The 41,170-nt window shown below is 71.8% G+C and carries 33 protein-coding genes; 16 read left to right on the forward strand and 17 right to left on the reverse strand.

The window, feature by feature from the left end; translation table 11 throughout:
* Positions 1 to 11 precede the first annotated feature (11 nt).
* Positions 12 to 1,979 (reverse strand): acetoacetate--CoA ligase, encoded by a 1,968-nt coding sequence (locus C1A38_RS22010; protein ID WP_102659653.1) that lies wholly within the window; start codon positions 1,977 to 1,979, stop codon positions 12 to 14.
* Between the two features lie 154 nt (positions 1,980 to 2,133).
* Positions 2,134 to 2,649 carry an acyl-CoA thioesterase gene (locus C1A38_RS22015; protein ID WP_102659654.1) on the reverse strand — a complete coding sequence of 172 codons (516 nt, stop codon included), beginning with the start codon at positions 2,647 to 2,649 and terminating at the stop codon, positions 2,134 to 2,136.
* 23 nt (positions 2,650 to 2,672) lie between these two features.
* On the opposite strand from C1A38_RS22015, the gene C1A38_RS22020 reads away from it, so the two are divergent.
* Entirely contained in the window at positions 2,673 to 3,332 is a 660-nt protein-coding gene (locus C1A38_RS22020) for a hypothetical protein (protein ID WP_102659655.1), read from the forward strand.
* Between the two features lie 82 nt (positions 3,333 to 3,414).
* Here C1A38_RS22020 and C1A38_RS22025 read toward each other — a convergent pair whose 3' ends face one another.
* Positions 3,415 to 4,578 (reverse strand): acyl-CoA dehydrogenase family protein, encoded by a 1,164-nt coding sequence (locus tag C1A38_RS22025; RefSeq protein ID WP_102659656.1) that lies wholly within the window; start codon positions 4,576 to 4,578, stop codon positions 3,415 to 3,417.
* 244 nt (positions 4,579 to 4,822) lie between these two features.
* Here C1A38_RS22025 and C1A38_RS22030 point away from each other — a divergent pair, with 244 nt between their 5' ends.
* Together C1A38_RS22030 and C1A38_RS22035 are read left to right on the forward strand one after the other, a co-directional pair.
* Entirely contained in the window at positions 4,823 to 6,250 is a 1,428-nt protein-coding gene (locus C1A38_RS22030; RefSeq protein WP_102659657.1) for a UDP-glucose dehydrogenase family protein, read from the forward strand.
* Positions 6,251 to 6,398: 148 nt separating this feature from the next.
* Positions 6,399 to 11,333: an SCO7613 C-terminal domain-containing membrane protein gene (locus C1A38_RS22035; RefSeq protein ID WP_102659658.1), complete on the forward strand. Its 4,935-nt coding sequence runs from the start codon at positions 6,399 to 6,401 to the stop codon at positions 11,331 to 11,333.
* Positions 11,334 to 11,338: 5 nt separating this feature from the next.
* Here C1A38_RS22035 and C1A38_RS22040 read toward each other — a convergent pair whose 3' ends face one another.
* From C1A38_RS22040 to mca, 8 genes are all read right to left on the reverse strand, one after another.
* Complete coding sequence (locus C1A38_RS22040; RefSeq protein ID WP_102659659.1) at positions 11,339 to 12,340, reverse strand: MerR family transcriptional regulator; 1,002 nt, start codon at positions 12,338 to 12,340, stop codon at positions 11,339 to 11,341.
* Between the two features lie 21 nt (positions 12,341 to 12,361).
* Positions 12,362 to 12,997, reverse strand: coding sequence for a HEAT repeat domain-containing protein (locus tag C1A38_RS22045; protein WP_199180282.1), 636 nt, complete (start codon positions 12,995 to 12,997; stop codon positions 12,362 to 12,364).
* A 428-nt stretch (positions 12,998 to 13,425) separates the two neighbouring features.
* Positions 13,426 to 13,917, reverse strand: a complete 492-nt coding sequence (purE, locus tag C1A38_RS22050; protein ID WP_102659661.1) for a 5-(carboxyamino)imidazole ribonucleotide mutase — start codon at positions 13,915 to 13,917, stop codon at positions 13,426 to 13,428.
* Positions 13,914 to 15,104, reverse strand: coding sequence for a 5-(carboxyamino)imidazole ribonucleotide synthase (locus C1A38_RS22055; protein ID WP_102659662.1), 1,191 nt, complete (start codon positions 15,102 to 15,104; stop codon positions 13,914 to 13,916). The genes purE and C1A38_RS22055 overlap by 4 nt, the downstream gene beginning before the upstream one ends.
* A gap of 51 nt (positions 15,105 to 15,155) precedes the next feature.
* Positions 15,156 to 17,195 carry a thioredoxin domain-containing protein gene (locus C1A38_RS22060; protein ID WP_102659663.1) on the reverse strand — a complete coding sequence of 680 codons (2,040 nt, stop codon included), beginning with the start codon at positions 17,193 to 17,195 and terminating at the stop codon, positions 15,156 to 15,158.
* A 64-nt stretch (positions 17,196 to 17,259) separates the two neighbouring features.
* Entirely contained in the window at positions 17,260 to 19,788 is a 2,529-nt protein-coding gene (locus C1A38_RS22065) for a putative bifunctional diguanylate cyclase/phosphodiesterase (RefSeq protein WP_502696949.1), read from the reverse strand.
* Between the two features lie 176 nt (positions 19,789 to 19,964).
* Complete coding sequence (locus tag C1A38_RS22070) at positions 19,965 to 20,258, reverse strand: hypothetical protein (protein WP_102659664.1); 294 nt, start codon at positions 20,256 to 20,258, stop codon at positions 19,965 to 19,967.
* 48 nt (positions 20,259 to 20,306) lie between these two features.
* Complete coding sequence (mca, locus tag C1A38_RS22075) at positions 20,307 to 21,167, reverse strand: mycothiol conjugate amidase Mca (protein ID WP_199180281.1); 861 nt, start codon at positions 21,165 to 21,167, stop codon at positions 20,307 to 20,309.
* A 310-nt stretch (positions 21,168 to 21,477) separates the two neighbouring features.
* Here mca and C1A38_RS22080 point away from each other — a divergent pair, with 310 nt between their 5' ends.
* Both C1A38_RS22080 and greA read left to right on the forward strand, forming a co-directional pair.
* A complete protein-coding gene (locus C1A38_RS22080) occupies positions 21,478 to 21,912 on the forward strand; it encodes a DUF4307 domain-containing protein (RefSeq protein ID WP_102659666.1) in 435 nt (144 codons plus the stop codon).
* Between the two features lie 145 nt (positions 21,913 to 22,057).
* A complete protein-coding gene (gene greA / locus C1A38_RS22085; protein WP_102659667.1) occupies positions 22,058 to 22,555 on the forward strand; it encodes a transcription elongation factor GreA in 498 nt (165 codons plus the stop codon).
* A 60-nt stretch (positions 22,556 to 22,615) separates the two neighbouring features.
* Here the strand turns inward: greA and ilvA are convergent, their stop codons facing one another.
* The 3 genes from ilvA to C1A38_RS22100 all read right to left on the reverse strand — a co-directional run bounded on the left by ilvA (position 22,616) and on the right by C1A38_RS22100 (position 26,487).
* Positions 22,616 to 23,836, reverse strand: coding sequence for a threonine ammonia-lyase (ilvA, locus tag C1A38_RS22090; RefSeq protein WP_102659668.1), 1,221 nt, complete (start codon positions 23,834 to 23,836; stop codon positions 22,616 to 22,618).
* Positions 23,837 to 23,919: 83 nt separating this feature from the next.
* Positions 23,920 to 25,329, reverse strand: a complete 1,410-nt coding sequence (locus C1A38_RS22095; protein WP_102659669.1) for an amidase — start codon at positions 25,327 to 25,329, stop codon at positions 23,920 to 23,922.
* Between the two features lie 15 nt (positions 25,330 to 25,344).
* On the reverse strand, positions 25,345 to 26,487 hold the full coding sequence (locus tag C1A38_RS22100) for a cystathionine gamma-synthase (RefSeq protein ID WP_102659670.1): 1,143 nt from the start codon (positions 26,485 to 26,487) through the stop codon (positions 25,345 to 25,347).
* Between the two features lie 162 nt (positions 26,488 to 26,649).
* Between C1A38_RS22100 and C1A38_RS22105 the strand changes: the two genes are divergently transcribed.
* The 8 genes from C1A38_RS22105 to C1A38_RS22140 all read left to right on the forward strand — a co-directional run bounded on the left by C1A38_RS22105 (position 26,650) and on the right by C1A38_RS22140 (position 35,311).
* Positions 26,650 to 27,063: an HIT family protein gene (locus tag C1A38_RS22105; protein WP_102659671.1), complete on the forward strand. Its 414-nt coding sequence runs from the start codon at positions 26,650 to 26,652 to the stop codon at positions 27,061 to 27,063.
* 185 nt (positions 27,064 to 27,248) lie between these two features.
* Positions 27,249 to 27,908: a peptide-methionine (S)-S-oxide reductase MsrA gene (msrA, locus tag C1A38_RS22110; protein ID WP_102659672.1), complete on the forward strand. Its 660-nt coding sequence runs from the start codon at positions 27,249 to 27,251 to the stop codon at positions 27,906 to 27,908.
* 284 nt (positions 27,909 to 28,192) lie between these two features.
* Positions 28,193 to 28,438 (forward strand): hypothetical protein, encoded by a 246-nt coding sequence (locus C1A38_RS30920; protein ID WP_146017594.1) that lies wholly within the window; start codon positions 28,193 to 28,195, stop codon positions 28,436 to 28,438.
* Between the two features lie 253 nt (positions 28,439 to 28,691).
* Complete coding sequence (locus C1A38_RS22120) at positions 28,692 to 30,476, forward strand: N-acetylglutaminylglutamine amidotransferase (protein WP_102659674.1); 1,785 nt, start codon at positions 28,692 to 28,694, stop codon at positions 30,474 to 30,476.
* A 2-nt stretch (positions 30,477 to 30,478) separates the two neighbouring features.
* Entirely contained in the window at positions 30,479 to 32,359 is a 1,881-nt protein-coding gene (gene ngg / locus C1A38_RS22125; protein ID WP_102659675.1) for an N-acetylglutaminylglutamine synthetase, read from the forward strand.
* Positions 32,356 to 33,549: an osmoprotectant NAGGN system M42 family peptidase gene (locus C1A38_RS22130; RefSeq protein WP_102659676.1), complete on the forward strand. Its 1,194-nt coding sequence runs from the start codon at positions 32,356 to 32,358 to the stop codon at positions 33,547 to 33,549. The genes ngg and C1A38_RS22130 overlap by 4 nt, the downstream gene beginning before the upstream one ends.
* Positions 33,550 to 33,872: 323 nt before the next feature.
* Entirely contained in the window at positions 33,873 to 34,802 is a 930-nt protein-coding gene (locus tag C1A38_RS22135; protein ID WP_102659677.1) for a ribonuclease Z, read from the forward strand.
* On the forward strand, positions 34,799 to 35,311 hold the full coding sequence (locus tag C1A38_RS22140; RefSeq protein WP_102659678.1) for a GNAT family N-acetyltransferase: 513 nt from the start codon (positions 34,799 to 34,801) through the stop codon (positions 35,309 to 35,311). The genes C1A38_RS22135 and C1A38_RS22140 overlap by 4 nt, the downstream gene beginning before the upstream one ends.
* A gap of 134 nt (positions 35,312 to 35,445) precedes the next feature.
* Here the strand turns inward: C1A38_RS22140 and C1A38_RS22145 are convergent, their stop codons facing one another.
* Both C1A38_RS22145 and C1A38_RS22150 read right to left on the reverse strand, forming a co-directional pair.
* Positions 35,446 to 36,816 carry a cystathionine beta-synthase gene (locus C1A38_RS22145; RefSeq protein ID WP_102659679.1) on the reverse strand — a complete coding sequence of 457 codons (1,371 nt, stop codon included), beginning with the start codon at positions 36,814 to 36,816 and terminating at the stop codon, positions 35,446 to 35,448.
* A gap of 84 nt (positions 36,817 to 36,900) precedes the next feature.
* On the reverse strand, positions 36,901 to 37,257 hold the full coding sequence (locus C1A38_RS22150; protein ID WP_013731647.1) for a YkvA family protein: 357 nt from the start codon (positions 37,255 to 37,257) through the stop codon (positions 36,901 to 36,903).
* Between the two features lie 140 nt (positions 37,258 to 37,397).
* Between C1A38_RS22150 and C1A38_RS22155 the strand changes: the two genes are divergently transcribed.
* The 3 genes from C1A38_RS22155 to C1A38_RS22165 are packed head-to-tail and all read left to right on the forward strand — an operon-like array spanning position 37,398 to position 40,610.
* Positions 37,398 to 38,447 carry an SGNH/GDSL hydrolase family protein gene (locus C1A38_RS22155; protein ID WP_102659680.1) on the forward strand — a complete coding sequence of 350 codons (1,050 nt, stop codon included), beginning with the start codon at positions 37,398 to 37,400 and terminating at the stop codon, positions 38,445 to 38,447.
* A 52-nt stretch (positions 38,448 to 38,499) separates the two neighbouring features.
* Positions 38,500 to 39,300 carry an SGNH/GDSL hydrolase family protein gene (locus C1A38_RS22160; protein ID WP_102659681.1) on the forward strand — a complete coding sequence of 267 codons (801 nt, stop codon included), beginning with the start codon at positions 38,500 to 38,502 and terminating at the stop codon, positions 39,298 to 39,300.
* A 50-nt stretch (positions 39,301 to 39,350) separates the two neighbouring features.
* Positions 39,351 to 40,610, forward strand: coding sequence for an acetyl-CoA C-acetyltransferase (locus tag C1A38_RS22165; RefSeq protein ID WP_102659682.1), 1,260 nt, complete (start codon positions 39,351 to 39,353; stop codon positions 40,608 to 40,610).
* A gap of 212 nt (positions 40,611 to 40,822) precedes the next feature.
* On the opposite strand, the gene C1A38_RS22170 is transcribed toward C1A38_RS22165, so the two are convergent.
* Positions 40,823 to 41,116, reverse strand: a complete 294-nt coding sequence (locus C1A38_RS22170; protein WP_102659684.1) for a hypothetical protein — start codon at positions 41,114 to 41,116, stop codon at positions 40,823 to 40,825.
* Positions 41,117 to 41,170: the final 54 nt, after the last annotated feature.

A 41,170-nucleotide genomic window follows, 5' to 3' on the forward strand; every position in this document is an offset into this window, starting at 1 on the left:
GCGGGGGTGGGTTAGGGGGTGCGGTGGTGGGCGAGGGTGGCGAAGGCGGTGAGGGACTCGGGGTTGGCCAGGGCGCCCTTGGCGGCGGCCTGGTCCACGGGAGTGCCGGTGAGGATCTTCTTGACCGGGACTTCGAGCTTCTTCGCCGACAGGGTGCGGGGGACGGCGCGTACCTGGTGGATCTCGTCGGGCACGTGCCGGGGTGACAGGGCGGTACGCAGCTCCCGGCAGATCTTCCTGCGCAACTCGTCGTCGAGGGTCAGGCCGTCGGCGAGCACCACGAACAGCAGGAGCTCACCCGCGCCGCCCTCGTCGTCCTCCAGGTGCACCACCACCGAGTCGACGACCTCGTCCAGTGCCTCCACCACCGAGTAGAACTCGGCGGTGCCCAGCCGTACGCCGCCCCGGTTGAGGGTGGCGTCGGAGCGGCCGGTGATCACACAACCGCCGCGCGAGTTGACGGTGATCCAGTCGCCGTGCCGCCAGACGCCCGGGTAGACGTCGAAGTACGCCTCCCGGTAGCGGACCCCGTCCGGGTCGTTCCAGAAGCCCACCGGCATGCTCGGCATCGGCTCGGTGATCACCAGCTCGCCGAGTTCACCGAGGACCGGGGTGCCGTCGGCGGAGCGGGCCTCGACCTTGGCGCCCAGCGCGCGGCAGGTGATCTCACCGGCGTACACCGGCAGCAGCGGCACGCCGCCGACGAACCCGGTGCACACGTCGGTGCCGCCGGACAGGGACTGGAGTTGCAGGTCACTGCCGACGGTGTCGTATACCCAGGTGAAGCCCTCGGCGGGCAGCGGCGCACCTGTGGAACCGACCCCGCGCAGCGCGGACAGGTCGGCGATCTCGCGCGGCACCAGGCCCGCTTTGCGGCAGGCCAGCAGGAACGGCGCGGAGGTGCCGAAGTAGGTGGTGCCGGACTCCTGCGCGAGCCGCCACAGCGCGCCCAGGTCTGGGTGGCCCGGGTTGCCGTCGAACAGCACGATCGCCGCGCCCACGGCCGGGGCGGAGACCAGGAAGTTCCACATCATCCAGCCGGTGGTGGTGAACCAGAAGAACCGGTCGGCCGGGCCCAGGTCGTGATGCAGGGCCAGCATCTTCAGGTGCTCCAGCAGAATGCCGCCGTGGCCGTGCACGATCGGCTTGGGCAGGCCGGTGGTGCCGGAGGAGTAGAGCACGTAGAGCGGATGGTCGAACGGCACCGGCGTGAAGGTCAACGGCTCGTCGGTCGCCGCCGCGAGTTCGGCCCAGGACAACGCGCCGTCCGGCGCGGGTGCCGCCGGGTCGAGGTAGGAGATGCCGACGGTGTGCCGCAGCGACGGCAGCGCGGCCCGGATCGCGGCCACCTCCGCCGAGCGGTCGACCGGCTTGTCGCCGTAGCGGTAGCCGTCCACCGCGACAAGCACCTTCGGCTCGATCTGCTGCCAGCGGTCGGTGACGCTGCGGGTGCCGAACTCCGGCGCGCAGGAGGAGAAGATCGCGCCGAGGCTCGCGGTGGCGAGCATCAGCACGTACGTCTCGGGGATGTTCGGGGCGTACGCGGCCACCCGGTCGCCGGTGGTGACGCCGAGGCGGCGCAGCCCGGCGGCCACCCGCCGGACCTGGTCGCGTAGCTGCGCGGCGGTCAGCACCTCGGGCTCGCGGGTCTGCCCGTACGCGAGCACCACCGGGTCGTCGTCGGCCCGACCGGGCATCCGCAGCACGTTCTGCGCGTAGTTGAGGGTGGCGTCGGGGAACCAGCGCGTACCCGGCATGTCGCGCCCGGACAGGGTGGCGGTCGGCGGGGTGTGCGCGATCACCTCGAAGTGGTCCCAGATGGAGCGCCAGAAGGCGTCCAGATCGGTGACCGACCACTGCCACAGCGCGTCGTAGTCGGCGAACTCCAACCCCCGGTGCTCGGCCAGCCAGCGCAGGTAAGCCCCGATCCGCGACCGCTGGAGCACGTCCGCCGGCGGCGTCCACAGCACGTCAGTCACTGCTCACTCCTCCCCTGGCCCGGCACGACGCTGTGCGGTGGGCCGTGGCGCCATCTTGCCCTACCCCGAAGCGCCATTCTCCGCAGCCGAACCCCGCAGGCGCATGTGCCCGGCCCACACGAGCGGACCCGGTTCGGTGGGTGCGGGCGAGAAGTCAGCCCGCCCGGTGGGCCTGGATGGCACGGCGGCGGGCCAGGCGGTGCGCCCGGCGGATCTCCGCCTCCCGCCAGCGCCGTTCGTCCTCAGGGGTCTCCGGCAGCACCGGTCGCACCGGCCGTGGCGCGCCGTCGACCTCGACGCCGACGAAGACGAGGTACGCGGTGGCCACCCGTACCGGCTCCTGCTCGGCCGAGTCCCAACGCTCGGCCATCACCCGTACGCCGATCTCCATCGAGGTCTGCCCGGTCCAGTTCACCTGGGCGTACGCGTGCACCAGGTCACCCACCCGGACCGCCTCGGAGAAGACGATCTCGTCGATGGCGGCGGTGACAGCCGTACCGCCGCTGTGTCGGGCCGCCGCCGCGCCGGCCACGTCGTCGACGAATTTCATGAGCACGCCGCCGTGCACGGTTCCGTAGAGGTTCACGTCGATCGCGGTCATGATCCGACTGAGCGTGACGCGGGAGTACGACGTGGGTTTACCTGGCATGGCGGAGAGGTGCTCGGTCATGTCGAAAACGGTACGGTGCGCGGATGCGACATCTGTGGAGCTTCCTCGCCGGTCTGGTGGTGGCGCCGGTCACCTGGGTGTTGGTCACTCTCGGGCAGGACGGGTCGGCCGGCACGGTGAACCGGTGGGTGGAGATCGGCACCTCGAACACGGCCAATCTCATCGAGCCGGCCGTCTACCTCGCGGTCGGCGGCATCGTGCTGGGCCTGCTCGGCACACTGCGCATCTCACCGCTCGGCCCGCTGGTGGCCGGGCTGCTGCTTGTCACTCCGTACATCGGGATGTTCGTCACGCCGTTCGGGGTGCGCGACCGCATCCCGGCGGACCGGGAGTTCCTCGGTGATCCGCTGCCGCTGCGTCTGCCGGTGGAGAACGGCACCCTGTTCCTGATCGGCATGCTGCTGCTGGTGGCGACGTTCAGCGGCCAACGCTGGCGCCGCTGGCCACAGCCGGTCGCCGCACCGATGCCGGCCTCGACCGCACCGCCGGCTCAGGCCGCAGCTCCGGAGCAGACCCTCACCGACTGGTCGCCGGTCGAGTCGAACGAGCAGGACACCGCCCCACTCACCCTCGGCTACCCGGACCCGACCCCGACCGAGCCGCTGCCCCGCCGTACCGGCCACACCTCGCCCTGGTCGGCCCCACCCGGCAACCTTCCCCGCCACGACGACACCCCCCGCTGACCCGGCTGATGAGGTTGGCGGCGATCCGGAGATCCATCCGCCGCCAACCTCATGATCAGCAGGGGCCGGGGTGGGCCCGGGTTCAGTCCTTGAGGAGCTGGCGGGCCATGACGATGCGCTGGACCTGGTTGGTGCCCTCGTAGATCTGGGTGATCTTGGCGTCGCGCATCATCCGCTCCACCGGGTAGTCCCGGGTGTAGCCGTAGCCGCCGAGCAGTTGCACCGCGTCGGTGGTGATCTCCATAGCGGCGTCCGAGGCGAAACACTTGGCCGCCGCACCGAAGTAGGTCAGGTCGGCGTCGCCGCGCTCGGAGCGGCCGGCGGCGGCGTACGTGAGCTGCCGGGCGGCCTCCAGCTTCATGCCCATGTCGGCGAGCATGAACTGCACACCCTGGAACTCCGCGACCGCCTTGCCGAACTGCTTGCGTTCGGCGACGTACCCCTTGGCGTAGTCGAGCGCGCCCTGGGCGATGCCGACGGCCTGGGCGGCGATGGTGACCCGGGTGTGGTCCAGGGTCTGCATCGCGGTGGCGAAACCGGTGCCCTCGGCACCGATCATCCGGTCCGCCGGGATCCGTACGTTGTCCAGGTAGACCTCGCGGGTCGGGGAGCCCTTGATGCCGAGCTTCTTCTCGGGTGCGCCGAAGCTCACTCCGGGGTCGGACTTCTCGACCACGAAGGCGGAGATGCCCCGCGACCGGGCGGCGGGGTCGGTGACCGCGAAGACGGTGTAGAACTCCGAGACACCGGCGTTGGTGATCCACCGCTTCACGCCGTTGAGCACCCAGTGATCACCATCACGTACCGCGCGGGTGGTCATCGAGGCCGCGTCGCTGCCGGCTTCCGGCTCGGACAGGCAGTACGAGAACATCGCCTCGCCGGACGCGACCGGGGGCAGGTACCGGCGCTTCAACTCCTCCGAACCGGCCAGCAGCAGCGGCATGGTGCCCAGCTTGTTCACCGCCGGAATGAGCGAGGACGAGGCGCAGGCCCGCGCCACCTCCTCGATCACGATGGCGGTGGCCAGCGCGTCCGCCCCGGCGCCGCCGTACTCTTCGGGGATGTGCGGGGCGTGGAAGTCAGCGGCGCGCAGCGCGTCGTACGACGCCTTCGGGAATTCTCCGGTCTCGTCCGCCTCAGCGGCGTGGGGCGCAACTTTCGCCACACAGATCTCGCGAACCGCCTCCCGGATTGCTTCATGTTCCTCGGGCAACCGATATGCGTCGAACGACCGTTCTGCGGCCATGCCGGCCCCTCCCCTTCACGGCTATCATGAGCAGTCTGTAGCGTCACGTGGACGCCCCCCGCGCAGACTGAAGGATAGCGACCACAGTTCAGCCGATGTTACCGGCGCGTAGGCTTGGCCATCACGGTGTACGCCGCCGCTCGGCGATGACAGAACCACAACAAACAACCCCTCCGGCGCCGGCCCGGCGCCGCTGCGGAACGCGACGCGATTGCGCGCCGCCAGTGCGAGCGGAGAGACAGGCGTGACCATCCCGTACCCGAACACCCAGCCGATGCCCGTCATCGCCGCGGTGACACCCCCCTCGGGTTCCTCCCGTCCTCGGGTGACCTTCCTCGGCACCGGTTACCTCGGCGCGACGTACGCCATCTGCTACGCAGAACTCGGCTACGAGGTGCTCGGCTACGACGTCGACCCGGACAAGATCGCCAAGCTGAACGCCGGTGAGGTGCCGATCCACGAGCCCGGCCTCGACGAACTGCTGCGGCGCAACCTCGCCGCCGGTCGGCTGCGGTTCAGCACCGACATCGCCGAGACCGCCGACTTCGGTGACGTGCACTTCATCTGCGTGGGCACCCCCCAGCGCGCCGACGGCATGGGCGCCGACCTGTCGTACGTCGAGGCGTCGGTGACCAGCCTGGCCCAGCACCTGACCCGCAAAGCGTTGATCGTCGGCAAGTCCACAGTCCCGGTCGGCACCGCTGACTGGGTCGAGCAGCTGGTCAGCAAGCACTCCCCCGCCGACCTCGGGGTCGAGGTCGCCTGGAGCCCCGAGTTCCTCCAGGAGGGCTTCGCCGTCGACGACGTGCTGCGACCGAACCGGATCGTGGTCGGCGTCAAGAGCGAGTGGGCCAACGGCATGCTCTACGCGGCGCACAAGGGCGTGTTCGACCTGGCCGCCACCGAGGACCGCGAGGTGCCCCTGGTGGTCACCGACTTCGCCACCGCCGAGCTGGTCAAGGTCGCCGCGAACGCCTTCCTGGCCACCAAGATCTCCTTCATCAACGCGATGGCCGAGGTCTGCGAGGTCGCCGGCGGCGACGTCACCCAACTGGCCCGGGCCATCGGGTACGACCCCCGCATCGGCAACCGGTTCCTCCAGGCCGGTCTCGGCTTCGGCGGCGCCTGCCTGCCCAAGGACATCCGCGCCTTCCAGGCCCGCGCCCAGGAACTCGGCGCCGGTGAGGCGCTGCGCTTCCTGCACGAGGTCGACCTGATCAACCTGCGTCGCCGTACCCGCGTACTCCACCTCGCCGCCGAGCTGCTCGACCGCCGCTACGGGCCCGCGGGCCCCGACCTGTCCGGCACCCGCATCGCCGTGTTGGGCGCGACCTTCAAACCCAACACCGACGACGTACGCGACGCGCCGGCCCTCGCCGTCGCCGCGCTGCTGCGCAAGGCCGGCGCGGACGTGCACGTCTACGACCCGCAGGGCATCGACAACGCCCGCCGGGCGGTACCGGAGCTGACCTACGAGCCGGGCATGGCCGAGGCGGTGACCGGCGCCGACCTGGTCTGCGTGCTCACCGAATGGGCCGACTTCCGCAACGCCGACCCGACCGTCCTCGGTGAGCTGGTCGGCGGGCGGCGGGTGATCGACGCCCGCAACTGCCTCGACTCGACGCTGTGGACGCAGGCGGGGTGGGAGTACCGGGGGTTGGGCCGTCCCTGACCTGACTTCCACGGTCCCCGTCGTCGTGTCCTGGTCAGGGATGCGGGGTGGACAGCTGTGGGGGTGACCCGCCGACAAGTGTCGAATTCCGGGGCCGCATTGGGCATGCTGCGACAGTGGGAATCCACAGTGTGGGTGGAGGGGTGTCGTGGCGACCTTTCAGTGCTCCTCGTGCCAGCAGGAGATCAAGCCGGCGGTCCGTTGCCCGCACTGCGGCGCGCACCAGCCACAGTGGGCCGAGCACCTGGCGGAGATCGAGCGGTCCATCGCGGAGATGAAGGCGCGCGAGGCCGCGATCGCCAGCGAACAACGGCAGCTCGCGTCCAAGATGCAGGCCGCCATCTTCCAGCGGGACACCCTGGCGCACGCCGGTAACGTCGGCGACGGTCGGACCCGGCAGGCCGGTCGGACCCGCCGGGTGCTGCGCCGCCGACCGGCCTACAAGTCGCCTGGTGCCGGCACCGTCCCACCCACCCGGCGCAAGCCGAGCGACGGTGGTCCACCGCCACCACGGGTGCCACGGCAGGGCGCCACCGACGGCGCCGAGGATCTGCCGCCGACCACGCCGATCTGGCTGGACGCCGACAATCCGGAGCATCCGCCGGAGGCCTCCTCGCGGGAGGTCCAGAACATCCCCCTCGGCCTCGGCGCGCTGCTGCTCGGCGTGGCCGCCGTGGTCTTCGCCGTCCTCGCGACCAGTTCGATGGATGCGCTGACCCGCCTCGGCATCCTGCTGCTCGCCACCGTCCTCATGTTGCTCGCCCCGCCGGTGCTCACCAAGCGCGGGCTGACCTCGACCGCCGAGACCATCGCCGCGGTGGGACTGCTGCTGGTGCCGCTCGCCGGGTACGCGCTGTGGGCGGTGAACCGGATCGGCGGCGGCTCCGGAGCCCTCTTCGCCGGTGTCATCTTCGCGGTGACCGCCGCCGTCTCCGTCGGGTACGCCGGACTGACCCGGCTCCGCGCTCCCCGCTTCGCCGCCGTGCTGGCCGCCCAGCCGGTGGTGCCACTGCTGGCGTACGAGCGGATCAGCGGCCCCGCCGGTTGGGCGCTGGTGTTGACAGTGGTGGCCGTGCTCGACCTCTGGCTGGCGCGCTCGCCGGTCACCGTGCAACGACCGGCCGTCGACGGGTCGACCGATGCCGCACCGGCTGGGGCGGCCACCCCGCGCCAGCGCACCGCCGACGGGCGGCCCGAGGGCGCGCCGGAGGAGTCCGGTGAGCTGATCGACCCCGTCGTCGGCACCCCCGCCGCTGCACCCGCGCAGCCGGTGCCGGGGCTACGGGAGCTGACCTGGGCGCTGCACGGCGTCGCCGTCGTGCTCGCCCTCGGCTACGCGGTGACCGCCCTGCTGCGCACCGCCACCGTGCCGGGTGCGATCGGCGCCGGGCTGGTGCTGCTGCTCGCCGCCACCGTCTGCCTGGCCGGCACGCTGCTACTGCGCCGCCCGCCGCTGCCCGACATCGGCGCGGGGGTGCTCACCCTCGCCGTCATCGGCGCCCTCGGCCGCGTCGCCTCGGTGGCGTTGCCCGGCCGCTCGCTGCTGCTGATCGCGGCGGTCATCGCGGCCACCGGTCTGGTGGTGCGGGCGGTGCCCGAGTCGGCCCGTCGCGGCCCACAACTGGCCTCCGCGATAGCGCTCACGGTCAGCGGAGTGGTGGTGGCCGGCAGCGCCCTGCGCGCCGGAATCGCACCCGTCGAGGCCGCGCTGCCGGCCTGGGCCGCCAACCTCGACCGGTACCCGGCCGAACTGGCCGCCGCCGCAGGGCCTGCCGGCTGGCAGCTCGCCGCCAGCGCCTTTCTGCTGACCGTGGCGGCGGTGGTGGCGCTGCCCGCCGAGATACGCCGCGAGTTCGCGGTGACCGGTGCCGCGTTGACTGCCCTCGCCGTACCCGCCTCGTTCGGGTTGAGCTGGTCGGTCGCGCCGTGGCCGATGGTGCTGACCGCGATCGGCATCGGTGCGATCGGGTTGTCCGCCCGGACGACCCGGGCCGCCCGGGCGCACGCGGTGGCGGCTGCCGTCGTCGGTCTGGCCGGTGCCGGAGCGGCGTTGGCCCGGCCCGCGCTGACCGCCGCCGTGCTGCTCGCCTTCGTCGTGGCCGGCGTGCTGATCGCCGTCGCCCCTCGGATCCGGCTCGCGCCGGCCGCCGCCGACGAGATCTCCGCCTGGGCGGCCGGCGGTGCGGCCTTCGCCCTGCCCGGGGCGGTGGCCGCGTTCGTCGCCGCCCTCCGGTACGGCGAACCGACGTTGACTCCGGCGAGCCTGCGCGAGGCGACAGTGCCGGTGCTGGCGGCCAGCTTCCTCGCCGTCTGCGTGACGCTCGGCTACGCCGCGATCGTCCAGGTGTCCCAGCGGCACATTCCGATGCCACTGTCGGTGGGGGCCGGCCTCGGTGCGCTGGTGGTCGCGGCTGCCGGATTCGGGGCACCCGGTGCCACCGTGGCGGACGCCTGGGTCAGCGCGTTGCTGCTGGTCGCCGCCGTACTCCTCTTCCTGGCCCCGTCGATCGACGCGGGACGTCGCTCCGACCTGACGATGGACGGCTCCGACCTGGCCGCCGCGGCGGTGACCGCGGCCCTGGTCGCCACGCTGCTGAGGATCGGCACGGTGCTCGCCCCCGGCGGACAACTCGCCGTCGCCGCGGCGTTGGTCCTGGTGGTCGCCGTCGCCGCGCGGGCGATGCCGGAACAGTGGCGACGCGGTCCGGTGCTCGGCCTCGCGGTCGGCGGTGTGCTGATCGGCCTGCTGGCCGGCTGGATGGCGCTGCGCGGTGGCGTCGGCGTCCTGGCGACCCCCGGTCCGATCTGGAACGGCGACCTCAGCGGGTGGCCGGCCGCACCGACCGGTGGCACCACCTGGCAGGCCCCCATCGCGCTGGCTCTGCTGGCGCTCGCCGCCGCCATCCTGCTGCCGCCGCCGTGGCGCTACGACGTGGCCGGCGTGGCGGCGGTCCTGGCCACCATCGGTGCCCCGGCCGCGTTCGACCTGTCCTGGTGGTCGCCGGTCGTGATCGGCGGCATGGTCGCCGCCGTGTTCGCGATGGCGGCCGTCGCCTCCGTCGACCCCCGCGCCGCCCTGTCCAGGATCACCGTCGCCGGGGTGGTCGCGCTGCATGCCGCCGGTGCGGGCCTGGTCCGCCCGTGGACCACCGCGCTGGCGCTGATCAGCGTCGTGGTGATCGGTGCGGTGGTGGCGGCGTTGGCCCGTTCGATGTCGGTTTCCTTCGTCGAGGACATCCGGGCCGAGGGGATGCCGCCGCACCTGGCGCAGATCGGCGGAGCGGCCGTGGGGGCGGCGTTGCTGGCGTTGCCGGGTGCCACGGCCGCGCTGGCCGCCGAGTTCGGTCACCCGCCGCAGGCCATCCTCACCGCCGGTCTGGCCGCCACCAGTCTCGGCCTGGCCGTGGTCGCCGGGGTCCGCGGGCTGATCCCGCAGTACCTGCCCTGGGCGAGCGCCGGTGTGGTCGGCGGCGCGGTGGTGACCGCGCTGGCCGCCGTACCGCTGGGTCTGCAGGTCGGGGTGTACGCGGCCGCGGCTGCCCTGCTCGGGGTGCTCGCCGAGCTGGTCCGTGAGGCGACGGAGCCTCCCGCCGATCCGATCCAGCCGCCGCGCCGCTGGACGGTGCTGCTGGACGGGGCGATCCGGCGGACTCCCGACGACGGTCTGCGTCCCCGCTGGCGGGTGAGCCCGGCTGCGGGGGCGTTGGGTGCCGCCGCTCTGCCGACCCTGTTGGCGGTGATCTCCATCGCGCCGGCGTTGTCGGCCGCCCTGGTCGACCCGATCCGTACGCTCCGCCGGGTCTGGCAGGGGCCACCACCGGAGTTGCTCGACCCACCGGCTGCGGCGGTCAACCCGACGCACGTGCTGACCGCGTTGCTGCTGACTGCGACGGCGGCGCTGGCGGCCACCGGATTCAGCGCCGGTCGACGCTCCCGGGCGGTGCCGGTGGTGCTGCCGGGTGCCGCGATCACCCTGTTGATCGCCCCGATCGCGCTGGGCAGTGGCTGGCCGATGAGCACCCGGGCGGCGCTCGTGGTGTTCACCATCTCGATGCTGGGACTGGCGTTGACGCCGCCACCGTCCCTCGTGGAGCGGGCGCGTTCGCTGCGGCTGGCCCGGGTACTCGTCTTCCTGATCGGCCTGGCGGCCGGCGGGGCGGGCCTGGCCGGCAGCCTCGCCACCCGGGAGCTGACCCTGCTCAGCCTCGGCGGTGCGGTCGGGGTCGGCGTGGTGGCGGCGTTGTTCGGCACCACCTCGCGGGCCCGCATCCTCGGCTGGCTGTTCGCCTCGCTGATGGCGCAACTGTTCGTGCTCACCGTGGGCCTGGTGGCCGGGCTCGCGCCGGTGTGGTCCGCCTTCGGGGTGCTCGCGGTCGGTGCCGCGTTGCAGGTCTTCGCCGCCCGACTGCCTCGACTGCGTCGCCCCGAGGCACGGGTGGAGGCCGCCACTGTGGAATGGAGCGGCCACGCCGCCGCCCTGATCGCGCTGGCTCTGGCCTTCGACTCGCCGCGGCACATCGCCGCGCTGCTGGCCGGCTGGGGCGCGGTGCTCGGCGTCGCGGCGATGCGGCCGGGGCGTCGACCGGTGGAGCGGCGGATCCTGTTCTGGGCGGTGGTGATCTGCGAGATCACCGCCTGGTGGATCCTGATGTGGGTGGCCGACGTGGCGCTGCCCGAGGCGTACACGCTGCCGTTCGCCGCGTTGGCCCTGCTGGTCGGCGTCCTGGAACTGCGGCAGCGGGCCGACATGAGCAGTTGGGTGGCGTACGGTCCGGCGCTGGTGGCCGCCTTCGTACCGACCCTGGCGATCGTGCTGGCCACGGATTCGAGCACGCTGCGTCAGGTGCTGCTGCTGCTCGGTGCGGTGGCCGTGCTGGTCTTCGGGTCGATGAGCCAGCAGCAGGCGCCGGTCATCGTGGGTGCGGTGGTGACCGCCATCGCGGCGGTGCACGCCCTGTTCAGCCTCGGCCCCTGGCTGGCGTTGATCCCGGTCGGGTTCCTGCTGCTGATCCTCGGCGCGAGCAACGAGCGTCGCCGACGCGCCCAGGAACGCCTCCAGACCGCGCTGCGGGGCATGCGCTGACGCCTCTACCGCGCCGCGCGTAGTCGGAGCAGGTGCGCGGCGGTGTGCGCGACGACCGGGTCGGCGTCCGCCGACAGGTCGGCGAGGGCCTGTGCGGCGGTGTCCCCCGGGATGTCCGCCAGCGCCCCCACCAGCCGTCGACGGGTGGCCGCGTCGGCGGCGGCATCGAGGCGTCCGACCAGGCGGGCGGAGATCTGCTCCGCCAGGGCGGCCTCCCCGGCGAGCACGCTCAGCGCGTCGGCCGCGTCGACGTCACCGGCCTCCTCGACGACCATGTCGACGAGGGTGGGAACCGCGTCGGCGACGCCACGGGCCCCGAGCGCCAGGGCCGCGTACCGGCCGACCGCGAGGTCCGCGTTGGCGAGGGCGTCCCGCAACAGTACGGTCGCAGCGTCGCTCGGGATCTCGGCGATGGCTTCGACGGCCCGTCTGCGTACCTCGGCCGTCGGTGCGTCGAGGCCCTCCGCCAGCAGCGCCAGCCCACCCTCGCCCGACTGCGCCAACGCCCAGCGCAGAGTGCCGGCGACGTTCGGATCCTCTTCGCTCAGCACCGCCTCGACCAGCGCCTCCACCGGCATCGCTGCCGCGCGCGGCAGCGACAGGGCGGCGCGTTGACGTTCACCGGCACTGTCCGACCGCAGCGCCTGAAGGAGCGCCACGATCTGGAGCACCTCCGCCCAGTCGGCGGGTTCCGCGGCACCGACTCGACGAAGTCGGGTGAGCAGGTCCGTTTCGGCAGCGATGCGGTTCCGGGTCTGCCGGATGAGGTCGTCCACGAGCGCCGCAGGCGTGAAACCGGGGTCGTCGAGGGCCCGCCGGACCTCCCGCAGCGACAGCCCCAACGACCGCAGGCTCTCGATGTGGAAGATCCGCCGGATGTCCTCGTCCGCGTACTCCCGATAGCCGGACCCGGTCCGACCCGTCGGCCGCACCAGCCCGAGCGCCTCGTAGTGCCGCAGCATCCGGGCACTGACCCCGGACCTGCGGGCCACCTCACCGATCAACACGGCCCGTCCCCCTCCTGCCCGTCACTCGGCATCCTGGTGGGCCGGGCCGAGGGCGACGATGCGTTTCGCCTCCTCGACGGCGAAGTCGAAGCCGGTGTCCGGGTCGCGCCAGAGCCGCTCGGTGGCGATCGCGTGCTGGCGTACCCGCGGGTCGGGATGGGTCGTCGCGGCGCGCAGCACCGGCATGATCACCTCGCCGAGCCCGACCAGTGCCCGGCTGAGGCTCAGCTGCGTCTCCCGCTCGCCGCGCCCGAGCTGCGTCGCCAGCACCGCGACCAACCCGGATTCCGCACCTTCCGGCACGAGTACGACCGCGGCCCGCCAGGCGCTGCGCGCCACCTCGTCGTCGGCGTCGGTCAGCAGCTCGCGCGTGATCGCCGGCCAGGCCCGCCGGTCCCCGATCTTGGACAGCGTGTGCAACGCCTGGCTGCGCGCCTGCCCGGACGCCGAGCGCAGTTCCTCGATCAGCCTGGGAACCGTCACCGAGGCCGGCTGTCGGGTGAGCGCCCAGGTGAGCATCTCGCGCACGAAGAACTCCGGCTCGACCGCGCACCGCTCGACAAGCACGTCCACAACCTGCGGATCCGGGGTCGTCCCGGCCGCCAACGCCACCCGCAACCGCACCGACGAACTACCGTGCGCCAACCCCGCACCCACCTGCCCCGCCTGCGCACCCCGCCCCGCCTGCGCACCCCGCTCTGTCTGCGCGCCCTGCGCGCCCTGTGCGGCCTGCGTAGCCCGCTCTGACTCGGCCACTGCAAATCACCCCCGCGCCCAGTCCACCCCTTCTCACGATGTCAAGGTCAACCCCACCCCCGTCATCACCGCCGCACCGCTACGCCGAGACGGCAAACACGCAGCAGCAGAACCCCACCATTACGGCGTAACGGAGTCGAGAAGAGCTAAACAAACCGGGGGGTCGAGAAGAGCTGAGCCACCAGGACAGCCCGCCCAGGGCAGGGCTGGGGGGCGACCGTCCCCGGCGCAGGGATCAAGCCTGACCGCCCGGAGCCGGGGACGGTCGCCCCCCAGCCCCAACCGCAACCAGCGAAAACCGCAACCAGCGAAACCCGCCAGCAGAAAACCTAAGCCAGAGAAGCCCGCAGAGCCGCGTCCTTCTCCGCGACCAACTGCTCCAGATCGGCCTGGTACGCCGACATCCGGTCGAGCAGGGCCGGGTCGGACGCACCCAGGATGCGGACCGCGAGCAGTCCCGCGTTGCGGGCGTTGCCGATCGACACGGTGGCCACCGGCACACCGGCCGGCATCTGCACGATCGACAGCAGCGAGTCCATGCCGTCGAGGTGCTTCAGCGGCACCGGGACTCCGATCACCGGCAGCGGCGTGACCGAGGCGATCATGCCGGGCAGGGCGGCGGCACCACCCGCACCGGCGATGATGACCTTGAGGCCCCGCCCGGCGGCGGCCCGCCCGTAGTCGATCATCTTGACCGGGGTGCGGTGCGCGGAGACGACCTCGACCTCGTACGGCACCTCGAACTCGGCGAGCACCTCGGCGGCGGCCTTCATGGTCGGCCAGTCCGAGTCGCTGCCCATGATCAAACCAACGGTGCTCACGCCGTTCCCTCCGTACCGTCGCGCAGCCAGCGCATCGCCCGTGCGGCGCGGGCGCGTACCTCGTCCAGGTCGTCACCGAGCACCGTGACGTGCCCGATCTTGCGGCCGGGGCGGACCTGCTTGCCGTAGAGGTGCACCCGGGCGGTCGGTTCGGCGGCGAAGAGGTGGTGCAGCCGCTCGTCGATGGGCATGCCGCCAGGCTCACCGCCGAGCACGTTCGCCATCACCACCACCGGCGCGGTCAGCGCGGTGTCGCCCATCGGGTAGTCCAGCACCGCCCGCAGGTGCTGCTCGAACTGCGAGGTCCGGGCGCCTTCGATGGTCCAGTGCCCGGAGTTGTGCGGGCGCATCGCCAACTCGTTGACCAGCAGTCGGCTGCCGCTGGACGTCGAGGGGTCGGCGACCTCGAACAGCTCCACCGCCAGCAACCCCACCACGCCGAGCGCGGTGGCCAGGTCGATGCCGAGCTGCTGGGCGGCCACCGCCAGTTCCTCGGGCAGGTCCGGCGCGGGCGCGAGCACCTCGACGCAGATCCCGTCGCGCTGCACCGTCTCCACCACGGGATAGACGGCGACCTGCCCGAACGGGGACCGGGCCACCTGCACGGCCAGTTCGCGGCGCAGCGCCACCCGTTCCTCGACGATCAGCTTGGTGCCGCCGGCGAGCAGCGTCTCGGCCAGCTCGGTGGCCTGCGCGGCGTCGCCGACCGGCCAGACTCCCCGACCGTCGTATCCACCCCGGGCGGCCTTGACCATCACCGGCCAGCCCACCTCGTCGCCGAAGGCCACCAGGTCGGCCGTCGACTCGACGGGCCGCCAGGCCGGGTTCGGGGCGGCCATCGCGTCGAGCCGCTCCCGCATCACCCGCTTGTCCTGGGCGTGCACCAGGGCGTTCGCCGGCGGGTAGAGCTTCACCCCTTCGCCGGCCAGGGCGCGGATGTGCTCGGTCGGGACGTGCTCGTGGTCGAAGGTGACCACGTCACACGCCTTGGCGAAGGTGCGCAGTGCGGCCAGGTCGGTGTGGTCGCCGTACTGGACGTCGGCGGCCACCAGGGCCGCCCCGTCGTCCGGCGTGAGCGCGAGAACGCGCAGCGACTGGCCGAGGGCGATCGCGGCCTGGTGGGTCATCCGGGCCAGCTGGCCACCACCCACCATGCCGACAACAGGCAGACCGGTACGGGAATCCATAGCCGCGCCAGCCTATCGGGGCCGGTCGGGACGCTGCCCGGCGGATCCGGCTCAGGTCAGCTGCGCCACCAGGTCCTCGACCGTGTCGACCGGCCGCTGACAGACGAAACCCCGGCAGACGTACGCGGCGGACCCGCCGTCGAGCAACGGCCGGTCGGCCAGCAGCGGTACGCCGGCCTGGTCCGGCTGCCCGGCCACGATCACCGCGCCGGGCGGGGCGTGCCGGTGCGCCGCCGCGACCAGCGGGTCACCGGCGGGGTCGGCGGTGACCACCGCGATCTCGTACGGCCCGGAGAGCAGCGCCTCGCCCACCGTCGCCGCGTAGCCGGTGAACCGGGCGTGCCGCCCGACGATCGGCGCGACGGTGGACAGGGCCGCCTCGGCGACCTCCCGGTAGCGGGTCTGCCCGGTCAACGCCGAGTACGCCACAAGCGCGGCAGCGATCGCGGAACGCCCCGAGGGGGTGGCGTTGTCGGTCGGATCGGCGGGGCGGGCCACCAGCTGCTCGGCGTCGTCGGCGGTGTCGTAGAACGCGCCACCGGGGGCGGCGAAGTGCGCCAGCGCGGTGTCCAGCAGTTGCCCGGCCCACTCCAGCCAACGTCCTTCACCGGTGACCTGGTGCATGGCGCAGAACGCCTCGGCCACGCAGCCGTAGTCCTCGAGCACGCCGGCCGGCTCGCCGACCCGACCGTCCCGCGAGGCGCGCCGCAGCCGCCCGTCGACCAGGTGCACCCGGGCGAGGTACTCGGCGGTGTCGCGCATCGCGCCGTCGGCGACGATGGTGACCCCCTCCAGCAGGTTGGCCTCCCCCTCGGTGCCGATCCGACCGGAGGTCTCGACCAGCCGGACGAACTCGGCGAGCGCGGTGACGGCCAGGCCGTTCCAGGCGGCCACCACCTTGTCGTCGCGAGCCGGCTGCGGGCGGGTGTCCCGGGCGGCGAGCAGCCGGCGTACGACGTCCTGCCAGCGCTCCCGTACGGCCGGGTCGGCGTCGTCGACGTCGCGGGCCAGCTTCAGCACGCTGGTGCCGTGCTCGAAGGTGCCGCTCTCGGTGACAGCGAACAGGTCGGCGGCCCACCGGCCGTCCTCGTCGCCCAGCACCTCGACGAGTTGGGCCGGCGTCCAGACGTAGGTGAGCCCTTCGACGCCTTCGGTGTCGGCGTCCAGCGCGGAGGCGAACCCCTGGCCGGGTCGGTGCAGCTCGTCGGCGAGGAACCGGGCGATGTCCCGGGCCACCCGCAGTGCCAGCGCGTCACCGGTGAGCCGCCACAGCTGGGTGTAGACCCGCAGCAGCAGCGCGTTGTCGTAGAGCATCTTCTCGAAGTGCGGCACGGTCCAGTGCCCGTCCACCGAGTACCGGGCGAAGCCGCCGGCGAGCTGGTCGTGGATGCCGCCCCGGGCCATCGCCTCGCAGGTGTGCCGGACCATCTCCAGGCTCTGCGGCGAGCCGGTGCGCTGGTGGTGGCGGAGCAGGAAGAGCAGGTTCAGGTGCGGCGGGAACTTCGGTGCGCCACCGAAGCCGCCGTTGGTCTCGTCGTACTCGCTTGCCAGTTGGGTGGCGGCGGCGTCGAGCAGGTCGGCGGTGAGCGGGGCGGTGGGGCCGCCGACGGCCTGGGCCCCGCCGACCGCCTCGACCACCGCGGCACCCTGCCGCAGTACGGCGTCGCGCTGCTCACGCCACGCGGTGCCGACCGACTCCAGCAGCCGGACGAAGTTCTGCCGGGGGAAGTACGTTCCACAGTAGAACGGGGTGCCGTCCGGGGTCGCGAAGACCGTCATCGGCCAGCCACCCTGGCCGGTCATCGCCTGGGTGGCGGTCATGTAGACCGCGTCGACGTCGGGCCGCTCCTCACGGTCCACCTTGATCGACACGAAGCCCTCGTTGAGCAGCCGACCGACACCCTCGTTCTCGAACGACTCGTGCGCCATGACGTGACACCAGTGACACGCGGAGTAACCGACTGAGATCAACACCGGCACGTCGCGCCGCTTGGCCTCGGCGAACGCCTCGTCACACCAGGGCCACCAGTCCACCGGATTGTCCGCGTGCTGGAGCAGGTAGGGGCTTGTGGCGTGAGCGAGTCGATTCACCCCCCGACCCTACCCATCCGCCACCGTCCGTCATGAGGTTGGCGGCACAGGTTGAGCGCAGGAGTCAGGAGGCACCGTCGGCGCGCAGCGGGAGGACGTTTGTAGGGGTCTGGCGGGCCAGGGAGTTGAGCACGGCGGCGATCTTGTCGGCGGGCATCGGCTTGAAGAAGTGGTAGCCCTGGGCGGCGGTGCAACCCAGCTCGGTCAGGGCCGAGCGTTGGGCGGCGGTCTCCACGCCCTCGGCCACCACCCGCAGGCCCAGCTCGTGGGCCATCCCGACGGTGTAGCGCACGATGGCCGCCGCCTCGGGCGACTCACCCATCCGCAGGACGAACGAACGGTCGACCTTGAGTTCGTCCACGGCGACGCGGGCGAGGAAGCTGAGCGAGGAGAAGCCGGTGCCGAAGTCGTCGACCGCCAGTTGGACGCCCATCGCCCGCAGGGCGGAGAGCACCTGGTCGATGACCTCCAGCTCGCTCATCACCACGGTTTCGGTGATCTCCAGGACCAGCCGGCCCGCCGGCACCTGATGCCGGCACAACGCCTCGGCGATCTCGTTGGGCAACCGGGGGTCCAGCAGACTCCGGGCGGAGAGGTTGACGGAGATGGGGATGTCCAGACCCTCGCAGGCCCAACCGGCGGCCACCGCCAACGCCTTGTCCAGTACGTACCGGGTGAAGCTGCCCAGCTGGTCGCTGTTCTCCACCGCCCGGATGAAGTCAGCGGGACTGAGCAGGCCCCGGCGTGGATGTCGCCACCGGATCAACGCTTCCACGCCGGTCGGCGCCCCGGTGGCCAGGTCCACTGCCGGCTGCAACACCAGGACCAGCTGGTCGTCGGTCTGCAACGCCTCACGCAGCTCGGCGAGCAGGGCCAGCTGATCGGTGCTTGCCGCATCCCGCGTGCTGTCGTACGTGGCCACGCTTTCGCCACCCGACTTGGCCTGGTACATCGCGATGTCGGCTCGGCGCAGCAACTCGGTCAGGTCGGCGGTGCCGGCGGCGGCGACCACCACCCCGACGGACACCTCGACGGACATCCGCACCCCGGCCACCTCGGCCGGCGCGGCCAGCCGCTCGGCGACCTCCCGCGCCTGACGCAGGGCGTACGCCAGCGCAGCGGTGTGGTCCCCCAGCACCGGCACCGACGTCAGCAGCAGCGCGAACTCGTCTCCGCCGAGCCGGGCCAGCAGGTCACCGGGGCGGGTCAGGGCGGTGAGCCGGTTGGCGGTCAGCCGCAACAACTGGTCGCCGGCCGCGTGCCCGAGCGTGTCGTTGACCTCTTTGAACTGGTCGACGTCCAGCAGCAGCAGCGCGACCGGATGATCGTGGGCGAGCTGCCGCAGCGCCTGATCACCCTGGCTGAGCAGGGCGGCCCGGTTGACCAGCCCGGTCAACGGATCGTGCACCGCCTCGTACGACGAACGCGCGGTGACCAGTCGCAGCTCCCGGTGCGTCGCCGCGTCGTGCAGCGCGGCGGCCAAGGCGTCGGCGTACGCGGCGAGGGCGTCGCGTTCCCGCCCGCTGGACGGGGCGGTACGCGGCAGACGCACCCGCAGCCGGCCCACCCGGGTGTCGCCCACCGACAGGTCACGGACCAGTTCTTCCGAGTCGGCCACGTCCCTGGGCGGCGGTATCTCGCGGTCGACCAGGCGCCCACCGGGGTCGCCCCGGTAGCGCCACCAGCGCCCGTCGGCCCGGGCCACCTCCACGTCGACGATCTCCGCCTCGAACAGCGCCAGCGCGCCGGTGACCCCCGCCACCGCCACCCCGCGCTCGTCGAGTTGGTTGAGCGCTGCCGTGGCCTCGGCGAACGACCGCCACGTGCGTCGCTCGCGGTCGTCGCGCAGCCGCTGCCGGTACGTCTGCTGCAGCAGCCAGAGCAGGACGGGCAGCAGCAACAACCACCGCAGGTCGATCTCGATGAGCACCACGACGAGTACGCCGACCACCAGGTTGCCGACGAACATCAGCAGCTTGCCGCGCAGCGCGGCGAGCAGCGGGCGGCCGATCGACATGCCGTGGCGTACCGACAGCATGAACCCGCCCAGCGCCGCGCCCGCCAGCAGATAGGTGACCGCCCCGGCGGTGACCGCGAGCGCGAGTGCCGGCGTCAGGGGGGCCAGCAGCGGCTGACCGATGGCGGTGGTGACTGCCACCGCCAGCGCGACGGCGGCCGTCTGGGCCCCGGCGATGCGGGCGACCTCCCAGGTGGTCCGGCCTTCGTCCACGATGGTCATGGCCGTCCAGGCCAGCGCGACGCCGAGCATGGCCGCTGCGGGCAGCCACCCGGGCGGCACCAGGTGCAGGCAGACGATCAGCGCCGCCTCGGCCCAGGTGACGCTGACGACGCCGGCGGCGGCCCGGAACCGCAACCGGGCCAGCTGCGACAGGGCGAAGGCGGCCACCGCGATGCCGAACCGGGCCGGCCCACCGAGCGGGTCGTCGACCGGTAGCCGCGCGGGGAGACTCAGACCGACGACGGCCGCGACAAGTGCGGTGCACAGGACTGCGGCCGTGAGCAGATGCAACCCGAGTGGGGTTCCACGGCCATCGGGCCGATCGATCGAGTGACCGGCCCTGCCGGAGGTCACCGACCTCCTCCTGCCGGCCGACGGGAGGACACGTGAGCGGCGGACACGATCGCCATGCTCATCGACGCCCCCTCCCGCGCAGCTTGAGGACTTCCGGTCCCCCGGCGGAAGGCTAAGCCAAACGCGGTGGTCGCAACAGGGGGCGACCATCCGGTTCGACGTGAATCATGCCCCGCTCAACCGTCCCGGTGCTGCTGGTGCCGGTTGGCGGCGTCCACGGATGAATCCGCCGTGACGGTCCCATCTGTCGGATCACTGACCGTCCGGCCCGCGGCGTCCCGGCGCACTTCGGGCTGCTGGGCGGGGAACTCGTCGGGCAGCCTGCGCAGGCGGGCGTTCATGTTACGGATCAACAGCACGGTCGCGGCGCCCAGAACCAGGATGAGGAACAGGCCCATCGGACCGGCCAGACCACCCGTCCGGGTGTCCCCGAAGTTGTTCTGCGCGAGCACCTGGACAGCGGTCAGCATGGAATTCCTCCGAAATGCGGTATCCGGCCAGGATAACCGGCCGGCAGGTCAGCGGGCATGGGCCGTCTGCCGTACGCCCGCGAACAGGTCGGACTCGGGCAGCGGGCTGTCGACCAGCGACCGGGCCAGCTGGAAGTCCTCCGTCGGCCAGGCCCGCTGCTGAAGCTCCATCGGCACCTGGAACCAGAAGCCGTCCGGGTCGACCTGGGTGGCGTGGGCCCGCAGCGCGTCGTCCCGAACCGGGAAGTATTCGGCGCAATCCACCCGGGTGGTGATCCGGGGACCCTTGTCGATGCGGCCCTCCCAGCGGGTCAGCCACTCCTCGTACGGGGACTCGGCCCCGGTGGCCAGGATGGCCTCGTGCAACGCCAGGATCTTGCCCTTGGAGAACCCGATGTCGTAGTAGAGCTTCAGCGGCTGCCACGGCTCGCCCAGCTCGGGGTAGCGCTCCGCGTCACCGGCCGCCTCGAAGGCCGCCACGCTGATCTTGTGGCACATGATGTGGTCGGGGTGCGGGTAGCCACCCTCCTCGTCGTACGTGGTGACGACGTGCGGGCGGAACTCACGCATCAGGCGCACCAGCGGACCGGCGGCCACCTCGACATCCTGCAGGGCGAAGCAGCCCTCGGGCAGCGGCGGCAGCGGATCGCCCTCGGGCAGGCCCGAGTCGACGAAGCCCAGCCAGGCCTGCTCGACGCCGAGGATGGCGCGAGCCGCGTCCATCTCGGCCCGGCGGATGTCGCCGATGTTGGCCCACACCTCCGGTCGATCGAGCTTGGGATTGAGAACACTGCCGCGCTCGCCGCCGGTGCACGTCACGACCAGCACGTCCACACCCTCGGCGACGTACTTCGCCATGGTCGCGGCGCCCTTGCTCGATTCGTCGTCGGGATGTGCGTGGACGGCCATGAGTCGAAGTTGCTCTGCCAACGTCGGCGCTCCTCGTCTCTGCCCAGTGATCGTCCACCCGCCGGGCCACCCTGGCCTGCGGGATTCCTGCCCGTCGCGGTGCGGGCCCGCGCCAGCCTGTCATATTTGACGTCAGCCATCATTGGCACCAGGCACTCTTGACGCCACGGAACCCAGAAGAACCGGGCCGCCACGAGAAGCCGAGCAGCCATGAAGACCGAGCAGCCATGAAAGACCGAGCCGGGCAGAAGGACGAACCTCCGCCATTCTTGCCCATACCGCCGACAACAACGCCAGGAGATACCCGCCGGTGACCGAGACGCACGCCACAATCCCACCGGGCGCGCCCGTGTTCCCGCCCGGCCGGTACGGACGCCGCCGGGAGCCGGGCCGCCGTCGACCCCTGCTGACCGTCCTTCTGGTGGTCGTTTCGGTGGCCGCGCTCACCGCCGTCTCGGTCCGGCTCTACCGGCAGTACGGTGACCCGACGTACGACGCCCAGGTGATCACCTACACCGACATCACGGACAACCAGGTGGTGGTCGACTTCCGGGTGAACCTGCCGGAGGGCGGGTCGGCGGTGTGTCTGCTGCGGGCCCGCGACAACGCCGGCGCGGAGGTCGCCCGCGAGGAGGTCCCGGTGACTGCGGCCGAAGGGCAACGCCAGGTCACCGTCCGGCATCGGCTGACCACCACTGCACGCCCCTTCATCGGCGAAGTGGTCCGCTGCCGCCCGCCGGCCTGAGGCCACCGGGTCCGTCCGGCCGCCCCCCGTCGGTCCGCCCGGCGGGGGAGGTGGGCGGCGTGATCGCCGACACTCCTTGTCGTACGACACTGGTAACTTAAAGGTTCACCTGTCAGCCAGCACGCACAACCGAGGAGGACCGCCTGTGTCCAATGGCAACGAGGCGCCCGCCACCTGGCTGTCCCAGGACGCGTACGACCGCCTGAAGGCCGAGCTCGACGAGTTGATCGCCAACCGGCCGATCATCGCCGCCGAGATCAACGCCCGGCGCGAGGAAGGCGACCTGCGCGAGAACGGCGGCTACCACGCCGCCCGTGAGGAGCAGGGCAAGGCCGAGGGACGCATTCTTTACCTGAAGGAGCTGCTCCGCACGGCCCAGGTCGGTGAGGCACCGACCGTCGACGCGGTGGCCCCCGGGATGGTCGTGACGATCTACTTCGACGACGACGCCGACGACACAGAGACATTCCTGCTCGGCTCCCGGGAGATCGCCTCGACCACCGATCTCACGGTCTACAGCCCCGAGTCGGCGCTCGGCAAGGCGATCCTGGGCGGCAAGGCCGGCCAGACCTGCACCTACACCGCGCCCAGCGGCGCGGACATCAAGGTGACAGTGGTCAGCTTCGAGCCGTTCTCCGGCTGACTCCCACCCGGCGTCGCGAGCGCCGGCACCCGCGTTACGGAGGCGTGACACCCCACGGTGTCACGCCTCCGGCGCGATGGTCACCTGATAGCCACTGTCCCGCAGGGCACCGATCAGCTTCACGGAGTGCTCCACCCCCCGGGTCTCCACCGACAGGGCCACCTCGACCTCGCCGAGGCCCAGGCGCGGGTTGGCCCGCTGGTGCACGACGTCGACCACGTTGGCCCGGTGCTCGGCGATCTCACTCAACAGTGAGGCCAACTGCCCCGGCCGATCCGAACAGCGCACCGTGATCCGCAGATAACGACCGGCCGCCGCCAGTCCGTGCTCGATGACCCGCAGCATCAGCAGCGGATCGATGTTGCCGCCGGAGAGCACCGCCACCACCGGGGTCTGCACCTCGACCACACCGGCCAGCAGGGCGGCCACCCCCACCGCACCGGCCGGCTCCACCACCTGCTTGCCGCGCTCCAGCAGCATCAGCAGCGCCCGGGAGATGTCCTCCTCGGTCACCGTGACGACCTCGTCGACGAGCTTGCTGACGTGGGCGAAGGTGATCTCGCCGGGTCGGCCCACCGCGATACCGTCGGCGATCGTCGCGAAGGCGGGCAGGCGTAGCGGCTCGCCCGCCTTCAGTGACGGCGGGAAGGCGGCGGCCCCGGCCGCCTGCACCCCGATCACCCGCACGTCCGGGCGCAGCGCCTTGACCGCCACCGCCATCCCGGAGATCAGTCCACCGCCACCGACCCCGGTGACGATCGTCTTCACCTCCGGGCACTGCTCCAGGATCTCCAACGCCACAGTGCCCTGTCCGGCGATGACGTCCTGGTGGTCGAACGGATGGATCAGCACCGCGCCGGTCCGCTCGGCGTACGCCTGTGCGGCGATCAGGGACTCGTCGACGTTGGCGCCGACCAGTTCGACCTGGGCGCCGTACCCCTTGGTGGCGGCGACCTTCGGCAGTGGCGCGTTCACCGGCATGAAGACCGTGGCCCGGGCGCCGACCAGCCCGGCGGCCAGGGCCACCCCCTGGGCGTGGTTGCCGGCGCTCGCGGCGACCACCCCGCGCTCCCGCTCCGCCGTCGACAGCCGCGAGATCCGCACGTACGCGCCCCGCACCTTGTACGACCCCGCCCGCTGCAGGTTCTCGCACTTGAGCCAGGCCGGTCCGCCGAGCTCAGCGCTCAGCGGACGGGACGGCTCCAGCGGGGTGGTACGGGTGACGCCGGCGATCAGTTCCCGCGCTGCTCGCACGTCGTCCAGGCTGACAAGTTCCGTCATGCCCCGATCGTGCCACCCAGCCCGTGGGATGCCGGCAGCGCCCGGCACGCCCGCGGCTCACACCGCCGCGCGCGGTGGGTGGGTCACGCGGTGGCCGGTGAGCCGGTGCCGACCCGGGGATAGCCGGGGGCGTGCCGGGACCAGGGGGCCTCCATCTCGAACTGGCCGGCGACGCCGAGCAGGAGCAGCTCCGAGCCGGGTGGCCCGACCAGTTGCACGGCCAGCGGCAGCCCGTCCGGGCGCCGGCCCACCGGCACCACCAGGGCGGGCAGCCCGGCCACGTTCCAGGGCGCGGCGTACGGGGCGTACCTGATGCTGGCCAGCATGTTCGCCTGCCAGGACCGGGCCGACCAGCTGGTGGCCGGCGGCGGTGCGGCGGCCAGCGCCGGGGTGAGCAGCAGGTCCACCGAGTGGTCGGTGAAGAAGCCGACGGAACGCTCACGCCAGGCGAGCCGGTCGGCCTCCCGGACGTACCCCCGTCGCAAGGCCCATTCGCCGAGTGCCACGTGTCGCCGGCTGCGCGGTTGCAGGCTGCGTCGCTCGACTCCGGCGGCCCGCACGTCCGCAGCGGCGGCGGCGAACCAGGTGGCGATGCCCTGCAGGCCGAGCGCGGTCGGATAGACCGGGTCGGCGGGCACGGTGTCGTGCCCGGCGGCGGCGAGCAGCCGGCCGGCGGCGGCCACCGCGTCCCGGTTCGGAGCGTCGGCCGAGACGCCCCGCACCGGCGAGCGCAGCGAGACGCCGACGCGCAGCCGCTGCGGCGGAACCAGCTTCTGCTGGGCGCGGCCGGCGAGCACCTGGAAGCCGACCGCCGCGTCGGCGACGGTGGTGCTGAGCATGCCGTGCTCGGTCAGCCCGAACCAGTCCTCCGCGCCGAGTTGGCAGGGCACCACGCCACGGCCGGGCTTCAGGCCGACCAGACCACAGCAGGCCGCCGGGATCCGGATCGAACCGAGCCCGTCGTTGCCGTGCGCGATCGGCACCAGCCCGGCCGCCACGGCCGCCGCCGCGCCACCGGACGAGCCGCCGGGGGTACGCGTCAGGTCCCACGGGTTGCGGGTGACCCCGGTGTCGTCGTCGGTCACCGCCCACAGGCCCAGCTCGGGCATCCGGGTCACCCCGAGGATCACCGCGCCGGCACCACGCAGTCGGCGGACCACCTCGTGGTCGGCCTCGGCCACGGAGGTACGCACCGTCGCGGAGCCGTTCCAGGTGGGCACGCCGGCGACCGCAGTGTTCTCCTTGACCGCCACCGGCACCCCGGCCAGCGGCAGGTTCGCCAGGTCCTCCTGCTCGTCGACCTTCTCCGCCTCGGTGACCGCCTCCCCGCCACGCACCGTACGGAACGCGGCGAGGTCGGCGTCGGCCTTCGCGATGTGGTCGAGATGGTCGGCCAGCACCTGGGTGGCCGAGACGTCTCCTCGGCGTACCCCTCGGGCGATCTGTTTGGCGGTCGCCCCCACCCAGGTCGGCATGATGTCCTGCACGGCCACCCTCCCAGCCAGCGGTCAGCCCAGCGCCTGCTCCAGATCGGCGAGCAGGTCTTCGACCGTCTCGATGCCGACAGACAGTCGCACGAGATCGCCGGGAACTTCAAGCGGCGAGCCGGCAGCACTCGCGTGTGTCATCCGGCCCGGGTGCTCGATCAGGGATTCCACCCCGCCGAGCGACTCGGCGAGCACGAAGAGCTTGGCCCGGTTGCAGATCTCGACGGCGTGCTCCTCGCCGCCGGCGGCCCGGAACGAGATCATCCCGCCGAACCGGCGCATCTGCTTGGCCGCGACCTCGTGTCCAGGGTGGCTGGGCAGCCCCGGGTAGAGCACCTGGGCCACCTTGGCGTGCCCGTCCAGGTACCCGGCGATCCGCTCGGCGTTGTCGCAGTGCCGGTCCATCCGTACACCGAGGGTCTTGATCCCGCGCAGGGTCAGCCAGGCGTCGAACGGACCGTTTACCGCGCCCATCGCGTTCTGGTGGTAGCGCAGTTCCTCGCCGAGCGCGGCGTCGGCCGCCACCAGGGCACCACCGACCACATCGGAGTGTCCGCCGATGTACTTGGTGGTGGAGTGGACCACCACGTCGGCGCCGAGGGCGATCGGCTGCTGCAGGTACGGCGAGGCGAAGGTGTTGTCGACCACCAGCAGCGCGCCCGCGTCGTGCGCCACCGAGGCGAGGGTGGCGATGTCGGCGATGCCGAGCAGCGGGTTGGTCGGCGTCTCCAGCCAGACGATCCTGGTGCTGCCGGGCCGGATCGCGGCCCGCACGGCATCCGGGTCGGAGACCTTCGCCGGGGTGTACGAAAGTCCCCACCGCTCGGCCACCTTGGCGAAGAGCCGGTAGGTGCCGCCGTACGCGTCGTCGGGGATGACCACGTGGTCACCGGGGACGCAGACGGTACGCAGCAGGGCGTCCTCGGCGGCCAGGCCACTGGCGAAGGCCAGCCCGACCGGCCCGCCCTCCAGCGCGGCCAGGCACTCCTGCAGCGCGTCGCGGGTCGGGTTGCCGGAACGGCTGTATTCGTAGCCCTGTCGGGGCGCACCGACGGCGTCCTGGGCGTACGTGCTGGTCTGGTAAATAGGTGGGATCACCGCGCCGGTGCGGGCGTCCGGGTCCTGGCCGGCGTGGATGGCGAGCGTGTCGAAGCCGTGACTCATGCCCGGAACGTTAGTCGTCCAGTCCGTCCCAACGGACGGAACCCGTCACCCGCGCGGCGGCGCGATCCCGGGCGACGGCGACTTCACCGGGGGCACCGCCATCCCGATGCCCGTCGGCCTGTGGTGAGCGACGGGATCGGAGAGTTGCCCTAGCCTGGGGCGATGGCGGGCTGCGTGTTCTGCGGGATCGTGGCGGGCGAGATGCCCGCCTTCCGGGTCGTGGACGAGCCGGCCGGGTTGGCCTTCCTGGACACCCGGCCGGTGTTCAAGGGACACGTGCTGGTGGTGCCCCGCACCCACCTGGTCACCCTCGCTGACCTGCCGCCCGAGTCACTGGCCGACTACTTCGGGCTGGTCCGGCGGCTCGCCGTCGCGGTCGAGGCCGGGCTGGGCGCGGGCGGCACCTTCGTGGCGATGAACAATAAGGTGTCCCAGTCCGTCCCCCACCTGCACACCCACGTGGTGCCTCGCACTAAGGGGGACGGCCTGCGCGGCTTCTTCTGGCCGCGGACCCGCTACGCCGACGACGCCGAAGCCACCTCGTACGCCGACCGGATCCGTGCCGCCCTGCCCTGACGACCCCGGCCTCGTACCCCGAAATTGTTCGTTCAGGTTATTTCCCCGCTGCCGAACAAATTCGATTCCAGGAGTACGCGGAGACACGTTGGCGGCGGGAGCGGGCCTGACCGGCGGCGGGGCGGGTAAGGAAGTACGGTCCGCCGGTGTTGCACGGCGGGGAAGGGTACGAAAGGAGTCCCATCGTGTTCCTCCGCCGCATGAAGGCCGAGATGATCTCCCCTGACCGGGCGCTGCCCGGCCGTCCGATAGCCATGCCGGTCGCCGACCGGCACGAGGTGCTCGGCACCCCGCTGAAGGGCCCGTTCCCCGAGGGGTCGCAGGTCGCGGTCTTCGGTATGGGGTGTTTCTGGGGCGCCGAGCGGTTGTTCTGGACCCTGCCGGGCGTGTTCACCACCTCGGCCGGTTACGCGGGTGGCTACACCCCGAACCCGACCTACGAGGAGGTCTGCTCCGGGATGACCGGGCACGCCGAGGTTGTCCAGGTCGTCTACGACCCGGCCCGGATCAGCTACGAGGACCTGCTCAAGGTCTTCTGGGAGAACCACGACCCGACCCAGGGCATGCGCCAGGGCAACGACGTGGGCACCCAGTACCGGTCGACGATCTACGCCACCACCGACGACCAGTTGGCGACGGCCGAGGCGTCCCGCGACGCGTTCGCGCCGATCGTGGCGCGCGCGGGCAAGGGCGAGATCACCACGGAGATCGACCGGCTCGGTGACTACTACCTGGCCGAGGACTATCACCAGCAGTACCTCGCCCCGACCAAGAACCCGAACGGCTACTGCAACCATGGCCCGAACGGGATGAGCTGCCCGGTCGGCGTGGCCAGGACGGCCTGAGCTTGCGGTAGTTCTGGCGCGGGTCCACGGGATCCGCGCCAGAACTGCCAACCTGGGCCGGGGCCGGCGAGGCCCCGGGCGTTGTCTCGGGGGCGGTATTGCTGCACGCTTCCCCTATGCGGACGATGGGCTACCCCGGCGAGTTTCGCGACGCGCCGTGGACGACGATCGAAGCCCGACTCGCCGAGTGGTGCGCCCGGTCGCCGCAGATGCGACCCATGCTTGACATCGTCAGGAGCGTCCTAGCCTCAGGAGCCGATGCCCACCTGGCCGGGTTGTTGTCCATGACGGACCTGGTCGTGGTCCCGACCCCGGTGATCAGCCCGCCGTACGACGAAGTGATCGTCCGGTACCAGGGCCCATGGATCACGGTCGAGACGCTGACCCACAACGGCAGGAACGACCGCATCCAGCGCCCGGCCGAGGACGCTGTCCCCCTGTTCTGGCGCTTCATGATCGAGAAGTTTGGAATCCATCCGTCACCCAGCGGAGCGCCACCGGACGAAGAACTGGCCGGTACCGCCGGCTGAGCACGACCAGTAAGCGAAAAGGGGCCCGGTCTCACCGACCGGGCCTCTCGCTACGCGCCGGGTATTAGGGCGTACGTCACAGTGCGAAGAGCCAGCCGACTCGGGCATCCGGGCACGATGCGGCAGCCGACGCTTGAGGTCACGAACGAGGGCGCAGGCAGGTTACGCGGGGCGCGGATTCTAGCAAGTCTGTTACAGGACTGTCATTGTCTCAACAGGCAGACTGCAACATCCTCTGGCAGCATGTTCTGACATGTGCGGACTGGCTGGGGAATTCCGAACGGACGCGACGCGCGCAGATGTCATCGCGGTGGAACGGATGGCCGCCACGATGTGCGACCGCGGGCCTGACGGCAGCGGAGTGTGGTCGAACGGCCCGGTCGCGCTCGGCCACCGACGCCTGAAGATCATCGACCTTTCGGCGGCCAGCGGTCAGCCCATCGTGGATTCGACCACCGGGCTGTCGGCCGTCTTCAACGGCTGCATCTACAACTACCGCGAGCTGCGCGCCGAACTGTCGGCCAAGGGCCACCAGTTCTTCTCGACCGGGGACAGCGAGGTCGTGGTCAAGGCGTACGCCGAGTGGGGGCTCGACTTCGTCGACCACCTGATCGGGATGTTCGCCGTGGCGATCAGCGAGCGGGACAGCGGTCGCCTGGTACTCGCCCGGGACCGGCTCGGCATCAAGCCGCTCTACCTCGCCGAATCAGCAGGTGTGCTGCGGTTCGCCAGCACCCTGCCCGCCCTGCTGGCCGGCGGCGGCGTGGACACCACGATCGACCCGGTCGCGCTGGCGCACTATCTGAGCTTCCACAGCATCGTGCCGCCGCCGCGCACCATCCTGCGCGGGGTCAGCAAGCTGCCACCGGCCACCGTCCGGGTCTACGAGCCCGACGGCCGCAGCCACGAGCGGATCTACTGGAACCCGCCGTTCCTGCGCCGCGACGAGCACGCCGACTGGTCCGAGAAGGACTGGCAGGACGCCCTGCTCGAATCCCTGACCACCGCCGTACGCCGACGGATGGTGGCCGACGTGCCGGTCGGCGTGCTGCTCTCCGGTGGCTTGGACTCCAGCCTGGTGGTCGCACTGCTGGCCGGCGAGGGACAGCGGGGACTGTCCACCTTCTCCATCGGTTTCGACGCGGTCGGCGGCCGGGAGGGTGACGAGTTCCGCTACTCCGACGTGGTCGCCAAGACCTTCGACACCGACCACCACCAGATCCGGGTCGCCGCCCAGGATCTGGTGCCGCCGCTGGAGGCCGCCGTCGCGGCCATGAGCGAGCCCATGGTCAGCCACGACTGCGTGGCGTTCTACCTGCTCAGTCAGGAGGTGTCCCGGCACGTCAAGGTGGTGCAGTCCGGCCAGGGCGCCGACGAGATCCTCGGCGGCTACCACTGGTATCCGCCGCTGCACCGCATCGACCGCGAGCAGGCCCTCGACACGTACGCCCGGGCGTTCTTCGACCGGGACGCGGCCGGCCTGGCCCGGGTGCTCAACCCGGACTGGCTGGCCGAGGGGGACCCGGCGCGGGAGTTCGTCGCCGCGCACCTGGCCGCCCCCGGCGCGCAGACCGCCGTCGACGCCGGCCTGCGTATCGACACCCAGATCATGCTGACCGACGATCCGGTCAAGCGGGTCGACAACATGACAATGGCGCACGGGCTGGAGGCCCGGGTGCCTTTCCTGGATCACGAGTTCGTGGAACTGGCCGCCGCCTGCCCGCCCGAGCTGAAGCTCGCCCAGGGCGGCAAGGGCGTCCTCAAGGAGATCGGCCGCCGGGTGCTGCCGCACGAGGTGATCGACCGGCCGAAGGGTTACTTCCCGGTGCCGGGCCTCACCCACCTGGAGGGCAAGCTCCTCGACCGGGTACGGGACGCGTTGCACGCGCCCGAGGCCCGTCGCCGCGACCTTTTCCGCCCCGATTACGTCAACGCCCTGCTCGACGCACCCAACGCCGAACTGACCCCGTTGAACGGAAACAAACTGTGGCAACTCGGACTCCTGGAAATGTGGCTCCAGAGCCACGGAATCGACTGACCGTGACCGACACCCTGGCCACCGGGGTAGCTCGGACCGACCGGGGCCGCGGACGGCGGTACGAGCGGGTCGGCCCGGGCGGTGATCCGATCGCCGCAGGCGGCAGCGCCGACCCCGGCGAGGACGCCGAACGCCCGCGCGACGACGCAGGTGTCGTGCTCGACTGCGGCTGGGGGCGGCTGGTCTTCGGCCAGACCTTCCACGACCAGGCTGCGGTCGCCGACATCCTGCGCTCCGAGGCGGCCGGCGCCCGCGACATCTGCATCTACCTGCGGGATCCGCACGTGTTGGTGTCCCGCCTGCCCGACGAGTTGTTCATCGACCCGTCGCTGACCTACCGGCTGCCGCTGTACGGCCCCCGGGCCGACACCGGCACCGGCGAGCAGACCGGCAGCGCCGGCACCCCGGCGCTCACCGGCGGCCCACCGGAGCTGCCGGGGGTGCGCATCCGTCGGCTGCGCGACGCCGCCGACGCGGACGCGGTCAACCGGATCTACGCGTCCAACGGCATGGTCACCGCACCGGTCGAGGTGCTCGTGGACAACGCCGCCACCGACCGCTTCCTGCACCTGGTGGCGGAGGTGACGACCGGCGAGATCGTCGGCACCATCACCGGCATCGACCACGTCGCGGTCTTCGACGACCCGGACAACGGTGCCAGCCTCTGGTGCCTGACCGTCGACTTCAACCAGGCGCCGCCGGGCACCGGCCAGGCGCTGATCACCGAGCTGGCCGCCCGGCTGGTCGCCCGGGGTCGGGCGTACGTCGACCTGTCGGTGCTCGCCGAGAACGTCGGCGCGATCCGCCTCTACGAGCGACTCGGCTTCTACCGCACCGCGACGCTCTGCGTGAAGCGCAAGAACCCGATCAACGAACGGCTGTTCCTGCCCGCCATGCCGGAGGGGTACGACCAGCTCAACCCGTACGCGAAGATCGTCGCTGACGAGGCGATGCGGCGCGGCATCCGGGTGGAGGTGACCGACCCGCAGTGGGGTGAGCTGCGGCTGTCCACCGGTGGCCGGACGATCCTCACCCGCGAGTCGCTGTCCGAGCTGACCTCGGCGGTGGCGATGAGCCGCTGCGACGACAAACGGGTCACCCGCCGGATCCTGGCCGAGGCCGGGCTGTCCGTGCCGCGCGGACGCACCGCCACCGGGGACGCCGCCGACGCCGAGTTCCTGGCCGAGGTGGGCGAGTTGGTCGTCAAGCCGGCCCGCGGCGAGCAGGGCAACGGCATCACCGTCGGGGTCAGGACGCCCGAGGCGCTGGCCGCCGCGGTCGAGCTGGCCGCACGGTACTGCACGGAGGTGCTGCTGGAGGAGCTGTGCGCCGGTGAGGACCTCCGGGTGGTCATGATCGATCACGAGGTGGTGGCCGCTGCGGTCCGCCGTCCCGCGTCGGTCACCGGTGACGGGGTGCACGACATCGCCGAGCTGATCGAGCGGCAGAGCCGTCGTCGGGCCGCCGCCACCGGTGGCGAGTCCCGCATCCCGCTTGACGACATGACCCGCGACGTGGTCGCCGAGGCCGGGTACGCGCTGCACGACGTCCTGCCCGAGGGGCAGGTGCTGGCCGTACGCCGCACCGCGAACCTGCACACCGGCGGCACCATCCACGACGTCACCGGGGAGCTGCATCCGGTGATCGCCGAGGCGTGCGTGGCCGCCAGCCGGGCCCTGGACATCCCGGTCACCGGTCTGGACCTGCTGGTACCGGCACCGGATCAGCCCGAGCACGTCTTCATCGAGGCCAACGAGCGGCCCGGGTTGGCCAACCACGAGCCGCAGCCCACCGCGGAACGGTTCGTGGATCTCCTCTTTCCCGGGACGCGGGCACCGCAACGGCTCTGGACCCCGGCGGGTGCGGCACCATCTGGGGCATGACCGTACGCAAGACCATTCCGCTGCCGCTCGACCTGGACTACCTGCACCAAGTGCTGCTCGAACTGCTGGACATCCCCAGCCCTTCGGGGCGTACCGACCACGTGCAGCAGTACGTCGGCGAGCGGTTGTCCGCGCTCGGCATCCCGTCGACGTTGACCCGCCGGGGTGCGCTCAGCGCCTGCCTGCCCGGCCCTCGGGAGCACGGGGCGGACCGGGCGATCGTGGTGCACACCGACACCATCGGCGGGATGGTCAAGCGGCTCAAGGAGAACGGCCGGCTCGAACTCAAGCCGATCGGCACGCACAGCGCCCGGTTCGCCGAAGGAGCCCACGTCCGGATCTTCACCGACGACCTGGAGCGGGTGATCACCGGTCAGGTGCTGCCGCTCAAGGCCAGCGGCCACCGCTACAACGAGGCGGTCGACGAGCAGGGCATCGGCTGGGAGCAGGTCGAGGTACGCGTCGACGAGCCGGTGGAGGACATCGACGGCCTGCGGGCGCTCGGCATCGACGCGGGCGACTTCGTGGCGTTCCTGCCCAACCCGACCGTCACCCCCAGCGGGTACGTCAAGTCCCGTCACCTGGACGACAAGGCCGGGGTGGCCGCGGTGCTCACCGCGATCAAGGCGATGGTCGACGCAGGGGTGCAGCCGGCCGTCACCGCGCACCTGCTGATCACCGTGACCGAGGAGATCGGCCACGGTGCCTCGCACGGCCTCGACCCGGACGTCGCGGAGATCGTCTCCGTCGACGCCGCGGTGGTCGCCCCCGGGCAGCAGTCCCGGGAGGACGCCGCCACCCTGGCCATGGGCGACGGGGTGGGCCCGTTCGACTACCACCTCACCCGCAACCTGGCCGCCATCGCCCGGGAGCACGGCGTGGAGCTGGTCCGCGACGTCTTCGACTACTACCGCTCGGACGTGGCGGCGGCGGTGGAGGCCGGCGCGCACGCCCGGGTGGCGCTGCTCGGCTTCGGTGTCGACGCCACCCACGGCCACGAACGCACCCACCTGGAAGGGCTGCGGCAGCTGGCCCAACTGCTCTGCCTCTACCTGCAGAGCGACCTGGTCTTCCCGGAGTGGGACGCCGAGCCCGAGGGTGACCTGGCGAACTTCCCGTCCCTGTCGGTGCAGCCGGCCAGCGAGGACGGCCCCCGCGAGGGTCCGATCGGTATCGCCCCCGGCTCGTGACCCGCCGGCCCCGGCATTCCCGGGGCGGCTGTGATCGAAATCCGTTGCCGCCGGCTTCGACGCTGGATAGCGTGGCGGTACACGGGAAAGGAGGTGGTCCAGACTTGTATAGCAATCGGACTCGTGAGGTGGCTGTCCGCTAGCCGCTGTCCTCGACAGTGACCGTCTGATCCCAGGCGGGCAGTAAGAAGTCGTCGAGACCGTGTGGCAGCGGTGCGGCGAAACCACGACAAGCCACCCGACCCCCGGGGTGCCGACCCAGTCCAGTCGGCCCGCGTCCGCGCGGAAGCCCCGGGGGTCGCTTCATTCCACGGGAGGCCGCCGTGTCGATGCGTGAGCTGGTGGTGCTCGGTACGGCCAGCCAGGCCCCGACCCGGGCCCGCAACCACAACGGGTACGTGCTGCGCTGGGACGACGAGGTGATCCTCTTCGACCCGGGAGAGGGCAGCCAGCGGCAACTGCTGCACACCACGGTCACCGCCACCGACCTGACCCGGATCTGCATCACCCACTTCCACGGCGACCACTGCCTCGGCCTGCCCGGCACCATCCAGCGGCTCTCCCTGGACCGGGTCTCCCGCCCGGTGGCGGTGCACTTCCCGGCCGAGGGTGCCGAGTACTTCGCCCGACTGCGGCACGCCAGCTCCTTCTACGAGACCGCCGAGCTGGCGGTGACGCCGATCGAGGCGGACGGGCAGCGCATCGCGTTGCGCTGCGGCACGCTGGAGGCCCGTCGACTGCGGCACCCGATCGACACGTACGGCTATCGGCTGGTGGAGCCGGACGGCTGCCGGATGCTGCCGGAGCGGCTGGCCGCGTACGGCATCGGTGGGCCGGCGGTCGGCGAGTTGCAGCGCGTCGGCCACCTCGACCTCGACGGGCGACGCGTCACCCGCGACGAGGTGAGCGTGCCGCGACCGGGGCAGCGGTTCGCCTTCGTGATGGACACCGGCCTCTGCGACGGGGTGTACGCGCTGGCCGAGCAGGCCGACCTGCTGGTGATCGAGTCGACCTTCCTGGAGTCGGAGGCGGCGCTCGCCGCCGAGGTAGGCCACCTGACCGCCGGCCAGGCCGCGCGGGTGGCGGCCGAGTCGGGGGTACGCCGTCTCGTGCTCACCCACTTCTCCCAGCGGTACGCCGACCCGCGCCGCTTCGCCGACGAGGCCCGCGCCCACTTCGACGGCGACCTGGTGATCGCCGAGGACCTCACCACCGTGCAGGTCCCACCCCGGCGGGTACCCTCGGCTGGGTGACTGTCACGCTGCGTGCCGCGACCGCTGACGATATCGCCGCGGTGGGCCGGCTCCACCAGCGTTCGCGGGTCGCCGCGTACTCGTCGATCCTGCCGCCCGAGGCACTTGCCGACCCGACACCGGAGGCGATGGCCGAGTACTGGACGCTCCGGTGGAGCTATGAGCGGACCGACCACCGGATGACCGTGGCCGAGCGGGACGGCACCCTGGTCGGCTTCAGCTACCTCGGGCCGGACGACGAGGACGACCCGGACACCGGCCTGCTCAACGCCATCCACCTGGAGCCGGCCGAGCGTGGTCGCGGCGTCGGCCGGACCTTGATGATCGACGCGCTGGCCGCCATGGGCCGGCGCGGTTGGCGCCGCGCGGTGCTCTGGGTGTTGCGCGACAACGCGCACGCCCGCCGCTTCTACGAGCGCGGCGGCTGGCAACGGACCGGGCTGGAACGCGACGAGACGGTCGGCCGCTTCCCCGTCCGCCAACTCCGCTACACCCGCGACCTGATGTAAGGAAGGGCACCCTGTTAACGCCTGCGGTAGAGGAAGGGCCCCCTGTTAACACTCGGTCCCGCAACGGGCGGGCGGGTGTTAACAGGGGGCCCCTGCTATGCATAGGGCGTTAAAAGGGTGCCCTTCCTTACACCTCAGCGAGCGCCGAGGTGGGCGAGCAGGTCCTGACGGGTGAGGACGCCCTTGGGCTTGCCGTCGATCAACACCAGGGCGGCGTCGGACTTCTCCAGCAGGTTGACCGCCTCGCTGACCGGCTGGCCACCACCGACCATCGGCAGCGGCGGTGCCATGTGCCGCTCGATCGTGTCGTGCAGCTGGGCCTGGCCGGTGAACAGGGCGTCGAGCAGGTCCCGCTCGGCGATCGAGCCGGCCACCTCGCCGGTCACCACGGGCGGCTCGGCCTTGAGCACCGGCAACTGCGAGACGCCGTACTCGCGCATGTAGTCGACCGCGTCCCGGACCGTCTCGGTCGGGTGGACGTGCACCAGCTCGGGCAGGCCACCCGGCTTACCGGCCAGCGCCTCGGCCACGGTCGGCTCGGAGCCGGAGTTGTCGAGGAAGCCGTACCGGGCCATCCAGGTGTCGTTGAAGATCTTGGAGAGGTAGCCCCGGCCGCCGTCCGGCAGCAGCACCACGACCACGTCGTCCGGGCCGGCGGAGCGGGCCACCTCCAGCGCGGCCACCGCCGCCATCCCGCAGGAGCCGCCGACCAGCAGGCCCTCCTCGCGGGCCAGCCGCCGGGTCATCTCGAAGGACTGCTTGTCCGAAACCTCGATGATCTGGTCGGCCACGCTGCGGTCGTACGTCTCCGGCCAGAAGTCCTCACCGACGCCCTCGACCAGGTACGGACGGCCGGTGCCGCCGGAGTAGACCGAGCCCTCCGGGTCCGCGCCGATGACCTTCACCGTCCCGCCGGAGGCCTCCTTGAGGTACCGGCCGATGCCGGAGATGGTGCCGCCGGTGCCGACGCCGGCCACGAAGTGGGTGATCCGCCCCTCGGTCTGCTTCCACAGCTCCGGGCCGGTCACCTCGTAGTGCGAACGCGGGTTCGCCGGGTTGGAATACTGGTTGGGCTTCCAGGCCCCGGGGATCTCCCGGGCCAGCCGGTCGGAGACGTTGTAGTACGAGCGAGGGTCCTCCGGCGCGACGGCGGTCGGGCAGACCACCACCTCGGCGCCGTACGCCCGCAGCACGTCCTGCTTGTCCTGGCTGACCTTGTCTGGGCAGACGAAGACGCACTTGTAGCCCTTGAGCTGGGCCACCAGGGCCAGCCCGACGCCGGTGTTGCCGCTGGTCGGCTCGACGATGGTGCCACCAGGCTTGAGGATGCCCGCGGCCTCCGCGTCCTCCACCATGCGCAGCGCGATCCGGTCCTTCACCGACCCGCCGGGGTTGAGGTACTCCACCTTCGCCAACACGGTGGCCTGGATGCCCTCGGCCACGTTGCGCAGCCGCACCAGCGGGGTGTTGCCGATCAACTCGACGACGTTGTCGTAGTACTGCACCTCGTTGTGCCCTTTCCTTCGACGCCGGCGCCGCAGGCCTGGCGAGGTATCTGGCGTGAAAATCCCGCGCCAAGAGTACGTGGATCAGGGCACCACGTGACCAGGGACCACGGTGCTGGTGCGGGCCTCCCACTCCAGGAACCGCTCGGTCTCGGCGAGCACGGCCCCGGCCAGCCAGGTCACCATCACCGCATCGTCGATCAACCCGAACACCGTCAGGAACAACTCCGGGACCGCGTCGACCGGGGAGACGATGTACGCCGTCGCCGCCGTCATCATGGCCAGTCGAAGGCCCCCGTCGTACCGGCCACGGGCAGTGGCGGCGATCATCCTGGGCAGCGCGCCGATCCGCGCGCCGAGCGACGGTCCGCCCCGCGCGCCGGCGGTCAGTGCCCTGCCCAGGGCCACGAAGGCGGCACCCCGCTTCAACGTCCTAGCCATCGTCTTGCTCCTCTCCACGTGCAGCGTGACGACCCGACGCAACACCCTGCAATCAAATACCCAGAGCTGTCAGTTTCCAGGCCAGCGGGTGCAGTTGGCGAGCACCGCGGAACGTCGTACCGGCGCGCTAATGTCGCCCTATGGGGGCCGTTGGTTCTGTCGTACCGGACCGTCCGCGTTTGCAGCGCGCCTGGCGGGTGGCCCGACTGGCCGCGTTCGGCACCGGCGCCACCGCGGCGGCTGCGGCCGCCGCCACCGGCATTCTGCTCGGTCAGGCCCGTCAGGCCCGCCGCACCATCCCGATGGCCGAGGCACCGCCACCGCGCTGCGACGGGGTCTACGGGGCCAAGTGTCCCGGCCCGGCGCTCAACCTGGTCGTGCTCGGCGACTCCTCCGCCGCCGGCTACGGCGTGCACCGCCGCCGGGAGACGCCCGGCGCACTACTGGCCACCGGCCTGTCCCGGCGGCTGCAACGCCCGGTGCGGCTGCGCTGCTTCGCGGTGGTCGGTGCCATCTCCGCCGGCCTCAAGTTCCAGGTCGAGGCGGCGCTGGAGGGCGACCCGGACATCGCGGTCATCCTGATCGGCGGCAACGACGTGACGAACCGTGCCCCCCTCGGCCTGGCCGTGCGACACCTCGTCGAGGGGGTCCGGGCACTGCGTGCGGCAGGTGCCGAGGTCGTCGTCGGCACCTGCCCTGACCTGGGCACGATCCGCCCCATCCAGCCACCGCTGCGCTGGCTGGCCCGCCGGTGGAGCCGCCAACTCGCCGCCGCCCAGACCGTGGCCGTGGTCTCGGCCGGCGGCTGGACGGTCTCCCTCGGCGATCTGCTGGGGCCACGTTTCACCGCCGAGCCGGGGCGAATGTTCGCCTGGGACCGGTTCCATCCCTCCGCTGAGGGGTACGCGGTGGCAGCCGCCGCCATTCTGCCCACCGCGCTGGCCGCACTCGGCCATGGAGCGGAACGCAGGCCTTCGCCAACCCGCGTCGAAGGCGTACGGTCGTTGCCGAAGGCCGCTCACGAAGCGGCGAGGCATCCGGGGACGGAGGTCAGCGGCACGCAGGTCCGTGGCAGCGAGAGCGGTCCGGGCGGCCGCTGGGCGCAACTGCGTCGCCGAGGGCTGTTCGGTGTCGGTGCGGTGTCACAACCGGCCGGTGCCGACTCACCCGCAGTGGAGGAACTCAGATGACCGAGCGGACGATGCTCCCGTTCACCCGTGCTACCCGGGCCGGGGCAGCACGATGAACAGCACCCCCGGCGGCCGGCTTGCCGGCTGGCTGGCCCGTACGGCCGCAGCCTCCCTGCTCGCCGGCACGATCGGCGGCGCGGCGGTGCTCGCCGGGCAGGCCGTGGTGGCCCGCAGCCGCCGCTACGCCCAGCCCGAGCTGGGTCTGGCGCTGCGTGCCACGGTCGGCCGCACCGGGGCCCCGCCGCTACGACTGGTGCTGCTCGGTGATTCGTCCGCTCTCGGGGTCGGCGTCGATCGGCTCGGCGACACCATCGGCGGGCAGTTGGCCGAGCTTCTCGCGGAAGGTCCGGCGGGGCGTCAGGTGCGGCTGTCCAGCGTCGGTGTATCCGGGTCACGCTCCACAGACCTGGCTACCCAGGTGGCCCGGGCGCTGCTCGGCGAGCAGCCGGACGTGGCGGTCATCCTGATCGGGGCGAACGACGCCACCACACTGCGCCGCCCGGCCGACGCCGCCGCCTACCTCGGCGCGGCCGTGCACCGGCTCCGCCAGGCCGGCGTCGAGGTCGTCGTCGGCACCTGCCCGGATCTCGGCGCGGTACGCGCCATCGCTCCACCGCTGCGGCAGATCGTCGGCTGGGTCGGCCGCCAGGTCGGCCGCGCCCAGACCAAGGCGGTCCTCGATGCCGGCGGGACGGTGGTCGATCTGGCCGCCGAGACCGGCCAGGTGTTCCGGGCAGACCCTGGCACGTTCTGCCACGACGGCTACCACCCCTCCGCCGACGGCTACCGCGTCTGGGCGCACGCGCTCCTGCCGGCGGTGGCCGCCGCAGCGGCCGTCTCTCCCCGCCGCTGACCGCCACCGGCCGCTTCCCTCGCAAGTTACTGGCGCGTTAACGTTGGGTCATGCCGATTGAGTCGCCACGCGATGCCGTGATCGTCGCCACCGCCCGCTCGCCCATCGGTCGGGCGCACAAGGGCTCCCTCCGTGACCTCCGCCCCGACGACCTCGCCGCCACCATCGTGCAGGCCGCCCTGGACAAGCTCCCCCAGCTCGACCGGCAGGAGATCGACGACCTCTACCTGGGATGCGGTCTGCCCGGCGGCGAGCAGGGCTTCAACATGGCCCGCGTGGTCACCATCCTGATGGGCTTGGACCAGGTGCCCGGCGCGACCCTCACCCGCTACTGCGCCTCGTCGCTGCAGACCACCCGGATGGCGATGCACGCGATCCGGGCCGGTGAGGGCGACGTGTTCATCTCCGCCGGGGTCGAGGCCGTCTCCCGGTACGCCCGGGGCAGCTCCGACGGCCTGCCGCCGGAGGCGCAGGCCCTCGTGGGCCGCTGGGAGAACCCGCGCTTCGCCGAGGCGCGCAAGCGCTCCAAGGCCCGCTCCGAGGGCGACGCACCGGTCTGGACCGACCCGCGCGACGAGGGCGCGCTCCCCGACGTCTACCTCGCCATGGGGCAGACCGCGGAAAACCTGGCCCAGGTGTACGACATCTCCCGCGCGGACATGGACGAGTTCGGCGTACGCAGCCAGAACCTGGCCGAGAAGGCGATCGCGGACGGCTTCTGGGCCCGCGAGATCACCCCGGTGACCACCCCGGACGGCACGGTGGTCAGCACCGACGACGGCCCGCGTGCCGGGGTGACCCTGGAAGCCGTCTCCGCCCTCAAGCCGGTCTTCCGGCCGGACGGCCGGATCACCGCCGGCAACTGCTGCCCGCTCAACGACGGGGCCGCCGCCGTGGTCATCATGAGCGCCCAGCGGGCACAGAAACTGGGCATCACCCCACTGGCCCGGATCATCTCCACCGGCGTCACCGCGCTGTCCCCGGAAATCATGGGACTCGGCCCGGTCGAGGCGAGCCGGCAGGCACTCAAGCGGGCCGGCATGACCATCGACGACGTCGACCTCGTCGAGATCAACGAGGCGTTCGCCGCCCAGGTCATCCCGTCGTACCGCCAGCTCGGGATCCCCGAGGAGAAGCTGAACGTGATGGGCGGGGCGATCGCCGTCGGCCACCCGTTCGGGATGACCGGCGCGCGGATCACCGGAACCCTGCTCAACGCCCTCCAGTGGCACGACAAGACCATCGGTCTGGAGACCATGTGCGTCGGCGGCGGACAGGGCATGGCCATGGTCCTGGAACGCCTCAGCTGAGCATCAGCCGACCGGGAACCGGCTCACAGTTGGGCCGGTTCCCGATCGTTCTACCTGTTCGGAGCCGGCCAGAGACCGGCTTGGGCGGCCTGCTCGGCGGCGGCCTTGTCGCGCCTGTTCGAACTGCGGTCCCCGCAGAACGCGGCTCGCCCACCTGCTCGGCGGCGGTTTCCGCAGAATGCGGCTCGCCCGCCTGGTCGGCGGCGGTCCTCTCAGAGCGCGGCTCGGGTCGCGGCCACCTCGGCCGTGGCCCGGGCCAGGACTTCGTCGGACGGACCGGCGGCGAGCAGGTCGGCCGCGACCACCCGGAGCTGGTCGGCCAGAGCCAGGTCGTTGTCGAGCCGAGGGACGGGCCGACGTGGTTGCTCCTCCGCATCGGCCGCCAGATCAGCGATGTCCTGAACCAGCCGATACACCAGATCGGCCCGTGACACCTCGCCGGCCGAGGCGACAACGGACCATCGCCCCTGCTGCCAGTGCCCCACCTGCCGCACCAGCAACTCCACGCCCCGCCCCAACTCCACATCCCCCACCCCAAAACCCTACCCACCACCCCACCC

Source organism: Verrucosispora sp. ts21, assembly GCF_002879555.1.
Classification (GTDB): Bacteria; Actinomycetota; Actinomycetes; order Mycobacteriales; family Micromonosporaceae; genus Micromonospora; species Micromonospora gifhornensis.

What these genes read in the sequence shown, in the direction of transcription:
- C1A38_RS22015 (WP_102659654.1), bottom strand. Translation starts at nt 2,649, where the DNA reads ATGACCGAGCACCTCTCCGCCATGCCAGGTAAACCCACGTCGTACTCC.
- C1A38_RS22020 (WP_102659655.1), top strand. Translation starts at nt 2,673, where the DNA reads ATGCGACATCTGTGGAGCTTCCTCGCCGGTCTGGTGGTGGCGCCGGTC.
- C1A38_RS22025 (WP_102659656.1), bottom strand. Translation starts at nt 4,578, where the DNA reads ATGGCCGCAGAACGGTCGTTCGACGCATATCGGTTGCCCGAGGAACAT.
- C1A38_RS22055 (WP_102659662.1), bottom strand. Translation starts at nt 15,104, where the DNA reads ATGGATTCCCGTACCGGTCTGCCTGTTGTCGGCATGGTGGGTGGTGGC.
- C1A38_RS22070 (WP_102659664.1), bottom strand. Translation starts at nt 20,258, where the DNA reads ATGCTGACCGCTGTCCAGGTGCTCGCGCAGAACAACTTCGGGGACACC.
- mca (WP_199180281.1), bottom strand. Translation starts at nt 21,167, where the DNA reads ATGGCCGTCCACGCACATCCCGACGACGAATCGAGCAAGGGCGCCGCG.
- ilvA (WP_102659668.1), bottom strand. Translation starts at nt 23,836, where the DNA reads ATGACGGAACTTGTCAGCCTGGACGACGTGCGAGCAGCGCGGGAACTG.
- C1A38_RS22100 (WP_102659670.1), bottom strand. Translation starts at nt 26,487, where the DNA reads ATGAGTCACGGCTTCGACACGCTCGCCATCCACGCCGGCCAGGACCCG.
- C1A38_RS22105 (WP_102659671.1), top strand. Translation starts at nt 26,650, where the DNA reads ATGGCGGGCTGCGTGTTCTGCGGGATCGTGGCGGGCGAGATGCCCGCC.
- C1A38_RS30920 (WP_146017594.1), top strand. Translation starts at nt 28,193, where the DNA reads ATGACGGACCTGGTCGTGGTCCCGACCCCGGTGATCAGCCCGCCGTAC.
- C1A38_RS22120 (WP_102659674.1), top strand. Translation starts at nt 28,692, where the DNA reads ATGTGCGGACTGGCTGGGGAATTCCGAACGGACGCGACGCGCGCAGAT.
- C1A38_RS22130 (WP_102659676.1), top strand. Translation starts at nt 32,356, where the DNA reads ATGACCGTACGCAAGACCATTCCGCTGCCGCTCGACCTGGACTACCTG.
- C1A38_RS22150 (WP_013731647.1), bottom strand. Translation starts at nt 37,257, where the DNA reads ATGGCTAGGACGTTGAAGCGGGGTGCCGCCTTCGTGGCCCTGGGCAGG.
- C1A38_RS22155 (WP_102659680.1), top strand. Translation starts at nt 37,398, where the DNA reads ATGGGGGCCGTTGGTTCTGTCGTACCGGACCGTCCGCGTTTGCAGCGC.
- C1A38_RS22160 (WP_102659681.1), top strand. Translation starts at nt 38,500, where the DNA reads ATGAACAGCACCCCCGGCGGCCGGCTTGCCGGCTGGCTGGCCCGTACG.
- C1A38_RS22165 (WP_102659682.1), top strand. Translation starts at nt 39,351, where the DNA reads ATGCCGATTGAGTCGCCACGCGATGCCGTGATCGTCGCCACCGCCCGC.